Here is a 57,671-nt window from a genome sequence, read left to right as displayed (position 1 = left end):
TTGTCTTTATGGTCATATTAGGTCATGCATATTCTGTTTTTCTTCATTTCAAAGGTGGAAAGTCCATCGCTGCAAGCTTAGGAGCGTTATTTCTACTTTATGGCATAGCTCCAATAATATTTTTTTCTCTCGGATCATTTTTAGGGCTTTTGATGTATAAGAAAGACAACCTCGGAACTGTTCCTGGAATATGGTCATTGATGATTTGGGCAAAATGCGTTTACTTGCCAGTTGAAGACTTGGTGTTTTTGGTATTGCTATGTGCATTCTTGACATACAGACAGTTGAGAACCATACCTATTGAAATGGACTTACTGAAGGTAGCAAAAGCTATGCTTAAAATATAATTCAAAAAGGGCAAGCTAACTTTATTCCACAGCTTGCCCTTTCTTGTTATTATCTTCATTAAAACATAGAATTACTTTTTAGTTCTTTACCTCTTCTATCACAGACAAGTCAACCTTGTTCTGAGGAATACCTTGTTTTCTCTGCTCCCACAGCTTATCTGCAACCTTGCCCCATTTCTCTGAGTATTCAAGTAGCTTGTTTGCAAGCTCTTCAGCAGTTTCTGTCTCACCACCAATTTGGGTTGGATGTGCACCTGATTCTTCAACAATCTTTTTGAGTTTGAGCGGGTTGTCAATCATTGGACAAGGCCTCAAATGATTCTCATTAAACGGAATATTCCTTCTGTATGCCATAAACAGTGGTGACTTTAGCGCATCAAGCAGTGAACATTCTTTTATGTTGACATTTGAGAAATGGATAAATGCACAAGGCTCAACATCACCGTTTGCGTTTATATGAAGGTATCTTCTTCCACCTGCAATGCACCCACCAGCAGGCTCTCCATCGTTCCAGAAATCAAGAACAAATATTGGTTTTGACCACCTGATCTCTTCAATCCTCTTGTACATGTAAGCTCTCTGCTCTGGTGTTGCCATGTATGATACATCCGCATCCTTGCCAACAGGAACATATGTGAAGTACCAACCAAATTTTGCACCTTTTTCTATCAAGAAATCTATATACTCATCAGACGATACCTCTTCTACATTGTACCTATGATATGTTGTAGAAAATCCAAATACAACGCCTGCTTCTTTTAGTTTTTCCATTGCTGTGACAACCTTTTTAAATACACCCTGGCCGCGTCTTTCATCTGTTGACTTTTCAAAGCCATCAATACTGATCGCAAATGCTAAGTTACCTACTTTTGCAACCTTTTCAATGAATTCATCATCCATTAGTGTGGCATTTGTGAATGACAAGAACACTGTATCTTCGTACTTTTCGCAAAGCTTGAGTATATCGTCTTTTCTCAGAAGTGGCTCTCCACCTGAGAAGATTATAAAGTATACTCCTATCTCTTGAGCTTCTTTTACTACTCTGTCTAAGATTTCATAATCAAGTTTAGCAGCCTTTTGATATTCTCCTGCCCAGCAGCCTTTGCAGTGCAAGTTGCAAGCAGCTGTCGGATCAATCAAAATAGCGTATGGAATGTTTATATCGTATTTCTTAATGAGCTCTAATTGCTTTGGTACACCAATAAAGCCTGCATTTAAGAAGAAATTGATAAGAATTCTCTCTCTTACCTTTGGATTTGTCTCTTTTATAATTCTCATTGCATAGTGATGCCAAGAACTATTAGGGTCAAGCAAATACTTCTTTGCACTCTGTATATACCACTTATCCCTCTCACGCCTTACTATCTTTTCTGTAAGGTCCAAAATCTTGCCCATATTCTCTTCGGGGTTATTCGAAAGATATCTAATCACCTGTTTTAATACTGCTTCGCCTATCACCCTTTTTGGAAGTTCCATTTCCTCCCACTCCCTCTTTTTTATTCGCTCTTATTATAACTCTTTTTCGTAAGATGTGTCAATATTTATATATGAATATGTGTATATAAGTATGTTTATTTTTGTTCAAAAAACGTGCTATAATTTAATTGTCATAGTCTTTTGTACGAAGGGGAGAGAAAATGACAAGGTTAAATGAAATACTCTACGCATTATCAGACACAACAAGGCTTAGGATATTAAATATATTAGCCCATAGTGAGCAAAATGTAAGTAGTTTAGTAAAGTTAATCCAAGAAAGTCAACCAAAGGTGTCGCGCCACCTTGCATATCTTAAAAATGTGGGGCTTATAGAAGCAAGAAACCAGGCACAAAAAAGAATTTATTCAATTAAAGCAGATGTGTTTGAAAAATACCCATTTTTAAAAGCTCTTATTTGTGACCTTGCTAAGGTTGAAATATTTGCAAATGATTTAAAGTTACTTTATTCTGCAACTTAGTTTTTTATTTATTATTGAAAATTGAGTTTTAAAATTAAAAAGAAAAAGGGACTGTCCAATAAGATGTTGGGTAGTCCCTTCTTTATAATATTTGTTTGAACATAATTAATAATAAGCACTCAAAATATTTTTAGTCAGCCACTTTTATCTAAATATTTTTTTGCCCCAAAATATAGTTAATAAACTTGTCATTTTTCAAATTCGATTTTTTTGTAATTGCTTTTAAAATAACGGTAAACAGTTTCCATAAAACAAAGCCCATAAAAACACCAAAGGTATTTAAAATAATATCATTTATATCACATGTTCTGTACGGGAATTTTATCAAAAAAGAAATAAGCAGTTGAAGTAATTCAACACTTATTGAAAAAGCTATACCTTTCAATAATACCTTTTTTATTGATTTATTTCTTAATAGTGGCAATAAAAAACCAAAAGGAATTGTAAGCAAAATGTTATAATAAAATTGTCTATTTAAAGTAATATTAGCAAATGGTTTTATATTCATTGTTGAGAGAATATCTATCTTTGAAGATATTTCTCTAATGGTTGGTGAAAAGATAGGAATTGGGAATATAGTAAATCTTAATACCTGTAAGATATATATAAAGAACAAAGCATTGAAAAAAACAGAGATGAACTCCTCATTTCTTTTTTTTCTCAAATAAACACAGTACATTATCAACAGGAGTATTCCTAATAGCCATATAGAAATATCAAAGTCTAACATCCTGCACCACCACTTTCACCAACAATAGTTTATTCTGTCTTCAAAATTCCACTACCTTTTATATTGTATCCATCATCTTCTATTTTGTAAAATACAAGATAATATTGTCCTGACTTTTGTTCTCCAAAAGATTTTGAAAACTCGACTTCTGTTCCTTCAGGTAATTGTGGTATAACATCTCCCTTTCCAACATTTTCATCAAGTCCAAAACTTGATTTCCAAACTTCATACTTAATTCTATTCGGAGTTTCACCAAACCAGCTATCTTTAGAATAAATCCATATTTTCCCACTTATACTCATTTTCCCAGCATCCATTTTATGATATATGCCATTTTCAGCTCCATTTACGTATCGATAATCCATTGTAAAACTCCAGCTACTTGTATTTGGAAATGAAAGTAGTAAACATACACAACATACAACCAAAATTATTATAACTGATAAACACCTCTTTTGCACCATATCACCTCTTATTGGATATATTTGCGATATTAGTATTATAAGTTTTTGTTCTTCATTTGTCAAATATGTTTTTAAAACTTTGCTTTCTTTTTCTTAGTCAACTCTTGTTTTTCTTAAAATATTATGTATAATATATTTAGTTGCAAACTATTTGCAAGTAGGTGGAAGGAATGATAAACCAGGACATTAAGTCTATTTTAAATTTACACAATATCAAAGCTACCTGGCAAAGGATTGAAATATACAAGGTTTTAAATAGTTCAAATCAATGTTTATCAGCTGATGAAATACTCAATATGCTAAAAAACAAAAATTTCAAAATTAACCTCGCAACTGTATATAGAAACCTTGAACTTTTTGTTCAAAATGGAATTGTAGTGAAATCTACTATAAATAGAAAACATTTTTTTGAAATAAAGAAAAATGAGCATCACCACTATTTTGTATGTATAAAATGCAATGCAAAAGCCGAAATTGTAGACTGTAAGATAAATCTAATTGAAGAGGAATTAAACAAAATGAACTTTAAAATTCTGGACCACAATTTGGAAGTGTATGGGATATGCGATAAATGTTGTGGGAGGGAAGAACAATGAAGAGGATAAAGCTGCTAACTATACCCCTTCTTATTAGCTTCATGGTTTTCTTAAGTAGCTGCAAAAATGAAGCTTTAACTACCACCAAAGGCACAGTCTACACTACAATCTATCCTTTGTATTCTATTACAAAACTTATAGCAGGACAGAAGATAACAGTTGAAAAGCTTGTAAAGGACGGTGCGGAAATTCACTCATTTGAACCATCTTCACGTGACATTGCCAAGCTCACATCAGCAAAAGCGGTGATATATCTTGGGCTTGTTGATGAGTGGGTTAAAAAACCTCTTGAGGGAACAAAGGTCAAAATCTTTAGAGCATCTGAAGGTATAGAGTTTATAGATAGTGACCCTCATATATGGACATCACCAAGGCTTTTAAAGAAAATAACAAGAAATATTGAAAATGCCTTGACAAGCTTAGATCCAAAAAATAAAAGTTATTACCAACAAAATGCTTCAAAACTGATTGCAAGTCTTGATAGGCTTGATAAGGAATTTTCTTCTGTTGTGAAAAACTCAAAAAGAAAAGAATTTCTAATTGCTCATCCCTCTTTTGGCTACTTAGCAAGAGACTACAGCCTCAAGCAGTATTCAATTACCGGTGTGAACGAAGAAGAAGAGCCATCGGCTCAAAAAATGAAAGAGATTGTTCAGTTTATAAAGGAAAAGAACATAAAGTACATTCTTGTTGACCCAAATGAAAATTCGCCTGCTGTAAAGACTATCGCAAAAGATACTGGCATCAAAATTGTAAATATCTATGGAATGGGAATTGTAAATTCATCTCAAGCAAGAAATGAGACAATACTCAGCCTTATGGAAAAGAACTTAAAAGCATTTGAGATGGTTTTAAAATAAATGTTGCAGGAGAGAAAATCAGAATGATTGAACTTATAGATGTAAACTTTTATATTGACCAGAAAAGAATCCTAAAAGACATAAACCTCAAAATTCAAAAAGGTGAGTTTGTTGCCATAGTCGGACCAAACGGTTCTGGTAAGAGTACACTTTTGAATATTATCTCAGGAATTTACACCCCTACAAGTGGAAAAAGACTTATATTTGGCAAACAGAATCTTACCCCGCAGGATAAGCAGAAAATATCCTTTGTTCCTCAAAAGGTCACAAATTTTAATCAGAGCTTCCCTTTGAGCGTTTTTGAAACTGTACTTTTGGGACTTGTGCCAAAAAAGGGATTGCTTCAGAGATTTTCAAAGCAGGACTTTGAAAAAGCTGAAAGCATTTTAGAAAAGCTTCAAATAAAGCAGCTCAAAAACAGGCTGATAGGTCAGCTTTCTGGCGGACAGCAGCAAAGAGTATTTTTAGCCCGCGCGCTCATATCCGACCCACAAATACTTCTTTTAGATGAGCCAACTGTGGGGATAGACAGTCTCTCTGAGCAGCTTCTTTTTGAAATTCTTGGGGAGAAAAAGAAAGAAGGAACAACAATATTGATGGTAACACACGATGTGTATGCTGTAACTCAGCATGCTGATACCATAATCTGTATGGGGGATGGTATGATTTACACTGCTTGCAGCGCAAAAGAGTTTTCCCCCTCAAAATTTGAAAGTGTGTACAAATATAAGATAAAGAAAATTGAGCACAGGCACTCTTATACCAAAAAAGAACAAAATAACAGGATGTGATATTATGCTTCAATATGAATTTATGCAAAGGGCTTTTTTAGCAGGTGTGCTGGTTAGCATCATGACCTCACTTGCAGGAAACTTTCTTGTTTTAAAGAGATTTTCACAGATGGGAGACTCTCTTTCACATACAGCAATTGTTGGCGTTGCAGCAGCACTGCTATTTAATTTCAGTCCAACTATTGGTGCAATTGTCTCAACCGTTGCATTTGCCTTGGCTATTGAGTATTTCAAATCAAGATTTAAAAGGTTTGAAGAAGTATCTCTTGCCCTTGTTTCAATCACTGCTTTAGGGCTTGCATCAGTTCTGTTTGGAATTTTAAAAAGCAGTAGCAACTTAATGAGCTTCCTTTTTGGAAGCATAGTCGCAATTGGGAATGAAGATGTATGGATTATCTTTGCAGTATGCCTTGTAACAGTCACTTTTATAGCAATGTTCAGAAAAAGACTTATTCTTGCTACATTTGATGAAGTTAGCGCAAAGGTCTCTGGAATAAACACAAAACTACTTGATTATTTGCTGAGTATTGTTTCAGCAACAATAATTGCTGTTTCACTTAAGATTGTGGGCGGTCTTTTAATCTCAAGCATGATTGTTTTCCCAACAGCAATTGCGATGAGATTTTCAAAAAATTTCGGAATGCTTCAAGTAGTTTCACTTTTAGTATCTTTAATTGCAATAATAGCAGGACTTACTTCCTCTTACTATATCGATATCCCACCTGGCGGTGCAACAGTTTTGACATTTTTGGTCATATTTTTTATAGCTGAAATCATCAATATTACAAGAAAAAAACATATTAAAAAAACTTCTAAATAAGTCTTCTTTCCAACAGCCTGTAAGAGATTGCCTCTTGCAGGTGCTCTGCCTTTATCTCTTCGCTTCCTTCCAAATCAGCAATTGTTCTTGCAACCTTCAAAATTTTGGTATATCCTCTTAACGATAGCCCCAAAGTAGTAAACGCTCTTTCAAGCAGCTGCTTTTCTTTTTTTCGAAAGTTTACAAAATTTATTCACAAGTGACCCTTTCATCTGAGAATTATAAAATATGCCAAGCCCTTTAAACCTTTCAAGCTGAATTTGTCTTGCTCTTTCAACCTCTTTTCTCATAGCTGCTGAATCTTTGCAAATTGAGGAATTGAAGTTTTCAAGCTTTACAGACTTTACTTCAACCTGAACATCAATTCTGTCCAAAATAGGTCCAGAAATCCTTCCAAGATACTGCTTAATTTGAGCAGGTGTGCATGTGCACTCCCTCTCATCTGACAAAAAAATAGCCACATTTGCAAGGGTTCATGCTACATACAAGCATAAACCTTGCAGGATATTCAATTGATGCGTTGACCCTCGAAATTGTTACATATCCATCTTCAAGGGGCTGACGAAGAACCTCTATTGTCTTTTTATCAAATTCAGGAAACTCATCCAAAAACAAAACTCCATTGTGTGCAAGTGAAACCTCTCCTGGTTTTGGAACCTTACCACCGCCAATTATAGCAATCGAAGAAGAGGTGTGATGAGGACTTCTAAAAGGTCTTGCGGTGACAAGTGCCTGACCATCTTTCAAAAGTCCTGCACAGCTATAAATTTTTGTCACTTCTAAGCTCTCTTCAAAGGTCATTGGAGGTAAAATTGTGGGAATACGCTGAGCAATCATGGTTTTGCCGCTACCTGGTGGGCCAATCAAAAGTAGGTTGTGCATTCCTGCCACTGCTACCTCAACTGCTCTTTTGACATACTCTTGACCTTTTACCTCTGAAAAATCAACATCATATCTAAAAGCCTCAAGAAGATTCATCTCATCTATTTCAACCTTATAAGGTGTGGCACTCTGAGGGTCATCCAAAATCTCCACAGCTTCTTTTAAAGTTTTCACAGGAAAAACATCAATTCCTCTCACAACGCTACATTCTGCCCTGTTCTCATAAGGAACAATAATCTTTTTGATACCATTTTCCAAAGCTGCAATTGTCATAAGTAAAGCTCCATCCACTCTTTTGACACTTCCATCAAGAGAAAGCTCTCCAATTATTGCAACCTCATATGGGCTGATTTTAGGGTTTATCTGCTCAGACGACTTTAGTACAGAAATAGCCACAGGCAGATCAAAAGATGAACCTTCCTTTCTGGTGCTTGCAGGTGCAAGATTAACAATTATTTTTCTGGTTGGAAATTCAAAACCACTGTTTTTTATTGCCACCCTTATTCTTTCTTTTGCCTCTTTAATAGTTACATCAGGAAGGCCAACTATATCAAAACTCGGCAGGCCATTTGACATGTCTGTTTCAACTGTAACAATATAGCCTTTTATGCCAAGGTAAGAAGATGTCAAAACTTTTGCAAGCATTTTTTATATAGCTTTTCCTTTCCCTTTTTTTATTAAAACTTTATCACAGCAAACTTCATTTTTCAATATAAACAAAAAAGCCCCTTTTTCAAGGGCTTATATTTTTGAAGATGGTGAGCCATCCGCGACTCGAACGCGGGACACCCAGCTTAAAAGGCTGGTGCTCTGCCTACTGAGCTAATGGCCCGTATTTAAGGTGCATTGTTATTATAGCTGATGTCTGCTGACTCTACAATACCAAACTTTTGTTCGAAATATTCGGACAATTAACCTAAATGATTATGTTGTAAAGCATTACAGTGAATATCAATTATTTTGGAGATACTTTTTTATACAACAAATATATTCTTCAAAATCCTTCATATTTTCTTTAATAAACCTATAAACCAAACTATCGTCAACTTCCCAATAAAGATGTACCAGTTTGTTTCTAAACTTTGCCATTTGAGAAAGCCTTGTGCTAAATTCGTCATTAACAATATCTAATTGAGACAATGCCAAAAATATATCTGCATATGTTTCAGGTGTTTTTATGTTTTTGCCTTTTGTTTGTTCTATTGAAATTATTCTAATACCAATGTTAATACATGTCTCAATCGCAACTTTTGACCTCCTCCCAATCCCCTGAAGGGGATAGGATTCCCATGTTCCCAGGGGATCGGGCTTCCCGCTTCTACGTGGTTTGACTTACCAGGATATAGGGGTTGCCCCTGAATATCCTGGCAGCGGTCTCCCACTCCACGGGCTTAACTTCGGACCAGCCCAGCCCTACTTCCTTCAACATGTTTATCGCCGCATTTAAATCCCTATCAATTGACAGTCCACACACCGAACATTTAAAAATTCTGTCAGATAGCAAAACTTCCCGTCGACTGCCGCAATTGCTACATGTCTTCGTCGTTGGTATGTTTCTTTTGACCACCGCAGTAGAAACCCGAAGACTGTCGCTCAGTCTTCTTTTAATTGCTCCTACTGCGCTGTGGTGTACAGACCTGGAAAAAAGTCCGTCTTTCCAGCCCTTTATACTGTCCTCCTGAAAACATATTTTCCTGTACCTGTATAAAAATGAGCAAACTTTGTTTATCACATCGTACTTGATATTTGTTAACCTTTCGTACTCCTTTGCAATCTTTTCTTTTGTCTTGTACCATCTTTTAGAACCTTTTTTCTGCCGTGCAAACTGCTTTTGCAACTTCTTTAGCCGTTTGGTCTCTTTTATCTGCCATTCAAGTTTGAAAGTGTTTGATAGTACCAGCCCGGCAGGTTTAAAATCAATTCCAGCGTCAACATCAAACGTCTGCCATACCCTTGGTTTTATTACACCTTTTCTGTTCTTTCTCTGTTCCCACACTTTTGTGTATTTGTCCCTATCTATGTAGCAGGTTACAAAAAGATAAATACCACTTGGTTTTCTTACAAGTTCTGCTTTTGCTATTTCGCTATTCTCTGAAATCTGATGTCCCCCCAAAACCCTCAAAGGTTTTTTAATCCCCTGTATTTTAACTCTGGTCTTTTGCTGGTTAACAAACTTAAAAGTGTTTCCAAATTGTTTGAGTGGAATTGAATTAACGTAGTGTTTGAAGTGCAGTTTGCCTGTTCTATATCCGTTTTCTTTTTGTACATGGAGTGAGTACAAATTCTGCTCTATTCTTTCTCTTATTGCCTGCTTCATCTGTGAACTGAGATTTTCAATTTTTCTTCTCTCAAAGTTCTCCCCAACCTTTATTTCAACTTCTTTTAGTTTGTCTGCATTGCTATTAAGTCTGTTTTCAATATCGGCAACTATGTAGTTATACAACCATTTCGCTTCTAAAAACAACCTAAAGAGTTTGTTTTTTGTCTCTTTTGAAACAGAGTTAAGATTGATTTTCAGTTGATATACCACAGGTATCTGGCTTTTTCTTCTTTCTTTAGTCTGTTGCAAAGTTTGCGCAATTTCTGTCTTTGTCATTTTTTCAACTCTCCTAATAGTACCGAAAACTTTTTGCCACTTTTATTGTACCCTGTACTTTCAAAATGGTTTCAAGCCATTCATCACAATCCCCTAAAGGAGATGTGCTTTCTGGCTGATTCTTTGTAAATACCTCTGAGCCGCACCCTTTAAGATTTCATTTTTCATATATTCCTCGAAATCAACTTTTGATATGTCTTTTAATAACTCTGTATATTTTTTTAAGAGCTTTAAATGAAATAATATTTTTTCGTCCATATCTTAAAAACAAACTCCTTTCAATAAATCTTTACAAAGATTTCAAAAATTCCCTATAAAATTCTTCCCTATAAGGCTTTATATCAAGATACTTTGATATGACCTCTGTTTGAAAGTCAATCGTTTTTTCAATATTGCTGCAGTACACCATCTTTGCAGTTTTTAATACACCGTATCTCACAGACAAAGGCGCGTGATTAAGAATAACAAGATCAATTTCATCAGTTTTAAGCATTTTCATAAGCCCATCAAGAATTTCATTTTCGAGTTCTTCTACTATTCCTTTGGAAAGTTCCTTGTCAAATAAAATTGCTATGTCTATATCAGAAAGCGGAGTATATGTGCCCAGTGCAAATGAGCCAAAAAGATAAGCAGCAACAACCTTGTTCCCAAACCTGCTGAAAAATGCACCCAAATCTTTAATAACTTTTTTAGCATGATCAATATCAATTTTATTTCTTCTTATCACTTTCAAAGCACCTTCTATTATCAAATTTTTGTTCTACTTAACTTTTTTCACCTTCGTCTTATCCCCAAGTTTAGTTTAGAAAAATTGAATACAACAACTTACTAACTAATCATCAAACGAAAATATACTCTTGCAGATATAATGTGCAACCAACAAAGACAACAAAAAATCCGTTCCATGACTATTAGAATATTGAAATACAAACACAACTATAAATATAAGAAAAAATGAGATAATAAGAACACCCAACAGATAAGAGAGCGCACTTTTTCTGAGTTCCACTTTTTATCAGTTCTCTCCTATAGTGATTCAAAGTATTTTTAGAATTATTTTACTAAAAATTTCTAAGTTGTGCAATAAAAAAAGGATGTCTCTTGAAAGCACATCCTCTTTTTGTTATCTTCATTTTAATATCAAACAAAAAATTTTCTTTCAAACTACAAACATTACAGTTTCAATTTAATTTAAATTCAAATAGCTCAATTTTTAGATACTCCTCTTTCTTATTTTAGAAGTTAAGTTTACAACTACAATAAAAACGGCTGTTATAAACAGCATTAATATTGCTATTAAAATGTTTTCCCTCTTTTTTATTTCATTTGCAGTTTCATACAAAGGCTTGTAACTACTACCACCTAAAGGAACATTTTCTGGATCTTTTTGTATATTTTCTAACAGTTTTAACATTTCTTTAGGTCTATTTTTTAAGCCCTCTTTAATTTCTTTAAAACTCCAGATTTGCTTCCTATACATTTGTGGATTTGAAGAATCTGCAGCATCAGTGCACCACCAGTTGCCATCTTCAGAAACAACATATAATGACTTTTCACGAGCGTCAACAATTTTAACATTTGGTTGTTGTCCTTTGCTTCTTAAAAATTCTTTCATAAATATAATTGCTTCTCCTAGCCCACTGTATCCCATTGTTGATTCTGAAATAATATAATCATTACAACTTTCATCCCAATCAACTAACATGTATCCAACAGGTTTTCCATCGTAATAGATTATTCTTGCCCACATATTATGAACAAATTCTGGATTGAGTGCATCTTCAAATGTTTCTAATTTTAAATTTTCTATTTTATTTTTGAAACCCTCTTTTAAGTATAAAATTCTTGTGTGCCCGTTAGACGCTAATTTCGATTCTAAAGGAAATACAAACAATCTATAGAGTTCATACTCATCACTCAATTTAAACTTCTTAAGATCATAAGAACCTTTGTTGCCAGTAAGTTCATCCAATTTCATTTTAAAAGAACTATCTCTATTTAGAAGTTCAAGCAGAGCGTTCAAATGATGTTCAGCCGCAAGCTGTCTTTTAAGTTTCATAACTTCTTCGTTATGGTTTATAATAGAATTTGAATTAGCAAACACTGATACTGTCATGTTAAGTAAACATACCAATATAAAGACAAATATTTTTAAAAAGATGCTAGACCTTCTCATAATCTCTTCCCTCCTCTCCATCTCCTTATCAAGGCCTATAAACTTTTATGGCCTCTATTAATTCCCAATCAAAATCATTATCTCTCAATTCTGAATCAGGTATAGTTCTTATATAACCAACTGCTGGATCCATTACCAATACAAAATTTTTTAAACTACCATTATCAAAATATTGCCATATTCCACACAATACTGCAAAATGACCAGCACCAACAACAACATTTATTCCTATTGGACTTCTTAAACTGACTATCTGCTCACATATTTGACCGTAGGTTATTGTATTACCGCTTATAGGATACATACGCGAAGAACCAACACCATAATAGCTGAGCGCTCTTTGTATATCAGAGAGCGTTGCGCCTTGATTTACGTAACTTCCATAGATATATTTCACTATATCCCACTGTGTTGCCTCTCTCCCAAAACCTAAATACCTTGAACAATAATACAATATTGACTCACACCCTGCTGCCCAGCACCAATTTGAATATGCTTGCTTCACTTCTTTAACGGGAAGTGCAACATATGTAACTGTATTTTCTGCAAATACATTACTGTAGTTTAGCAAGATCAATGTAAAAAAAACTATAGCACTAATCATAATTCTTTTGTACCTTTCCTTTTTTAGAAATTCTTTCACCACATCTCCTCACCCTTTCGTTTCTTAATTTTACTTTCAGTTTAGAACTTCTAGTTATAGTCTATAATTATGGTTTTTAATTTCAATTAATAATATTGTTTTTTTTTGCAATATTTTGTACTCAAATTTGGATTATTTTGTCTCTGTTAAATGGCAAAAAAATTCACTTCAAATTTAATTGCTGTTGTTTAATTTATTAAGGGAAAGTAGACTATTTTTACATATCTCTCACATTCTAATTATATGCTGCTATAACAGTTATAAATCTAAGGGAAAAGATCAGGTGAAATGCTTGTAATGAATTGACTCAAAGAAAATTTTTTTGAACAACCTAACTTCTTGGATTTTAAACTTCACCTAACCTCTCAAATAACCTAAATTTTCTATATGTTTTCTCTGCACTAATTCAAAAATACCTTATTGGACATAATAAAAAACCACCTCACGCACTCTTTTTGCGTTCGGTGGGTATGATATCATTTTGTAAGTCCTGTTTTCTTTTTTAAATCCTGTTGTTTCAAAGCACTGCAGGACTTAATGATTTTATTTCGCATTTACATTTTTTAGCAATCCTCTGTAACCCTTGAGAATGCTCCATAAAACAAAAATGGCTGGGGTGGGTGGATTCGAACCACCGGAATGCAGGAGTCAAAGTCCTGTGCCTTACCGCTTGGCGACACCCCAACTTATTTTATATATGGGGTGGATAATGGGACTCGAACCCATGACCTCCAGGGCCACAACCTGGCGCTCTAACCAACTGAGCTATATCCACCGCCTCTTTTTTAGCAAGCAGATTATATTATAAAGACAATCATATTGGCAGTCAATAGCGATTATGTGTTCGCAGTTTTGTGGAAAATTTGAGGTAACTTTATATTACATTCATTTTATTTTTTGCTAAATATCTATTGAGAATACCTCTATATCATTCCGCTTTTGGAAACCCATCTTAGACCAAAAATTTTTCCCTTTTTCATTATCTTTCATTACAAAAATATGGCATTTATGTATTCCTTGCTTTTTTAACTCTTGCAGCGCCTTCTCCACCAACTGTCTTCCTATGCCCTGCGATCTAAAATCCTTAGCAACTGCCAAATGATATATAAAGCCACGTCGACCATCATGTCCGCACATAATGGTGGCTACTATTTTGCTGTCAATCTCACATACAAAGCTCATACCTTTATTCCTATTTAGGAATTTTTCCAATCCTTCTATAGTATCACTTCTGCCAAGGCCTATTCCTTCTGTTGTTTGCCACAAGTTCATCATCTCCTGCCAATCTTCCACTTTCATTTCACGTATTATCATTAACATCACCATTCCTAAAATTACTTAGTATAAAATCATTAAACTCTTTATCAGCATTGTAGCAAATGAGCCGGCTGGAAGATGAAATTTCAATTTTAGCTTAAAATATCCGCTATAAAAGTCATCTTCTTCAAAGTTTGAAACCTCAAGGTTTTCTGGAAAGACTATTGCAGGTCTTAAAAATGATTTGTAAAAAGATTTTTTTATCTTTTTGAGGTCAAAGTCTGAAGGTTTAAGCCCTCGTTCATTTAAAACCTCCAAGATTGTATTGTTAACAAAATTGTTTACGTAAGGTATTTTTGATGATACGGTCGGAATTTGAAGATTTTTTAATTCCTCCAAAGCCTTTTCAGAAAGCGTTCTATAAATAAGATATTCCATAATCTTCCCCTTAACAGGTCTTAGCAAATCAGTATAATATGGTAAAACTGTGCTCAAAATCCTGTTCCAAATATAGCTCTGGTAAGCTGAGAAGAACATTGACATCTCTTCTTTTGGAATAAGGTTTACAGCCTCGATTAAATAATGTCTGCTTTTTCCTTTCATTAAAGTTTTTATTATATCCTTTTCAACCTTTGTTTTGCAAAGAGGAAGTACTTTTTCAAACTCCCCCCAAAGTTCAAATATCTTTTTCTTTCTTTCCTTTTCTTCTCTTTTATCCTCAGGATGAATGGTTGTAAAATAGAGTTTTAGTGCACCGTTGTAGTGTTTTTTTGCTATTCTCTCACCGATAAACTCCTGTTCATTCTCAACACTTCCAAAACGCTGGTCATCAAAATAATTTGGAAAGCCAAATCTCTTTATCTCATCAAGCCTCTGAAAAATTCTTTCATCTTTATTTTTTATCTTTCTTATCACTACTTCAAAGTAATTGCCTTTGAGTATCATAGGTGAGACAAAATCATCTGAATATCCGAGAAACTCAAGCTTAACATTTTCTTTATTGAAATTTATGTCATATTCTCTGGGAACAGAAATATACTGATAAGTGAGAGCATGTCTATCTTTTCTCCCTGCACAGCCTATTTTCTCAAATGGGATCTTGTTCTCTTTTGATATAAACTTTAAAGCATCAACTGTGTTCCAGTGCTTTTTTTTCAAAAGATAAATCTTGTATTTCCCGTTTGGTTTTATTTCAATGTCAATTTCCTCTTTGACTATAAAATCTTCAGGAAGTACCTTAATCTTCAAGTTTTTCTCACCCTTTTTAAAGTCTCTTTTTGTAAAGCTCTTATTGACACCTCATTTTATTATGATATTATTATATATTGTTGTCAACAAACTATTAAAAAGCTACATTTAAACTCATGAGGAGGTGGTAGAAGTGGATGAACTAAAGGGTGCAGTTGAATTTGTAAAGAGCAAAACAAAGGTGAACGTAACTCAAAGAGACATCGAAAAGATCTTAGCAGCACTGAACTCTACAAATCACTTTTGGGAAGTGATATTTCTTTCACAAAAGCCGTTTGCTGTTGTGAGGGAAACAATTAATTATCTCATTTCAATAGATTTCGTAAAATCAGATGATAGCGGTAATTTAGAACCCACACAAAAAGGAAAAGAATTTGTTGAAAAGAACAATATTCCTGTGGTAAAGAACTACACATGTCAATGCTGCGAAGGACGTGGCATCGTATTTGACGAAATAAAAGTTGCTTACGAGAAGTTCAAAAAGATAGTAAAGACAAGACCTGATGCTATAGTTGAATATGACCAAGGTTATGTTACTGAAGAAACAGCATTCTCAAGAATTGCTCTTATGATTAAAAAAGGAGACCTTGTCGGAAAGAGACTTATTGTATTTGGCGATGATGATCTGGTATCAATCGCAGCAGCTTTGACAAAACTTCCAAAAGAGGTTTTAGTATTAGAAATCGACAAAAGACTTGTAGACTTTATAAATCAGGCCGCAAAAGAGTACAACCTGGCCTTGAAAGCAATTGAATATGATTTTAGAAACAAGCTCCCTGATGAACTTGTAAAGAGCTTTGACACATTTACAATTGACCCACCAGAGACAATAGAAGCTTTGGATTTGTGCTTTACAAGGACAACATCAAGCTTAAAAGGAGCAGGCTGTGCAGGATATTTTGGTCTTACAAACATTGAGGCATCACTTTCAAAATGGCACGAATTTCAAAAACTTCTTTTGAATAAATTCAATGCAGTTATTACAGATATCATTGAGAACTTCAATCATTACGTAAACTGGAATTATCTCCTTCCTTCATTAGACAGCAAGCTCAATTTTGTAAATGTTCAGCCGAAACTCAATTGGTACACATCCAGCATGTACAGAATTGAGCTTGTAAAGGACATTGAAATTGTAAATGAGTATATCAACTGTGAACTTTATATAGACAATGAGGCAATCTTGTACAAGGAATAAAGTAGCTTGCCTTTTCCCCTTTTTTGTGTTAGAATAGTGCTTGGTTTTTTATCTTGCTTCTTATAAAAGGGAGGGAAATAAGATGGCAATGTGTGAAATTTGTAATAAAAAGGTGTCATTTGGAAACAAGGTAAGCCATTCAAACAAAAAGTCAAGAAGAACGTGGAAACCAAATGTAAAGAAAATTAGAGTAATTATAAACGGTCAAAGGAAAAGGATTTATGTTTGCACAAGTTGTATTAAGGCAGGCAAGGTTGTCCGTGCTTAAAATAAAAAAGTTCAAGATAAGCAAAAGAGGTTTATCTTGAACTTTTTCTTTATTTTTCATCACTGACCTTAAATAGCCTTTTAATTATTCTACTTAAAAACTTTGGCATTTTGAATACCATTATTCTCATTTTTATTTCATCTCCCATCTTTAAAAAATATATAAATTCCAGCGGTAATTAACCCAATAGCAATAATAAGTGCAAAAAGCCATGGCGGTGTTATAATTGAAATTAAAATACCAAAGCCAAGTAATAAAAGAACAAAACCTAATTGTTTTTTGTTCTTATGATGAAAATGCTTGCTCATAAGTTAATATATTCTCTTTGTAGCTGGTTTTATTCTATTATATTCACAACAAACTTGAGATGTGATAAAAAAAATAAAAAGGGCTGGGAATGTTTTTGGGACTCTAAAAGGTCTTAATTTTCCAGCCCTTTTTGGATTTTTAGTCCTTTAAAAATTCAACTGTCTTGTCTAAAACAACCCTCTCCCATTCGTATTTGTTAAACGTGTGATCTGCATCTTCTATTTCAACAAGTGTTGCCCTATCACCTAAAATCTCTTTGTACTTTCTTCCTACTTCAACCGAAACTGCTGTATCGTTTGTACCATGTAAAATTAAAACTTTATTTGGATATTTCTTTATTGCTTCAAAAAAGTCGTACTTTTGTAAATCATAATAAAAATCCTCAGATAAAAGAAGACCTCCTAAATCGATATATCCTTTCTCCTTTATTAGAGGATTACTTTCAACTACATTCTTTGCAATTTCCTTCATATTTCCTGCTGGTGCCCACAACACAACCTTGTGAAGCTTTTCCCTATACTCACCAGCAAGATATGAGGAAATTGCTCCACCAAGAGAGAGTCCTACAATTGACACTTTTTGTTTGTCAACAAAGTCAAGTGAAAATAGATAGTCAAGTATACATCTTGCATCATCAATTTCCCGTGTTACAGTCATGTCATAAAATTCACCATCTGACTCACCAGACCCTGCAAAGTCAAACCTAACACTTGCAATGCCATGGTTTTCAAGTAGCCGCGATAACTTTACAAATATGAAATGTGGTTCCATTTTGTTACCTGTAAAGCCGTGAAAGATTGCAACTGCAGGAATCTTTCCTTCATACTCATTTGGTACATGTAAGTACCCGCGTAATACCTGCCCAATCTTATTCTTGATCTCAACATGCTTTTGCATTAAATATTCCCTCCTCTTTTTTGTTCTATATAGCACTACATGTCTCCCCATCTACAATAGAGTGCTCGACAATGAGCCTCTTGTAAGTTTTGTAAGGTTCTTCCAATTCTTTTATCAGCATCTCAGCTGCATAATAGCCCAAATAAAATATGTTTGTATTAACTGTGGTAAGCCTTGGTGAAGACAGTTTAGAAAAGATGGACTCATTAAACCCAATTACAGACACGTCATAGCCTACTTTCAATTCAAGCTCTTTGCATGCCTTTATTGCTGCATAGGCAACAACCTCGTCAATACAAACAATGGCAGTTGGTCTGTTTTTTAGCATCAGCATTTCCTTTGCCTTTTCATATGAACTTTGCTCGTCAAACTCAGTAAACATTATATACTGGCTCTCAATCGGAAGTTTATATTTGTTCAAAGCGCTTTTGTAACCAGAGAGCCTATCTTGAGTCAAAACAAGATTTTCCATACCACCCAAAAAACCTATTTGAGTGTGTCCAAGCTTTATTAAATACTCTGTCGCGTCAAACCCTGCTCTTTTGTTGTCATTGTCAACCCAGTTTACATAGTCCTTGTCCCTATCAGGTGAGCCTATTAAGACAAAAGGAAATTTTATAGATCGAAGATATTTAATAGCATAGTCATTTATACGAGAAGTCAGCAGGATAAAGCCGTCCACTTTTCTACTTTTTATGAGCCTTTCTAAGCTTTCTTTTTCCTTTTCTGGCGGCACAATAGTCAGTACAATTTCATATTCTGTATTGTTAATATAACTGCAAATTCCAGATACAACTTGGTCAAAAAAGGTGCTTGTAAGTGTTTGTTCAAGTCTTCGTGGCATGAAAAGTCCTATAGAATATGCCTTTTTCATCACCAGGCTTTTGGCACTCGCATTTGGAATGTATCCAAGCCGCTCTATTGCTTCCATTACTCTTTTTGTTGTCTCAGGTGAGATCTTTGCCTTACCTGAAAGTACCCGTGACACTGTTGAAGGTGACACACCTGCTTCTCTCGCTATATCCTTTATGGTTACCATTTCATTCTCATCCTATTCCTTCTTGTCTTGTTCTGAACTTAATATCAATAATACTAAATTTTCTGAAATATTTCAAATATCTTTTGATGCTGAATATCGATTAATTTTTACTTCTCAAAAGACTCAATTATGGGAAGTGACATCTCGATTATAAAGTGATTTCCCCCTAAGGAATAATTTACAGCATATGTACCTTCAGGATAATAAAGAGAAAATCGCTGTTTTAGAATATTGAGTACTTCTTCTGCTTTATTTAAATCCTGTATAGTATTGTTGTAATATAGCCGTAAGCTTAAATGCCCTGACAAGTTGATTATAGAAAGCTGAATGATATTCTTAATAGGCAGCTGCCTTCTAACACAGTCAATAAAAAGCGTTGCAACTGATGTCAAAATCCCATGTAATACAAGTGACTGTTTTAGCTCCTCCTCTTGGATATTTATTACTATCTCGAGGTTATTCATCGCCGAGTATACACATCCTGATAGAATTGTTTGAAAATACATTACCTCATACCATAGTGGAACAAATATACGTCTTGAATATATGCTTTTCTCAATAATGTCTAAAAGAGACTTTGCAAGCCCTTCTATCTCTCTGTCATTTTTGTTTTTAGACATATCATAGATAAGTTTTACATTTCGTATTATCATCTCTTTATACTGTTCAAAAAAGACATCTTCTCTTTGACTCTCAACCTTTAAAATCTTTAATTGATTTTTGAGAACATTTATAGAGTTTTCAAATTCAGCATTGTCCTCTACCATCAAATTAAAATGATTGTCTATCTCCCTTAATACCTCTTGAATCTTATCAACCCGATTACAGACCTCTTGGACATAAGGAAGTATTCCAAACACATACCCCGCTATATTTATCAAAACTGCGCTGCAACATATGAGAACCCAAGCAAGAAAATTATATGTATTAGTCTGAAACTGTACATATGCAACCAGCGCACAAAATAATAAAAGTTCTGTAAATATCACTATGACAAATACTCTATTGAATCTCTCTTTCATTCATCTCACCAACTACCTAATTCCTTTCATGTTTTCTTCTAAATATATACCCATTTTCTTGATAAATATACACATTAAGTTTTTGTAAAGATACATGAAAAATTCTCTACTTCATATCAATTCAATTTTAATATCTTTTCAATGTATTCATCAATACCCTCTTATCTATACAAAAATCACAAAAATTTAAACACAACTTTTATACTCTTCTCACTTCCCTTTGAAGACGCTACCTCTATCGCTTTTTGATAGTCATTTATGTTAAAATAATGAGTGATCAATTTATCATACGGAATTCCAAATTGCTGTATAAGATTTAATGCAAGCTGGTAAGTAGAGATTCTATACTCGTTCATATTCTCTGTACTATAGCAATAAGCTCCTTTTACATTTAGCTCTTTGAACCAAATTGGAGTCAAATCCAAATCCTTCACAACTGAAGCAAGGCCAACTAGAACATAGCTTCCGCGTTGCTTTGTTAGCCACATACCATCTCGAATAGTTTTCTTTGAACCAACGCAGTCAAACACCTTGTCAAACCCGCCAAGCAAGACTTTCTCCCCAATCATTGGCTTGAAAATCTTAGCACCGCACACCTTTGCAAGCTCTTCTAAATAATCTTCTGACGGCCTTACAACCCTGTTTGCGCCAAATTCCATTGCCAAGTCAGCTTGAAACTTATATTTTGCAATTGTAGTGATGTCTGCTTTGCAACCAAGTTTTCTCAGACTCCAGACCACCAAAAGTCCTATTATCCCAGCACCGTATACCAAAACCATATCAGAATCCTTCGGGAAATTTCTCATAACAGGATGAAGGGCAGACGCTAATGGATCTACCAAAATTGCCTCTTCATCTTTAACAGAATCAGGTACCTTTATAACTTGTGACTTGTGAGCAACAAAATACTCTCCCCATGAACCACCTGTTGAACTGCATGCACCCATTATGGTACCAGGCTTGAGCATGCCTTCTGTAATATTTAAACAGGTTGAAAACTCTTCCTCTTGGCATGAAGGACATCTTTGAAGTTCTCTTGCGTCACAGTCCAAAACCGGGTCTACAATCACCCTGTCACCTATCTCAAATTCTGTTACATTCTCCCCCTTTTCAACTATCACTCCAAGGTTTTCATGGCCAATTACAAATGGGAATGAAGCAAATGGCGAGGTTGAAGGCGAGTCATGCAAAAAAATTAGGTTCAGGTCAGAACCACAAATCCCTGCGTACATTGTTTTTATCTTGACATAGTTTTCAGATGGAAGTTTTGGCTCGGGAATATCTTTGAGCTGGATACACGATAGCCTATTGTAGAAAAATTTCTTTGAAATTTTCCCTAAAACTAAGGTTCTTATATATTTTCCTACACTCGCGTCAAAGACAACTGCTTTCATTTCGTAATTCAACTCCTTCCTATAAATAATCAGTGATAAATTTTTAGAGGCTGCAACAATTAAAATTGCAGCCTCTTTGCAACTTAAAAGCATACCTTGATTTATATTATACCGTATTTCTTCCCTAAGTGTTCAAGAACATCTAATGTCCTGTCAAGATGCTCTTTTGTATGCCCTGCTGTAAGTGAAATTCTTATGCGTGACAACCTTCTTGGAACAGCTGGGTAGAATACAGGGTTCACATAGATACCTGCCTCATGAAGTTCTCTACACATCTCTTTCACTTTATAATCATCACCTATTATAATCGGGAATATTGCTGTCTGCTGATTGCCAATATTAAACCCGAGCTTTAATAAGTTTTCTCTGAAGTATCTTATATTATCCCAAAGCCTCTGTCTTAGCTCAGGTTCTTCTTCAATGACATTCAAAGCCTCAATCAGTGAAGCAGTTGCTTGTGGAGTTGGTGCTGTTGAGAACATGTATGCTCTTGAGTAAAAGTGCAGATAATTCACAAGTTCCTTGTTTGTTGCAATAAATCCACCAACTGCACCCAAAGCTTTTGAAAGTGTACCTGCAACTATGTCAACCTTTCCTTCAACATTGCAGTGTTCAGGTGTACCACGCCCATTCTTGCCAATCACACCTGTTGCATGTGCTTCATCTACCATTACAAATGCACCATAAGCGTGAGCAATTTCAACAATCTGGTCAAGTGGTGCAATGTCACCATCCATTGAGTAAACACCATCAACTATTACAAGTTTTGTATTGTATTTGTCTTTTACTTTTTTAAGTACTTTCTCTAATGAGTCCATGTTGTTGTGCCTAAAAAACTCTACATTTGTATTTCTGCATCCGTCAATTATACTTGCATGAACGTACATGTCTAAGATAGCAACATCTTTTTCATGTAAAATTGCAGATATTGTTCCTAAGTTAGAACCATATCCGCTTGTGTATATGAGCGCATCTTCGCATCCTTTGAATTTTGCAATCTTCTTCTCAAGTTCAACATGTATATCAAGTGTTCCACCCAGAAGTGGCACAGACCCAGCACCCGTTCCATACTTTTTGACCGCCTCAATCCCTGCCTTTATAGTCCTTGGATGTTTGGTAAGATTTAGATAGTCATTTGACGCAAGGTTTATCATTTCTCTAATTTCGCCTGTATAGTGGTCAATTATCTTCATAGTTGGCCCAGAACCTGTAATAGAAACTCGTCTGTATTGATAATGCCTCCTTCTCATATAATCCTCTTTGTACTCCCAAAACTCCTTTGCAAGCTCCATTATGTTCTTGTCTTCACTCTTCATAAAATCAGCAAGTGAAAATCTGGTTGTATCAATCATATCAATCTCAACCTCCTTGCTCACAATTTTGTGCACATACATTGTTTAAAAAATTAATATTCACACCCACACCACATTTCCATCTTCATCAATGTCAAGATGAAGTGCAGCATAGTCTTTTGAAAGTCCTGGCATTGTCATTATGTCACCACAGATTACTACAATAAACTGCGCACCATTGTTAATCCTTATCTCATTCACATTCAAAACAAAGTCCTTTGGCCTGCCTAAAAGTTTTGGGTCATCTGACAAGGAATACTGGGTCTTTGCCATGCAAATGGGAAAATGATCAATATTGAGCTTTTTGATTAGTTCTAAACCCAAAAGTGCTGATTTTGAAAACTGCACATCCGCAGCACCATAAATTGCCTTTGCAACCTTTCTTATCTTTTCTTCAACAGGGTCTGAATCCTCATAAACAAAGTTTATTTTCCTTTTTCTACTTGCTACCTCAATAACTTTTTGTGCCAAGTCCAAAGCACCTTCTGAACCAAGCTCATAAGCTTCTGAGACAGCAAACTCAACTCCGCGCTCTTTGCAAAAAGATTCTATCTCGGAAATTTCGGCAGGAGTATCATGAGGAAATCTATTTAAAGTTACAATAGCCTCAAGCCCCAATAGTTTTAAATTCTCTATGTGCTTTTCTAAGTTTTTAAAGCCTTTTCTTAGCGTATCTATATTTTCACTTGTCAAATTCTCTTTTGCCCCCATACTGCCATGGTATTTTAGCGCTTTTGTAGTCACAACCATAACTGCAGCTGATGGGTATATACCACTTTTTCTTGATACTATATTGACAAACTTTTCAGCACCCAAATCAGCTCCAAATCCAGCTTCTACAACAACATAGTCTGAAAGCTTTTGTGCTACCTTAATTGCAATTATGCTGTTTGTGCCGTGTGCAATGTTTGCAAACGGTCCTCCATGGATTATTGCAGCAGTAGCTTCTGATGTCTGAACAAGATTTGGTTTTATAGCGTCTTTTAACAAGAGCGCCATTGCCCCATGAACCTTCAGGTCCTTGGCGTATATAGGCTTTTTGTCATAAGAAAAACCTATTAAGATGTTCCCAAGCCTCTCTTTTAAGTCTTCTAAATCATTTGACAGGCAAAGTATTGCCATCACTTCTGAAGCTACAGAAATGATAAATCCGTCTTCACGCACAGCACCTCTTTGCCCATCTCCAAGTCCAATGACAATATTTCTTAAAGCCCTATCATTCATATCCATTGCTCTTTTTACCATTACAGCTTTTGGATTGATATTTAGTTCATTTCCATGGTAGATGTGATTGTCAATTGCAGCGCAAAGCAGGTTATTTGCACTTGTCACTGCATGAATGTCGCCTGTAAAGTGAAGGTTTATATCAGTGCTCGGCAAAACCTGAGCAACTCCACCCCCTGTTGCTCCACCTTTAATTCCCAAATATGGTCCTAAGGAAGGCTCTCTCAGTGTTACAATTGATTTAAATCCAAGCCTGTTTATAGCCATCGAAAGACCAATTGCTGTTGTTGTCTTGCCCTCACCGTATGGCGTTGGGTTTATTGATGTGACCAAAATTACTTTACCTTCTCTTTGTCGGGGTTTTTGTTTTAGAACATCTAAACTTATCTTTGCCTTGTACTTTCCGTAAAGCTCAATGTCATCTTCGCTCAGACCTACACTTTCTGCTATCTCGGTAATATTTTTTAACTTCATCTCTTGTAGTTTTGATGTGCTTTTCAAACAAGATCACCTTGCCTTTTGATATGTCTTTTGCAAAAATCTCTCCTTATTACAATAAACCTCTCGTGAACACCCTCCTTAAAGTTGGGTAATAAAGTCTCTCATGTATTAGTACTTTATTATGGTGCACAATTTTGTTCACAATATTCACTTTAATAAATATATTACTTCTATTTTGTGGAATTGTCAATTGCAAAATGAAAATCTTTGTCTTGAAAATGAGCAAAAGATAGATTATAATCGATAGTGCAAAAATAAAAAGAGGCGGAGAGATGGCCGAGTGGTCGAAGGCACGCGACTCGAAATCGCGCGTACCGCCAAAAGCGGTACCGTGGGTTCGAATCCCACTCTCTCCGCCATTTTTATTTTGTGTAATAGTTTAAAAATCAAATGTTGATTTATTTTAACACACCTAAGAAAGGCTCGACAAGCAGTATTAATGTGAGAATTATTATAAATACAACTGTTATCCACGCAATTATATTAAATGCCCTCGAATTTACATACTCCCCCATAATCTCTTTGTCATTCGTCAGCTTTAACATATAAATCAAGATTATTGGTAGCAATATACCATTAATTTCTTGAGCAATTATCATAAGTTTTATCAAAGGAATATTTGGAAGTAAAATAACACCTGCTCCTATGACAATGAACAAAAGTATTAAACCATAAAAAACAGGAGCCTCTCTCATCTTCTTGTTCAGTCCATTTTCCAATCCAAAAGCCTCAGTTACAGCGTATGCAGTAGATAAAGGTAAAATATGCGCTCCCAACAGTGATGCCCCAAAAAGTCCAACTGCAAAAAGTGCTGATGCATATTTTCCTGCAAAGGGTTGAAGAGCTTTTGCTGCATCTTCTGCTGTCTCAATCACAATCCCATGTTTGTGTAAGGTTGCTGCTGTTGCTACAATAATGAAAAATGCAATAAAATCTGTCCAGAACGCTCCCAAAAACACATCCCATCTTTGGTATTTGAGGTTTTTTACATCAACACCTTTGTCAACAACAGATGATTGCAGATAAAATTGCATCCAAGGAGTAATTGTGGTTCCTATCATTGCAATAAAAATTAAAATGAAACTTGAATTGAAACTGAAAGAAGGAACAAATGTATTTTTAAATACCTCTTTCCACTCCGGCTTTGCTAAAAAACCTGAAATTATATAGCTTATATATATTACCATGAGAGCAAGAAAAAATTTCTCTGTTTTTTTATATGAACCTTTGTTTATAATATACCATACAAAAATAGCTGTTAAAGGAACAGAGATATATTTTGAGACTCCAAATATCTCAAGACTTGCTGCAATACCTGCAAATTCGCCAATTGTTGTTGTAAGATTAGCAATAAGCAGGGTAATCATCGCAAAAAATGTCATCTTGACACCAAAGTGTTCTCTAATAAGGTCAGATAGACCTTTCCCTGTCACAACACCCATTCGTGCAGCCATTTCTTGGATAACTGCTAAACTTATTGTTATCAAAAATAATCCCCAAAGCATCTTATAGCCAAACATTGCACCAACCATTGCGTATGTCGCAATTCCAGATGCATCATTATCAGCAGTTGCAGTCACAAGTCCCGGTCCAATAACACTTAATATGAAAAGTATCCTTTTAAGACGCTGCTCTTTTGATATCTGTGGCATCTTCTATCACCTCATTTGCCGTCAATAACTTTGACTATACTAATTTTTTTCGTACTTTGAGTAGTTCATAAACTATGTCATTTATTATCACAACACCAATTAGTCTTTTGTCATCATCAACCACAGGGACAGCCAATAAGCTGTATTTTGAAATAATCTCCACAAGAGAGTTTACATTGTCCATATCTTTTACATACACAACATTTCTGCTCATAATCTCATAAAGTGGAGTTTGTGGCTCAGAAATTACCAAGTCGCGCAAAGACACAACACCACAAAGCCTCTCTTCATTGTCAATCACATATAAATAGTAAATCTCATCTGGCTCTGGCTTTAAACGTCTTAGTTCTTCTATTGTTTGCTCAACTGTAAAATGGGTCTTGAATGCAATAAAATCTGTTGTCATAATACTTCCAACAGTGTTCTCGGGGTACTCCATCAGCTCTTTTACTTCCTCTGATGCCTCTTTTTCCATCTCGTTTAAAAGTTCTTCTGCTCTCTCCTCTTTTATCTCATCCAATATATCTGCAACCTCGTCTGCTGGCATCTTTTCAAGCAAATCTGCAGCCTTTTCAACAGGAAGACTCTCGAGGACATTTCGCTGTGCCTCAACATCAAGTTCTTCCAAAACATCTGCTGCCTTTTCCTCGTCCAAAGTTGAAAATACATATGCTTGAGTCTTTTTGTCAAGCTCTTCAATGATATCTGCTAAATCCGACGGATGCAAAGTTGAGAGCTTTGAGTATGTGGTTGAAAGTTTTAAATCCGAGCGCGGTGATGCAAGAGGCTCAACGTCATCCCATAAGATGAGCCGAGATGGGATGCTCTTGCCAAGAGGTTTTAATACCTTTTTGAGAGGTTTTGCAAGTCCAAGCCTCCTCAACAACCCTTCTAATCCAATATCAACTGCAATTACATAAACGCCTGTTGATAAAATTGCAAGTCTTATATCATTCACCCTTACAACCTTTCTGCCGTTCATATCAACTATCTGCTTGTCAAGGATATGCTTTACAAGCATTATCGTATCTTCTTTTTGAACATCAATCGGCTTTAAGTTCCTGGTTTCAATTACATATTGCCCTTTTTCCTTGTAAATTATAAAGAACGAAAAATCTACTATTTGGATATTCTTTCCTCTCTTTACTTTTGCAGCAATTACTTTGGGCCTTATATTCTTTGCATCAACAATTAGATCCTCGAGTTTTCCCAGAACTTTTTTGTCTTCTGAGTATACCTTGTTGCCAATAACTCTGCTGAGGTAAAAACTTGTGACATTAGCCATCTTAGCACCCCTCCTTTTAAATTAGTTTTTCCTTTTGTGGAGGGGTGCTAAATAGGTTTTCAAAATCTATTGCAAAAAGGGACAAAAAGCCCCTCCTTACTTGCTTTCGACTATCAAGTCTGCAAGTTAGCACCCCTCCACTCTTTTGAAAAAAGATCTTTTCACTTTTTCTTTTCCCCAATCCTGTCTACTCACAGGACCAGAATCCATCTGTCCTCTCATCTCCTTTAATCATAAAGTTTTAGAGGCTAGTTTAAATTTTGCATACAAACAAAAAGTGCTTTCACCCAAAGCTTAAAACGAGGTGAAAGCACACTTTACCCTTTTTAGCTACCTCGTACAAGCTTTGGCACTACACGGCATAAAAAGCTGCATTAGGTTATGCCTTGGATTCGGCAAAACCTGTTTACCAGCTCAGATTGTCTCCAATCTTTCGCGGCAGCAGCCTATATCCCTGTAGGAGCCTCGCCTACCGAGATATTTTTGCAATATTCACTTTTTTCAACTTCTATTTTAGCACAAAAAATTCGTTTTTCAACCCTTTTTAGCTTAAATTTTTATATTTTTGTACACTTTTTTTAAACTATCTTCAGTTATCTTTTATTTTCTCTAATATAAAGTCAAACATTTTGTCTTTCTTAATCACATCAGGGTGCAAAACTGCTTTTGACAAAAGCCTCTTTATTCCCTCTGGAATCTCGACCTTTGTTTTTTGGTACAGAACTTCGACTGCTTCAAACGGATCAATATTATTATATTCATCATCAAACAAGGCGTTGAGAACATCCTTGGCAAACTTGTATGGGTTTGCAGTCTGCAAAATTACTGTCTTTGTCACATCAGAAGTTTTATCGTGGTATTTTCTATAAACATCAAATCCGACTGCTGAATGCGTGTCAATAAGATAAGAAAACTCTTTGTAAACTCGTTTTATTGCCTTTTTAGTTTCAATATCTGTTGAAAAATCTCCCCAGAAATCTGATTGTATTGACTTTAAAACATCATTTTCAACTTTAAAATACCCATTCTCTCTCAAATCTAACATGTATTTTTTCACCATCTCAAAGTTGCCTGTGACCAAGTACAAAAGCCTTTCTAAATTGCTGGCAACCAATATATCCATAGATGGTGAGATTGTTTTGTAAAACTCTCTTCGTCTGTCATAAATACCTGTTTTAATAAAATCGGAAACAACAGAGTTTATGTTTGATGCAACAATAAGTCTATTTATTGGAAGGCCCATACGCTTTGCAAAGTACCCAGCCAAGATATTCCCAAAATTCCCTGTTGGCACAACAAAGTTTACCTTTTCGCTTTCCTTTATAAATCCCTTTCTCAAAAGTTCTAAGTAGCTCCAGATATAGTAGACAATCTGAGGCAAAAGTCGTCCAAAGTTTATAGAGTTTGCTGATGTGAAGAAATAACCCATTTTATTGATTGTCTCTACATATCTTGGATTTGTAAAGATCTCTTTTACACCACTTTGAGCATCGTCAAAGTTACCTATTATCCCTGCAACATAAGTGTTCTTGCCTTCCTGAGTTGTCATCTGTCTTTTTTGTACGTCAGACACACCTTCAGAGGGATAAAAGACTACAATCTTGGTCTTCTCGACATCTCTAAAACCCTCCAGGGCAGCCTTTCCTGTATCGCCAGATGTTGCTACCAATATGAGTGCTTTTTTATAGCTATCTGGCATTGACCTTATCAAAAGGTGTGGCAGCACTTGTAGCGCAACATCTTTAAAAGCATAAGTTGGCCCATGCCAAAGTTCAAGTGCAAACAGGTTACCGTCAAGCTTCTTTAGCTCAACTACATCTTTTGTATCAAATTTACCAGTTGCATATGCTTTTTCTATGCAATCATCAATCTCTTCTTTAGAAAAGTCAGTAAGATAAAGTGAAAAGATACACCTTGCAATTTCTTTGTAACTATTTAGCTCTTTTAAATGCTCAAAATCAATTTTTGGTATACTAACTGGGGTAAAAAGCCCTCCATTGTTTGCTATTCCATGGTAAATTGCTTCTTTTGAGAGCACCTTCTGGTCTCCTCGCGTACTCACAAACTCCATGTTTTGCCACCTCAATAGAATTTATTTTTGACTTGCTTCCTGCTTTTCAAGCAGTTTTTCATTTAACTTATACGATAGTACCATCAGGCTGTCTATCAAATGGACATTTTCCACAACAACATCATCTTTTACCTCAATCTCTTTTGTAGTAAAATTCCAGATTCCTTTTATGCCGCCTTCAACCATGAGGTTTGCAACCTCTTGAGCAACCTCTGACGGCACACATAAAACTCCAATGTCAACATCGTTTTTCTTTATAAAATCTTTGAGCTCATCAATATGCTGTATCTTTATATTCCTGATACTTTTTCCAACCTTTTGAGGGTCGACATCAAATAGTCCCACAAGTCTGAAACCCTTTTTATAAAAGTTGGCGTAATTTGCTAAAGCTTGTCCCAAATTGCCTACACCAACAATTACCATCTTGAAGTTTTTATCAAGCCCTAATATTTTAACAAGGTTCTCATAGAGAACCTGAGTGCTATAACCATACCCTTGCTGACCAAACCCGCCAAAATTGTTGAAATCTTGTCTTACCTGAGAAGCTGTATACCCCATCCTTTGGCTTAGCTCTGATGAGGAAATCCTCGTAATTTCATGGTTCAACAAATCTTCTACATACCGCAAATACCTTGGCAGTCTTCTTACAACCGCAAGAGAGACGTTCTTTTTTTTAAACAATTTTTATCCTCCTTATCCTCTTTGATATTTTTTTGACATACCTTCTTAAATTAAAAGCCTGTTTTAAATTCAAAACAGGCTTTTAATTTCTTCTGCCATCAAATCGTCTACTGTACTCACTTAAGTCTCTGGTTGCTGTCTTTGCCTTGCGCTATACTGCCTTTTTTAACCGACACAAAAAAGCCTCCTTTATTGCTTTCTCTTTTTATTCTTGTCAATAAACACAATCTCATCCTTTCCTACAAGCCCAAGTTTCTCTCGTGCAACCTGCTGGATGTATTCTTTTGTCTGGACATACTGGGCAAGTCTTCTTAAATATTCATTTTCTTTTTTCAGTTTTTCAATTTGCTTGATTGTCTCATACTGCTGCGCTTTTACCTGTTGTAAAATCATATGTTGTTTTACAACTGTTGTCACAGAATATATTAAAAAAAGTATTACAAATGCAAGTACAAAAAGCCTTTTTACTACTTTAAAAATCTTTTTCACAGCTTGTCTTCCTTTTGAGTATTCCAAAAAGTGTAGTTATATTTTATCACAAATTATTTCTTGGTAAAAGATAAAACTTTGTTCACGCTTCTTAAAATACTTTTGTAGAAAAAAGATATTGAATTTTTGTAGAGCCAAAAACCACACACGATAGCCAAAAATGTATACCATCTAATAGTATAGTAGTTTATAAAATACAAACATGAAATTACTGCAATAGTGGATAAAGTAGAAGACATAAAAAATAGTAAATCTCTTTTGCGCCTTTTCAAGGTTTTTTTGAAAAAGAAGGTATCGTATATTAATCCAACTACCGCCCCAATAATCAAACAAGAAAGAAAGTCTGAAAGCTGATCAAAAACGCCCTGCATTTTTTCAGCCTCTTTACTTAAAAAGTCTTCCAATCAGTCCTTTTTTGGGCGGCTCACCATATTCAAGTGAATAAACTTGACCTTCTATAAATACCTCTCCTGTCTCTGTATTGATTTTGTTTATCTTCAAATCAAATCCTTTGATGATGAGAAGTTCTTCGTCAACCACCAACATGACGTTATTATCGTCAAAGCTTTCAACATCGTCAACGCCGTTTATTGTAATCTTTTCTCTGTTCTCTATAAGAACATTGTGAAACTTTGACTTTACATTTTTTCTATCATCAGCTACCATTTTGATTTTCCTTTTAAACACATACAAGTTACATAATAAACTATATTCTCTTTACTATCAAAATATGACCCAAATCTACTCAATCACCTCATACATATTGCTCGCAAGATTTTTTTGAACCTTTTCATCCACACTTGTAACCCTGCATTTAAAAATCTTATCACCAAAGCGCACCTCAATAATATCGCCAACCTTTACCTCTGTCGAAGGTTTTGCCACCTTGCCATTTACAAAAACTCTTTCACTATTGCATGCTTCTTGAGCAAGCGTTCTTCTTTTGATAATTCTCGACACTTTTAGATATTTGTCTATCCGCATTCTTGCAAACCCTCACCCTTTTTTGTACACAAAAATTTAGGGCTGCAGCTCTTATTTTCTCATTTTTGCTGCAGCCTTAACACTAAAAATTCACAGCCCCTCTTTAAAAATCTTACTTTGCAACAGCGTCTTTTAACATCTTGCCTGCTTTGAATACAGGAACTTTAGTTGCTGGAATCTTAATCTCTTCCTGTGTCTGTGGGTTTCTTCCAACTCTCTCTGCCCTTTCTCTTACTTCAAATGAACCAAATCCGACAAGCTGAACCTTTTCCCCCTTAGAGAGTGCCTCTGTAACAGCATCTACAAACGCATTGAGTGCCTTTTCTGCGTCCTTTTTGGTAAGCCCACTCTTCTCTGCCATTGCCGATACTAAATCTGTTTTGTTCATTACTTCTTACCTCCTCGCGTATTTTGTAATGTTCTAAATCTTTCTATTCTATATTTATATCAAAAATCCTTCTTTTTTCAAGCCTTTTTTAAATTTTTTTTGCCTCTTCCCAAAATTTGTCCATATCTTTTAACGTCATCTCATTCAATTTTTTACCTTGTTTTTCTGCTTGTTCCTCTACATAAGAGAATCTGGTTATAAACTTTTGTATTGTTTTGGAAAGTGCTTCTTCAGGATCTATGTTAAAAAACCTTGCAACATTTACAACCGCAAAAAGAACATCACCAAGTTCCTCTTCCAACTTGTCATGAGCGCTATTTTTCGACAAACTCTCCTCAAACTCGCCAAGTTCCTCATATACCTTTTTTAAAGCATCTTTGTAATCTTCCCAGTCAAAACCAACTTTCGCTGCCTTCTCTTGAACTTTATAGCTTCGCATAAGAGCAGGAAGGTGTTTTGGAATACTTTGCATTGCCTCACTCACTGTTTTGATTTCTTTCTCTTTACTTTTTATTCTGTCCCAATTTTGCAAAACCTCATCGGCAGTTTTAAAATTATCTTCTCCAAACACATGAGTGTGTCTTTTTTTCATTTTTTGGCATATATCATAGATTACCTCGTAAATATCAAAAGCGCCTCTTTCCTGAGCTATCTTTGCGTGGAAGACAACCTGCAAAAGCAAATCTCCCAACTCTTCTTTAAGTTTACTGTAGTCATTTTCATCTATCGCCTCAATAACCTCATATGTCTCTTCAATCAAGTATCTTTTTAGACTGTTATGCGTCTGCTGTCTATCCCATGGACATTTCTCACGCAAGATATCCATTATTTTGACCAGTTCTTCAAAGTTTGCTCTCATTTTAATTTCTCTCCTCTACATTTAAAAGGTGCTTTGGTATTTATAGACTATATTATACCACTATTTTTTGAGACAATCTGCTCTTTTTTTGCAGAATACTTCTTCTTTGTCGCTTCACCACCCCGAATATGTCTTTCTTGCTTATTTTTCTCAAGAATCGCCCTTACCTGCTTATAAAGCCATTTGTTTATTTTATTAAGACGGTGGGTAAGATCATTGTGAACTGTTGACTTTGACACACCTAAGACCTTAGCAACCTTTCTAACAGTTGAATTGTACCTAATTAAAAGTTCAGCTGCTAAAAGCGCCCTTTTTTCTATATCCTCTTTCAAAACCTTGTCCTCCAAAATTGCTTTCTACTTAGGATTATATGCACCAAAACTTTTTTGTTTGACCCAAAGTTTCTATCCTGTTGGCATTCTGTTGAATCTTTACAGGGTATTTTCAAAGATATCTGTAAATAGCAATGATTAAAAAGGTACCATGAAGCACCGACAACTATTTAAAAACCAAAGAAAGGAAATAAAAAAACGGGTGGCAACCTTGCTTCCAGTTTCCACCCGTTTTTGTGTGTAATTAGTACTTTGTAAGATATGCATCAATCTCCCATTGATGTACCTTTGTTCTGTAGTCGTCCCATTCAAGTTTCTTTGCTTCCAAGTATTTTTCAAATATATGGCCACCCAAAGTTTCTCTCATGAGCTGGCTATTCTCAAACTCTTTAATTGCCTCCTCAAGGCTTCCTGGCAGGCTACCAATGCCACGCTTTGCCCTTTCTTCATCGGTCATAATAAAGATGTTCTCTTCAATTGGCTCTGGTGGCTCAATCTTATTCTTTATTCCATCAAGCCCTGCTGCTAAAACTGCTGCAAATGCAAGGTATGGATTTGCTGATGGATCTGGACATCTCAGCTCAACTCTTGTTGCTTGACCTCTCTTTGCTGGAACTCTTATAAGTGGGCTTCTGTTTCTTGGTGACCATGCAATGTAAACAGGAGCTTCATAACCTGGCACAAGTCTCTTGTATGAATTTACAAGCGGATTTGTAACAAGTGCAAACTCTCTTGCGTGTTTCATAAGACCACCAATGAAATAGTATGCTTCTTTTGAAAGTTGAAGCTTGTCATTTGGGTCCAAGAACGCATTCTTGCCATCAGAAACCCTTGCAAGAGACATATTTGTGTGCATACCAGAACCGTTAATACCAAATATTGGCTTTGGCATGAATGTTGCATGAAGCCCATGTCTTTGTGCAATTGTCTTTACAACAAGTTTAAATGTAACAACGTTGTCAGCTGTGTAGAGTGCGTCATCATATTTGAAGTCAATCTCGTGCTGGCCAGGTGCAACCTCATGGTGAGATGCCTCTATCTCAAATCCCATTTCCTCTAATGTCAAAACCATATCTCTTCTTGCATCCTCGCCTAAATCAACCGGGGCCAAATCAAAGTATCCGCCTTTGTCATGTGTCTGCAAAGTTGGATTGCCATTTTCGTCTGTCAAGAACAAGAAGAACTCAATCTCTGGACCAACATAGAATTTAAAGCCCATTTCCTCTGCTTTTTTGAGCATCTTCTTCAAAACACCACGTGGACAGCCAGGGAATGGTGTACCATCTGGTAGATATACATCACAAATAAGTCTTGCGACCTTGTTTGGTGTTGGTCTCCATGGAAAGATTGTAAATGTATTTAGGTCTGGTCTTAAATACATGTCTGATTCTTGAATTCTTACAAACCCTTCAATTGATGAGCCGTCAAACATAACCTCATTGTTCAGTACAGCTTCCAGCTGCTCAACTGGAACAGCAACGTTCTTTAAAATACCGAAAATGTCTACAAACTGGAGTCTGATAAATTTAACATCCTGCTCTTTGCAGATGCGAATAATGTCTTCCTTGGTGTAGTTCTTCATCCGACCTTCCCCTCCATTTATTAGATTTTTTTGATTCTATAAACAAAAAAGGACAAAGGCATCCCACTCCACTTGAGAACGCCTTTGTCCTCACGTTCATTATTATATTACATTCAGTATAAAATTGCAATATCTATTTTTAAATTTCATACTCACTCTATCCACCTCAAAATATCTTTAAACCTTATACATTACGCAGGCTGTGGCTGTGCATCTTCGAATACAAGCTTTCTGAACTCTTCGCCTGTTAGTTTTTCCTTCTCTAAAAGTGCATTCGCCACCTTGTGTAGTTTGTCAATGTTTTGTTTGAGGATCTCTTCAGCTTTTTTATAAGCCTCTTCAATTATGCTCTTGATTTCTCTGTCTATCTCAGCTGCAACCTCCTCAGAGTAATTTCTTGCAAGTGCAAGGTCTCTGCCTAAAAATACCTCTTCCTGCTCTGTCCCAAATGTCATAGGACCAAGTTTATCAGACATGCCATACTTTGTAACCATATCCCTTGCAATCTTGGTTGCACGCTTTATGTCTGATGATGCTCCAGTTGATACATCCTCCAAAACAAGTTTTTCTGCTACCCTTCCACCAAGAAGAGTAATAATCTCCCTCATCATATCAGACTTTGATGCATAAAACTTATCCTCTTTTGGCAGATACATTGTGTACCCACCAGCATATCCTCGTGGTATAATTGAAACTTCATGAACAGGTTCTGCATCAGGAATCATGGTTCTTACAATCGCATGACCTGCTTCATGGTATGCTGTAAGTTTCTTTTCTTTTTCTGTGTACACTCTGCTTCTCTTTTCAGGACCCATCAAAACCTTTGCAACAGCCTCTTGGACTTCTTCCATGTTGATTTGTTTTTTGCTCTTTCGCGCAGCCAAAAGCGCAGCTTCATTTAAAAGGTTCTCAAGGTCTGCACCTGTAAACCCTGCTGTTATCTTTGCTATTTGAGAAAGGTCAACATCAGACCCGAGTGGTTTGTTTCTCGCGTGGACCTTTAAAATCTCTTCTCTTGCCTTTGCATCTGGAATGTTTACAACAATCTGCCTGTCAAATCTACCAGGTCGCAAAAGCGCAGGGTCTAAGATGTCGGGTCTGTTTGTTGCTGCCATGACAATTATTCCCTCATTTGTTCCAAAACCATCCATCTCAACAAGAAGCTGGTTTAAAGTTTGCTCTCTTTCGTCATGGCCTCCGCCAAGCCCTGCTCCTCTGTGACGACCAACTGCGTCTATCTCATCTATAAATACAACACAAGGTGCATTTCTCTTTGCCTGGTCAAATAAGTCTCTTACCCTTGCAGCACCAACACCAACAAACATCTCAACAAAGTCAGAACCAGATATGCTGAAAAACGGAACACCTGCCTCACCCGCAACAGCCTTTGCTAAAAGCGTCTTACCTGTGCCAGGTGGTCCGACAAGTAAAATACCCTTTGGAATCCTTGCACCAAGCTCTATATACTTCCTCGGATTTTTGAGAAAATCTATAACCTCTTTTAACTCTTCCTTTTCTTCATCAGCACCTGCAACATCAGCAAATGTCACTTTCTTTTTTAAGTCCTGAATGGTCTTTGCTCTTGATTTTGTAAAAGACATTATTTTACTGCCGCCGCCTTGAGTCTGCTGGAGCATGAAGATCCATACAAAAATCATAAGTCCTGCAAAAATCAACATTGGTAAAAACGTTGATAGCCACCATGGAACCTGAGGAGGTTCTTTTGTCACAATCTCTACTTTCTTTGATTCAATTGCTGGCTGTATCTGGTCTAAAAACTTGTCAGGTGACGGCACAAATACATTGTCAAACTTTGTTCCATCCTTATACTGTCCAGAGACATTGTTATAGCTAAGTATTATCCGTGAGACTTTTCCATCATTGATGTCATTTATTAACTCTGAGTAAATGACGTTTCTCTTTTCACTCATATTCCAAAGCTGGTTGTAACTAAGCCCACCACTTAAAATGTCAACCAGCAATAAAATTACCAAAGCAATTAAAATGTAAATTGTTGCTGTTTTGAATAAGTTCCTCAATTGTAGATAGGCACTCCTTTCAATTTATAAAGTTAAACTTTAAGGTTTTCTCACTCTAAAACACCAATATAAGGTAGATTCCTATAAAGACCTGCATAATCCAGACCATACCCTATAACAAACTTGTCTGGTATCTCAAACCCTTTATAATGTATCTCTACATCAACCTTTCTTCTACTTGGTTTGTCAAGCATGGTACAAATCCTGAGACTTCGCGGTCTTCTCCCTTTTAAGTATTCCGTGATGTATTTTAGAGTAAGGCCTGTGTCAACAATGTCCTCAACAAGTAAAACGTCCTTTCCTTCAATGCTCGTGTCAAGGTCTTTGAGTATTCTGACTATACCTGACGAAGAGGTTGAATTACCATAGCTGGAAACAGCCATGAATTCTATCTTAACAGGAATTGTTATTTGCCTCAGCAAATCTGCCATGAACACAACTCCGCCTTTTAATATGCACACCATCAAGAAATCATCACTGTCTTTATAGTCCTCAGATATTTTCTGACCAAGCTCTTTTACTTTTTGACGAATCTGCTCTTCTGTTATCAAAATCTCTTTTACTTTCATTGTTATGTCTTTCACTACCATCAAACTCCTTCCAGTTTTGTGAATTTTATCTTTAAAAATTGCCTTGTTTGTGGTTTTACTTTATATTTTTGATTTATTGTTACTGCATTTGAATATATATCAAATATGACAATTACTTCACTGTCTTTGGTAATAAGTGGAATATTATCTCGCCAACGCTTCGGAATCTTTTTATCAATAAACCATTCTTTTAGTTTTTTCTTACCCACTTTTAGCTGTATAAAATCACCATCTCTTCTTGTTCTGAAAAATAGTTTCCCATCAACTATTTGCTCAGCATCAATATAAATGCTATCTTCTTTTTCCTTTTCATTTGTAACTTTAAATTTGAATTCAAAATTTCTATATCTTATATCATACTCCTCTTTTAATGGAATTTCAAAGCAAAAGGTTTTCTCCTCTGCCTTTTTGTAAAATACAATAGCTTCATTTTGCTTCTCAACAATCAAATCATCAAATACCTTCTTTTTACCAGAAGGAAGTGAAAAGAGCTTTAATACGTCTTCAACTATCTCAACTGAAATTGGCATGTCAAACTCTTTGAGAGTCCTTTTTACAAGTCTTCTCTGTAAAAAAGGTTGTAAGGTGATTACGTGTTTTATGTCAAGGACATAGTAAAAATCTTCTTTCCTGACACACTCATTAAAAGCGTCTTCAACAAGTTCATTTATCTGGATATTTTCATCTCTTATTATATTTATTGTCCTGAAAATAGTATCAATTACTCCGTCTCCAAATTTTTCTTTCACGACTGGTAAAATCTCGTTTCTTACGATATTTCGCTTATACTTTGATGAAAAGTTTGTCTTATCTATGACATACTTTATGCCATTTTCTTTCGCATACTCTTCAATCTCTTCTCTTGACATATATATAAGTGGTCTTGCAACAATATCGCGCACAGGCGGGATTGATGCAAGACCATCAAGTCCGCTTCCTCTGAATAGATTCAAAAAGAAGGTTTCAACAACATCATTTTTATTATGTCCTAATAAAATCTTGCTGAGTCCTAAACTATTTACAAGTTCATAAAAAAAATTGTACCTTGCAAGTCTTCCTGCTTCTTCTTCCGAAAGTTTTCGTTCTTCTTTGATCTTTCTAACATCAATTGACCTTGTTATACATTTAATATTATACCTCTTACAAGTATCAATTACAAATAGTTCATCCTCTATTGCCTCTTGTCTTAGCATATGGTTAAGGTGCGCAACAGTAATATCAAGTTCATACTCATCCTTTAATCTGTATATACAATCCAAAAGCACCATTGAATCAATTCCACCAGAACAGCCAATTAAAACCTTGTCGCCTTTTTTGAGCATATTATGTTTTTCAATTGTCCATCTTACCTTTTCTAAAAAGTCCACTTTCAAAGCACCTCAAACACAAACCTCTAAAAAGATTTTTATATAGAAACGCTCTTTAGGACATTTTCAAACTTCTTTATCTTTGCCTCTTTTTTCCACTTTTCAAGCAAGCTTTGGAAATATTGTTGTTTTTTCTGAGTTTCTATTGTTGATTTTATCTCGTCCTTTACATCGTTCAAAGCAAGCTGTTTTCTATCTGTCACCTTTATAATGTGAAACCCATAGCTTGTCTTGACAATTCCACTTATCTCGCCAATGCCAAGAGAAAATGCTACATCCTCAAATTCTTTTACCATCTCACCTTTTCTAAAATACCCAAGGTCTCCTCCTTTTTGTTTTGTATTCTCATCCTCAGAATACTTTTTAGCAAGTTTTTCAAAGTTCTGCCCATTTTTAATCATCTGCAAAACTTCTTCTGCTTTTTTCTTCTTTGTAGCTTCCTCTTTTGAGTCTGAAACTTTAAATAGAATATGACTTGCCTTTACCTGGATATAATCAGACTTATGTGAATTATAGTAGCTTTCTATCTCAGACATAGAGGCTGTTTGATTTTTTGTTAGCTCATCAAAAAGCTTTGAGACAATCTGTGATTTTATAATCTGGTCTTTGTACTCATCCTCTGTTGCGCCAATGGTTTGAAGATATTGTTTAAACTGCAGTCCGTTTTGTGAGTCATTTTTATACTGGTTAATTTGGTCTTCTATTGCCTTTTTCTCCTGAGCAGTTAATGTGATATTTCTCTTTTTAGCTTGCTGAAGTTCTATCTGTCTTACAATAAGACCATCGAGTACATTCTCCTTTATCTGCTCCTCATAAGTCTTGCTACCAACCTTCTGTGCCAAAAAAGCTTTGTCAAGTCCATAGTAATCAATTTGAGACTTGTAGTTGATAGAAAATTCCTTTTTAGTAATCTTCTCACCATTTACAATGGCAACAGCTCTGTTCTCATCAATGTACTTTACTATCTCTGGAGTTACGGCAATGAGGATTATCAGTAGCACAACAGCCACAGATGCAAAAATCGCAATCTTTGTTTTTTTGGTCATCTATCTCTTCTCCTTTGTCTAAAGTATTTTTTGATAATAACAATATTATAAAACAATGAAGGATTATTTTAAAGCACCTGTTCCTCAGCAAACTTTTTCAGCTAAATCTTCCAAAAGATTTACTAAAAAGTCCAAAGAATCTTTCGACAAAGAAAATATCAATGTGCCATCTTTACCTTCGCTGTACAAAATACCTTTTTCACAAAGCAAGGTCTTGATCAAAGTAACGTTTTCTTGTGCCCCAAATTGCAACTTAACCTTTTCACTATCGTTTTGTGAAATAGAGAGAATTCCTAATCTTTTGCAGAGGAACTTAATATAAGCAATTTTTATGAGATTGTCAACCTCTTTTGGAATATCTCCAAATCGGTCAATAAGCTCATCATAGATTTCTTGAACATCTTCTTTTGTATCAATAGAAGAAATCTTCTTGTACATGTTAATTCTTTCCTTGTCATCATCGATATATTCACTACTAATATAAGCATTTACCTTTATATCTATCTGCGGCTCAATCTCCGGCTGGATATCTTCGCCTTTGAGCCTTCTAATCTCTTCTGACAAAAGTCTTATATACATGTCATAACCAACAGCATTAATGTGCCCATGTTGGAGCTTCCCCACAATCGAGCCTGCACCTCTTATTTCAAGGTCTCTCATTGCAATCTTAAAACCTGAGCCCAGCTCTGTAAACTCCTTTATAGCAGAAAGCCTTTTTGCAGCCTCCTCAGAAAGCACTTTGTCTTTTCTGAATGTGAAATATGCATACGCAAGCTTATTTGATCGCCCAACCCTTCCACGAAGCTGGTAAAGCTGGGCAAGACCAAGTCTGTCTGCATCCTCCACAATGAGTGTATTAACATTTGGCATATCAACACCTGATTCAATTATTGTTGTGCAGACAAGTACGTCATATTTGCCGTTTATAAAGTCAATAAGCACCTCTTCTAACTGTCTTTCATCCATCTGACCATGCGCATAGGCAATCTTGATATCTTCCCCTAAAAGTGCTTGAAGCCTATTTACCACTTCTTCTATATCTTTTACCCTGTTGTAAAGGTAAAATACTTGACCCCCCCTTGAAACCTCTTTTAAGATTGCTTCTTTTATCACCTTTTCATTGTACTCCATGACAAAAGTCTGCACAGGAAACCTGTCTTCTGGTGGGTCTTCAATAATACTCAAATCTCTTATACCCAAAAGTGCCATGTTAAGTGTCCTTGGAATCGGTGTTGCTGTAAGAGTCAAAACGTCCACATTTTCTTTTAATTTTTTTATCTTTTCCTTGTGTTCAACTCCAAATTTGTGCTCCTCGTCAATAATCAAAAGCCCTAAGTCTTTGAACTTTACATCATTTGATAAAAGTCTATGAGTTCCAATAATTATATCAATTGTACCGTCTTTTAAAGCTTTTAATATCTTCTTTTGCTGGCTCTCACTTTTTAAACGCGAAAGCACTTCAATTGTTATTGGAAAATCTTTCATTCGTTGTACAAATGTCATATAGTGCTGCTGAGCCAAGATTGTAGTTGGAACAAGCACCGCTACCTGCTTTGAGTCCATCACAGCTTTAAATGCTGCGCGCATAGCAACTTCTGTCTTGCCATACCCAACATCACCACAAAGAATCCTGTCCATTGGCTTTTCGCTTTCCATATCTTTTTTAATCTCCTCGATTGCCTGAAGCTGGCCTTCTGTTTCGGTGTACGGAAACTTTTCTTCAAACTCCTTTTGCCAGATGGTGTCAGGCGAGAACTTAAAACCTTTTTTGAGCTGCCTTTTTGCATACAGCTCAACTATGTCTTTTGCCACAACCTCAAGTGACTTTCTGACTTTTTGTTTTTGTTTTTGCCACTCTAAAGTTCCAAGCTTTGAGAGTTTGGGTTCTGAATCATCAGTACCTATATATTTCTCAATTACATCCAAGTTAGTGGTTGGCACATACAAGTAAGAGTTATTAGCGTATTCAAGTTTCAAATATTCTTTTGTCACACCCTCAACAGTGATCTTCTCAAATCCCAAAAATTTTCCTATACCATATGTCCTATGAACAACATAGCTTCCGTATTTTAAGTCTTCAATTGTATAAAACGTTTCTTTTTTTGATTTTGGCCTTTTTTTTACATCTTTTCCTTTTTTCTTTTCAACATTGAAAAAGCTAAGGCAAACCCATTTTAAGTTTTGTATTTCAATCCCTTTTTCAACCGACCGTGGAAGAAGATAAACTCCCTGTCTATCTGTTAAAACTTCATCTGCCTTGTTAAACTCTATTCTACTCTTTTCAAGTTCTGATTTTAAATCCTCGAGTGAAGTCTCACTTCCAGCAAAGACATTTATCAAATAACCCTTTGACTGGTAATACTTTATATCCTCTATTAAAAGTTCTTTTTGACCATTGTATGAAGGAATCTCCCGGAGATTATTAAAAGAAAAGATATCTTTTACTTGAATCTCTTTTATGCTTTGCGCAAACGTTTGAAGGATAATTGAAGAGGAAAGTTTTTCCAATATGTCATAGACTTTGAAATAGCACCCTGCCATTTTTGGCAGAACATATCCTTTTTCTAAAAGGTCTTTGTAAAGATCTTCAGTCTGCTCTTCAAAAGTTTTCAAGCTGCCGTAAACCTGAGTATACTCGTCAATTATAACAAAGCAATCGCCGAAAATATCAAAAATGGACCTAAAATTTTGGTAATAATAGGGATATAGTCTATCAATTTTGAGTTCAGCTCCATCTATTACATCTTTGAAACTTTCTTCTAAGTTTTTTCTTGCGTCACCTTTGAGTTTGTTTTGAAGTTTTTTAAAATCTGCTACTATCTTTTTAATACCATCCGAAAAGTCAATACTTAAATCCCACTCACAAGCTTTATAAATCTTTACATTAGAGACCCTTTCAAACGACTTTTGAGTCTCAACATCAAAATACCTTATAGTGTCAATTGTATCACCAAAGAATTCTATTCTAACAGGGTATTTGCTGAAAATAGGGTATATATCTACTATTCCACCTTTTTGAGAAAATTGACCTTTTTTCTCAACAACCTTAACTCTTTCATAACCATACCTTGTAAGTGTGGTTAAAAATTCCTCAAAGCCTAACTCCTTGTTCTCTTCAAGGATGAGAGACTCAAACTTAAAATCAGAATACTTTTCAAGCAAATTTTGAGGGCTTAAAATAAGCACATCAAATCCTTCTTCAAAAATTCTGACAAACTCCTCCGCCCTTTGGATCTCAGAGTCCTTGCTCTTTGCAAATGAGTTTATAAGAGGATTTTCTCTCTCTTGTAAAACTATTACCTTGTCAAAAAGATTTTTAAACCTCTTTTCCCACTCACTTTTGCTTTTTTGATGCGTTATAAAGAGAACCTTTTTGTTAAATTTTTGACATATTGCATGGACCAAGAGGGCCTTCCCCATTTCGCCAAGGTTTGTGACAAGTATGGGAAGGCGCTTTTTTAAAATTGCTTCCTCAACTTTCAAAAATTCATCAAGTTTTTCAAAAATTTTAAGCAAATCTACACCACCACATCTCCATTTATATAGTTCATAGCTCTGTCAATGCCACTTTCGAGTAAAATCTTAATACCTTGTGCTGCCTTTTCAATAGCTTTGAAGATCTTTTGTTTCTCAAAATCTTCAAATTCTGACAGTACATATTTTACCATATCCTCCTTTGGCACTCCAATGCCAATTCTAATCCTTGGAAACTCTTCTGTGCCAAGGCGCTGGATGATAGACTTTACACCGTTGTGCCCACCATCTGAGCCTTTTTTTCTCATCTTAACAACTCCAACATCAAATGCAATGTCATCGTAGATGACAATTAGCTTTTCAGGCTTTATTTTGTAGAAGTTTACTGCCTCTACAATACTATCACCACTTGAGTTCATGTATGTCATGGGTTTTAAAAGAAGTACTTTCTTGTCAGCATACTCAAAACTTCCAATAAGTCCTTTGAACTTTATTCTGTCCACTTTTGTGTTGAAGGCCTGTGCTAAATAATCAATTGCCAAAAAACCTGCGTTGTGGCGTGTAAAAGTATATCTCTCTCCAGGATTCCCAAGCCCAGCAATGATGTAATCCAAACTCAAATTCACTCCTTTTTTATAAAAATTAGGCTGCCTTTCAAATTTTGAGCAAAAGACAGCCTTTACATTCATTTTATTACAAAAAATCTTTCTATATAAGTTATCTATTTGGTTTTGTGCTGATGTATTCATCAAACAAAGTCGAAATTGCAACATCTTCATATATTCGGTTAATTGCCTCAGCAAACAGGTCAGCAACAGAGAGCACTTTAATTTTGTCTATTCTCTTTTCAGGTGGCAGAGGAATAGTGTTCAACACAATCAGCTCTTTAATTGGCGAGTTTTGGATTCTCTCAACAGCAGGACCAGACAAAACCGGGTGTGTACAGCAAGCATAAATCTCTTTTGCGCCATAGTCCATGAGAGCCTGTGCTGCTGCAACAATTGTCCCTGCTGTGTCTATCATATCATCAACCATTATGGCAGTCTTGTCCTTCACATCACCAATAATGTTCATTATCTCAGCGACATTTGCCTTGGGGCGTCTTTTGTCCACGATAGCAAGCGGCAAATCAAGCTTTGTTGCAAAGTTGCGAGCTCTTGTAACACTTCCCAAATCGGGTGATACAACAACTGCATTCTCAAGATTGACATTTTCAAGGAAGTATTTTGCCAATATCGGAACACCAATCAAATGGTCAAGAGGGATGTCAAAAAATCCTTGAATCTGTGGCGCATGAAGGTCCATTGTGAGTACCCTGTCAGCACCAGCAGAGGTAATCAAGTTTGCAACAAGCTTTGCAGTAATTGGGTCACGAGCTCGGGCTTTTCTATCTTGTCTTGCATATCCATAGTAAGGAATTACAGCTGTTATTCTTCCGGCTGAGGCTCTTTTAAAAGCGTCAATCATAATTAAAAGTTCCATGAGATTCTCATTGACAGGGTGGCATGTTGACTGAACAACAAACACATCCGCCCCACGCACAGTTTCATTAATCTTAACTGAAATCTCACCGTCTGAAAACCTGCCTATTTCTGCATCGCCAAGTTTTTTGTTGAGCTTTTTGGCTATTTCTTCTGCTAACTCTCTGTTAGAATTTCCAGCAAATATCTTTATCTCTTTGCCATGTGTTATCACTTTTTTTACCCCCAGCACAAAAGTTAATTTAAACATCTTTTATGCGCAATCTATATTATAACACAAAAAAATAATCCATCTTTAAAATATTTTTAAATTTTTTTCATCTTTAAAAAACTACCTGCTTTCATACATCTGTTTTCGTCTCAGTACCCAACCCTCTTTGTTTGTCTGCCTCTCTCTCGCAATTGCAAGCGCATTTGCTGGCACGTCCTCTGTTATTGTAGAACCTGCTGCAATGTAGGCATTTTCTCCAATTTTAACTGGCGCAATGAGATTAGAATTGCAACCTATAAAGGCATTGTTCTCCACAACTGTTCTGTGTTTTTTATATCCATCATAGTTTACAAATATTGTTCCGCAGCCTAAATTCACATTCTCGCCAATATCAGCATCCCCAATGTATGTAAGATGGGCTGACTTTGTGTTCTTGCCAAGTTTAGAATTTTTTACCTCAACAAAGTTGCCAATCTTTACTCCTTCTTCCAAGAAACTGTTTGGTCTCAGGTGCGCATATGGTCCTATCTTGACATTATCCCTTATTTCAGAATTTTTTATCACAGAAAACTGGATATGACAGTTATTTCCTATTTTTGAGTCTACAATGTAAGACTGTGGACCAATTACACAGTCCTCCCCAATTGAAGTTTTGCCAAGGATAAACGTACCCGGATAAATTACTGTATCCTTTCCAATTTGAACATCTGGATGAATATAGGTATTATATATGTCTATTATCTGCACGCCTCTTGAGAGATGTTCTTTATTTATCCTGAGTTTTAACTCCTGCTCAGCAACAAAAAGCTCATACCTTGAGTTAATTCCCATAACCTCAAAATTGTCTTCTACAGTTACTTTTACAACCTTTTTGCCACTTCTGTTTAGTATCTCAATGGCATCTGTTAGATAATACTCATTCTGGCTATTTTTATTGTCAATCTTGCTCAAAACATTTACAAGCTCTTGTTTCTCAAAGCAATAAAAGCCAGGGTTTATCTCTTTTATTTTTCTTTGTTCTTCAGTTGCGTCCCTCTCCTCAACAATCTTTATTACATTGCCATTTTCATCTGCAATTATCCTACCATAACCGTATGGATTTTCAAAAATAGCTGTCAGAAGACAAAGTGCTGCAGCTTCCTCTTTTCTCTTTTGAGAAAGCTTTTTTAAAGTATCAGCCTTTATAAAAGGTACATCACCGTACAGTACAAAAACATCCTCTGAATCATCTGAAATTTCGCTCATTGCACACATAACAGCATGTGCTGTGCCAAGCTGTTTTTCTTGGTATGCAAATCTTACATTCCTTCCTTCTAAAACTTTGTAGACATCCTCTTTTTTGTTTCCTACAACAACTACAATCCTACCGTCTTCAAAGTTTTTCTCAATCTCGTCTATTATATAAAGTATCATAGGCTTTCCCATAATCTTTTGGACAACCTTGGAATATTTAGATTTCATTCTCTTTCCTTCGCCAGCAGCTAAAATTATAAACGTACTTTTCTTGCTCATTTTCCATCACCTTTTTTCATTTTCCTCAAATTTTACAACTTCTATACCAGCTTCTTCAAATATCTTTTGGCTCATCTCATCTGGATATGAGCCTTTGTAAATCACCTTTTTGATACCAGCATTCACTATCATTTTAGCACAAATCACACATGGATAGGTTGTTGTGTAAATAACGCTGCCGTCGATATTTACGCCCATTTTAGCAGCCTGGATTATCGCATTTTGCTCAGCATGAAGTCCTCGACAGAGCTCGTGCCTCTGCCCTGACGGGACGTTCAGCTTTTCTCTCAAGCAACCTACCTCTTCACAGTGAGGCAGGTTACTTGGTGCACCGTTGTAGCCTGTTGCTAAAATCCTCTTGTCCTTAACAATTAGTGCTCCAACTTTTCGCCTCAAACACGTTGACCTTTCCTTTACAATATCAACAATCTGCATAAAGTACTCATCCCAGGTAGGTCTCATTGTATTTCCTCCAACTTCTGTTTTTTACTTTGTACCAAAGAGCCTATCCCCTGCATCTCCAAGTCCGGGTACAATGTATCCATGGTCGTTTAGCTTCTCATCAACTGCTGCACAGTACAGTTCAACATCCGGATGGGCAGATGTCAATCTTTCAATCCCCTCCGGTGCTGCAATCAGGCACATAAGTTTTAGGCTCTGTGGGTTGTACCTTTTGATGTAGTCAAACGCAGCAGAAGCAGACCCGCCTGTTGCAAGCATTGGATCAAGCACAATTATGTCTCTTTCATGCACATCTTGAGGAAGCTTGCAATAATACTCGACAGGTTTTAGGGTCTGTGGATCTCTGTAAAGACCAATATGCCCAACCTTCGCTGCAGGAATGAGTTTCAAAAGCCCGTCAACCATGCCAAGCCCAGCTCTCAAAATTGGGACAATTGCAAGCTTTCTGCCTGAGATCACCTTGCATTTAGCAACTCCAACAGGTGTTTCAATCTCGACTTCTTTTAGTGGCAGATTCCTTGTCACTTCATATGCCATTAGCATTGCTATTTCTTCCACAAGCTCTCTGAACTCTTTGCTACCTGTATTCTTGTCACGAATCAATGTAAGTTTGTGCTGAATCAATGGATGGTCAAACACATATACATTCTTTTTGTACTCAACCATAAACCTTTCTCCTTTCTGTTAATTTTGGAAACTATTATTTAATCCTGACCATTTTCAATTTCATGGATCTTGTCAACTCTTCTTTGGTGCCTTCCACCTTCAAATTGGGCTGACAAAAATCTATCAACAATTTCACATGCAAGTCCTTCTCCAATAACCCTTGCACCCATTGCAAGGATGTTTGCATTGTTATGAGCACGGGCTGCCTTTGCTGAAAATGTATCATGACAAAGGGCAGCTCTGATGCCTTTTATTTTATTTGCAGCAATAGAAATACCAATGCCTGTGCCACAGATTAAAATCCCAAAGTCAAACTCGCCCTTTTTAACTGCAACTGCCACATCCCTCGCAATGTCTGGATAGTCACAAGACTCTTCTGAATATGTGCCAAAATCTTTGTACTCAATTCCTCTTTTGTCAAGATGCTTCTTTACAGCCTCTTTTAATCTAAAACCTGCATGGTCAGCCCCAATTGCTAATTTCAACTTCATCTCTCCTCCTATTTAAAGACTTTATTGGTACATTTTTTATAATACAGAGCACAAAGATGGTTGATATCTTTGTGCTACATTTAAGCTAAAATCAAAGCTTTCAAACACACCCTTTTCTTTTAAGATGGATTTTACAGTCATCAGAGCAACATCAGGGTGGTTATTCTCCTCACTCAGATGCCCCAAGTAAATCCTCTTTGTCCTCTCAAGATTTAGTTTTAAAATCATCTGTGCTGCCTGCTCATTTGACAAATGCCCAATATCGCTTTTTATCCTCTGCTTTAAATAATAAGGGTAAGGACCAGTCAATAGCATCTCAATATCGTGGTTTGCCTCAAGCAGGATAATATCAGAAAAATCAATCTTTTGAGCAACATTCTCATTTACGTGCCCCAAATCGGTTGATATTGAAATCTTTTTTCTACCAAGATAGAAGCAAAAGCCCATCGGGTCTTTTGCATCGTGGGGAATTGAAAATGTGTCAATGCCAATGTTCCCAATTGAAAAACTTGTACCTGTCTCAATCAAATGTACATTTCTTTCGTCAACCTTGCCAATGGAATTTTTTATAGCTTCCCAGGTTTTGTAGTTTGTTATAATTGGTACATTCAGTTTTCTAAAATACACTCCTGCACATTTAACATGGTCAGAATGGTCGTGGGATAGTAAAATGGCATCAATTTTTTTGTTAAAGCCAATTTTATTCAAAGCGCATGTAAGCTTTCTAAAACTCACACCCGCATCCACCAAGATTGTGGTATCTTTGTATGAAATTAAGATTACATTGCCACTGCTGCCACTATAAAGTGGACAAAAGACTATTTCATAAGACATTATGCTCCTTCCCCTTTTGCTTTAAACTCTTGAGACTCTTGCCCCTAAAAGTTTGAGTTTATAATCTATATTCTCATACCCCCTGTCAACATTTTTTGTATTGTATATCACTGTTCTTCCTTTTGCAGCAAGCCCCGCAACAATCAAAGCAGCACCAGCTCGAAGGTCAACTGCTGAAACCTCTGCACCCTGCAAACTCTCAACACCTTCAACAATCGCCACTCTTCCTTCAACTTTGATATTTGCCCCCATCTTTTTTAGCTCATCTACATACTGATACCTGTTTTCCCACACACCTTCTGTAACAACACTTGTTCCACTGCAAAGGCTCAAAAGCACTGTCATCTGGGGTTGAAGATCAGTGGGAAACCCAGGGTATGGCATTGTCTTTATACTTGAAGCTCTCAGTCTTTCTTTGCACCTCACTTCAATACTGTCTTCATATACATTTACCTCAGCACCCATCTCAAGCAGCTTTGCAGTCAGGGATTCTAAATGTTTTGGGATTATGTTTTTTACTCTAATGTGTCCCTTTGTTGCACATGCAGCTATCATATATGTACCAGCTTCTATCTGATCGGGAATGATCGCGTATCTTGTAGGGTGCAGCTCTTTCACACCTTCAATTCTAATGACGTCAGTTCCTGCTCCTTTAATCTTTGCACCCATGGCATTTAGGAAATTGGCAACATCAACAACATGAGGCTCTTTTGCCGCATTTTCTATTATTGTTGTACCCTTTGCCTTCACAGCTGCAAGCATGAGATTAATTGTGGCACCAACAGACACAACATCTAAATAGATTTTAGTTCCAACAAGTTCTTCTGCATATGCCTTTATCATACCATTTTCAATTTTAACATCAGCACCAAGCGCTCTAAAACCTTTTATATGCTGATCAATTGGACGGGCACCAAAATTGCACCCGCCCGGCATTGCAACCTCTGCCTTGCCAAAACGGGTAAGAAGCGCTCCAATCAAGTAGTACGAAGCTCTTATTTTACGAACACTTTCATAAGGGGCTATATAACTTTGTAAATTGCTTGCATCTATCTTCAATGAATGATTGTCATATTCAATTTTTGCTCCAAGTCGCAAAAGTATATCATCCATTGCAAATACATCTTCAATCAGCGGGAGATTTTCAATTATACTCTCTCCCTCCGCCATCAGGGCAGCAGGAATCACAGCAACTGCAGCATTTTTTGCACCATTTATTGGAACCTCTCCAAAAAGGGGATATCCTCCTTCTATGATTAGTTTTTCATGATTTGGTTTCAAGTTCTTGCACCCTCTCTCTAAAAAGGCTTTTCACTATTCCCATTCTTTTATATTATATCTATTGTAGCGAAATATGAAAAGAAGAATATTCTTTTTTGAGCAAGTTGGCAATTGTCTAAAATGGACAATAGACTTTTCTATTGAAAAAATGATATCATAAAGTCAAAATAGAAATTGGTGGCTGGTCTTTAAAAAAAATATTGAGGGGATGATAGGATTTGAAAATTGGGGTTGTTCAGATGAAAATTTGTAATTCGTTGGAAAGAAACTTCTATAAAATACTCTATTTTTTGGACAAAGCAAAAAGCGAACAAGTGGATTTAGTGTGTTTTCCTGAGATGGCGCTGACAGGTTATAACATTGAACTTTTACAATCTCAAGATTTGAATAGAATAGTGTTAACTTCTTTAGAAGAAGTATCAAAAAAGTGCACAGAATATTCAATCTGCAGCATAATAGGCCACCCTTTTAAACATGAAGACAAGCTATTTAACAGAGCAACAGTAATCTTCCCAACAGGTGAAAGCTTGAAATATGATAAGATTCATCCAACTGAGCTTGAAAAGAAGATATTCTCGCAAGGCGAAGAGACTCTTGTATTTGAATTCAAGCAGAAAAGATTTGGCATTGCAATCTGCAGAGACCAAAACTTCTATGAAATATTCAAAAAATATAAAGAAGCTGGCTGCAGTGGTGTGTTCATTTTAGCTGCACATTTTTACAGTCCAAAAGAGGCAAGGTGGAAGATTGACAAAAATAAAGCTATCCCTATAACAAGAGCTGTAGAAAATGGGTACTTTGTATTTTTAGCAAATGCAGTAGGACCTCATTTAAATATGATAAGTCTTGGACACAGCTTAATTGTAGATGGTGATGGCTGTGTGGTATGCGAAGCAGATGAAGCCGGTGAGTATCTTTTGACAGTAGAGATTTGAGGTAATTTAACTTATAAAAATAACAGGGCTGTCACTTTTTGCCCAAGACAGCCCTTTTTATATCTCAACCAGAATCACATCTTCACCAATCTTTTTTATCCTATCCCATGGAATTACATAGTCTTTTTCTTTTGAAAAGATACTTCCTACAGAAAAAGGCGCAGGGACAACAATAGCATCAACTTTGCCTGTTTTAACATTCACCTCTAAATCACAAACCTTTCCAAGTTTTTTACCGTCTGATATATTTATCACATCTTTCTCTCTCAAATCAGACGACTTGAACATTTCTATCACTTTTTTTAAAACCGTATCTTTTATCATTATATGCAAAAACAACTTCTATAGTTAAATCTCGGTTATTATAGGAATTATCATAGGATTTCTGCGTGTCTTTTCAAACAAGAAATTCTTTAGATTATCTTTTAATATAACCTTTATAGCATTTGGTTCTGTGATATCGTTTTTGCTACAGAAGTACAAAACATCCTTTATCACTTTTTTTGCCTCTTCAATTAGTGGCTCAGACTCTTTTATATAGATAAACCCCCTTGAGATTATCTCTGGCCCAGCAATTACATCTCTTGTTGATGAATCAATTGTGAGAACCACAATGAAAAGTCCATCTTGAGCAAGATGACGCCTGTCACGCAACACCACATTCCCAACATCACCAACACCAAGCCCGTCAACAAGCACATTTCCTGCCTGGACCATACCAACAACCTTTGCAGAATCTTTTGTTATCTCAAGTACCTTACCATTTTCTAAAACAAAAACATTTTTTTCTCCAAGTTCCATTGCAAGTTTAGCATGGTGGATCAAGTGCTTGAACTCCCCATGCACAGGCACACTATATTTTGGCCGTGTTAAATTGTGTATAAGCTTTATCTCTTCCTGGCATGCATGACCCGACACGTGAATATCATCGATGTCTTCATAAATCACCTGTGCACCCTGTTTGAAAAGATCGTTTATTACCCTGTTGACAAACTTCTCATTGCCAGGGATTGGCGCAGCTGATATTATCACAACATCGCCTGGTATAATTCCCACTTTTTTGTGTTCAGCAGAAGCCATACGCGAAAGAGCCGACATTGGCTCGCCTTGGCTACCTGTTGTAATAAGCACTATCTTATTGGGCGGATAGTTTTCAAGCTCATCAACATCAACCAGCATCCCATCAGGCATCTTCAAATATCCAAGCTCAAGCGCCTTATTAACAACATTTACCATACTTCTCCCCAAGACACAAATCTTTCTACCTTGTTTTTCAGCAGAGTTTATCACTTGCTGGACTCTGTGAATATGTGATGAAAATGTTGCAACTATGACTCTTCCTTGAGCTTGAGAAAATATCCTATCAAAGGTAGCGCCAACAGTCTTTTCAGAAAGAGTAAAACCAGGGCGTTCAGCATTTGTTGAGTCGCACAAAAGTGCTAAAACACCTTGCTTACCCAGCTCTGCAAACCTAATCAAATCTATTGGCTCACCCTCAATTGGTGTAAAGTCCACTTTAAAATCGCCTGTGTGGACGATGCTACCGAGCGGTGTGTGAATAGCAATTGCAACAGAGTCTGCAATGGAGTGTGTTGTTCGGATAAACTCCACTCGCATATTGTTAAAACTAATCACATCGCCAGCTTTGACAGTAAAGAGCTTGACAGAGTTTAGGTCTATCCCAAACTCCATAAGCTTTATTTCAACAAGACCAAGGGTAAGTTTTGTTCCATAAATAGGGATGTTTAAATCTCTTAAAACATATGGAATTGCTCCTATGTGGTCTTCGTGTCCGTGTGTCAGTATCAGTGCTCTTACCTTTTCCTTATTTTTCACTAAATACGACACATCAGGTATAACGAGGTCAATGCCAAGCATTTCATCTTCTGGAAACGCAAGACCACAGTCAATTACAACAATTTCATCGTCTACCTCAACCACTGTCATGTTCTTGCCAATTTCGTTCAAGCCTCCAAGCGGAATAATTCTGATTCTATGCTCTGTTCTTTTTCTCATAAAAATTCCTCCAAAAAATAAAAATAAATAAAGACATTTTAAAAAAGCCCTTACGAAAGAGACTTTCGCAAGAGCTTTTTAAAACTTAACAAATAAAGCTATATACAAAATATTAAGCTCTCTTTGGTTTTGTCTGAAGTTTCTTTCTTGTACTCCTTTCCCAGTCGAACCAAAGCGCAGTTGCTATAAATATTGAGGAATAGATACCAGATGTAACACCTATCAACAGTGGCAGAGCAAACTCTTTTATTGATTGAACACCCATCAGGTACAGCACAAACAATACAATTATAACAGTTGCAGCAGTTGAAAGTGACCTTCCTATTGTCTGGTTCATGCTAAGATTTACAAGGTCTTTTAAATCCATTTTTCCTTGAATTCTTCTATTTTCTCTTATCCTGTCAAACACGACAATGGTGTCGTTTATTGAATAACCAACAACAGTCAATATTGCTGCAATAAAGGTTGAGTTAAGAGGAATTCTAAATAAAGTGTATACAGTTAACATTATCAAAATATCATGCAAAAGTGCTGCAACCGCTGTTGTACCAAATTTAAACTCAAACCTTATTGCAATGTAGATTAGCATCAGGATTGAAGCTATCACAACAGCCCAGATAGCCTGAGATTCTAACTCAGACGATACAACAGCACCAACATTTTGGTATGAAACCAAATCTTCTTTTTTGAGATTGTACTTTTTAGCTATAGCATCAAAAAGCTTGTCACGTGTCTCTTTCGAAAGCTCTGTTCTCTTTTTACCATGCACCTCATGTGCATTTATCATAATCTTTTTTCCATCTTCAACCTTTCTGACAATAGGTGTCTGCGTTCCTGTAATCTGCTTTGTCAACTTTTCCAAATCAGCAATCTCAGCAGCGCTTGGAACTTTATGAAGGTTTATCTCTAAAACTGTACCGCCTGTAAAATCTATGTCGTAGTTGAACCCTTGAATTATATATGAAACAAGACCTATTACCATCACTAATATTGACAGAACGTAGAAAAACTTTCTCTTACCCATAAAATCAATGTTTGTCATCAAGCGCGCACCTCCCTGGTTTTCTTACCGCCATACCATCTCATATCCTTGAAAAACCCTGTGTTTATGATAGATACAAGCAAGAACCTTGTGACAGTAATTGCAGTAAAGAATGAAACAACAATACCTATTGTAAGTGTCCAGGCAAAACCCTTGATTGGACCTGTACCAAGGAATAAAAGCACAAGTCCTGCTATGATTGTTGTTATATTTGAGTCTATGACAGCATTTAGTGCACGTCTAAACCCCGCATCCATTGCAGCTTTTAGTGTTTTTCCAGCTCGGAGCTCTTCCTTCATTCTTGCAAATATCAAGATGTTAGCATCCACTGCCATGCCGGCAGAAAGAATTATACCCGCAATACCAGGGAGGGTAAGTGTTATTTTTGCGTACCCTACTATTGCAACAAGTATAACAACATATGCAACTAATGCAATATCTGCAATCAACCCTGGCAGCCTGTAAAAGATTATCATAAATAAGAATACCAAAAGAAGTCCTATAATACCTGCTTTTAATGTTGTCCTCAAGGCTTCATTACCCAAAGATGGTCCTATCGCCCTGCTTTCTACAACATTTAAAGCAAATGGCAGTGCACCTGCTTTGATTTGCTGGGCCAATGTCTTTGCTTCTTCTAAATCTTTCATACCCCTAATTATGGCTTCGCCATTTGTAATCTCCTCTTCAACTGTTGGATTTGATATTAATTTACCATCTAAATAAATTCCAATATTCTGCCCTAGGTACTTTCTTGTCCCCTCTGCAAATTTCTTAGTTCCTTCTTTGTTAAATTTAAGAGCAACTACATAGCCTGCTGCTGTCTGCTGAGCGTATGCATCAACCACATCTCTACCTGAGACAATCAAATCACCCTGAGGACCTTTGAATTCAATCAATGCTGTTCTCCCTATATATTGAATAGCCTCGTCAGGATCTTTGACACCTGGAATTTCTACCCTGATTCTCTTTGAACCCTGCAAAGTTGCGGTTGCATCATAAAAGTTTCTCATATCAAGCCTTGTACGAATTAGCTGGACAGCTGATTCCATCTCTCTTTTTGTTGGATTTTCTTTTGCTGCCTCATAAACAATATATACCCCACCTTTTAAATCAAGCCCATATCTTATGACATCTTTCACTGATGGTATGCTTGCCGTTCCGATATTCAGACCAAAAAAGACTATGTAAAATGCAAAGGCGATTATGAGGCTTGCTATCAAAAACTGTGCCAAGCTCCTATTTTGCATAACCCTTTCTCCTTTCTTTCTACTTGTTGTGAAAGCTTACAAACTCAGTTTCATTTTTAACATTACAGTCCTTTTAGTATTATAATCCTTAAATTAGTCTAAAGTCAACAAACTAAGCTTACTATTTACAAATATTTTTATAATCATTGCTAAGTTCAATGTACTCTTTTGCAGAAATCCTTATTCGTTCTATTTCCTCTTGCGTCAGCTCTCTTATAACCTTTGCAGGTCTCCCAAATACAAGTGTATTTGGTGGAATAATTGTATTTTGAGTAATAAGGCTCCCTGCACCAATTAAGACATTGTTACCTATTTTGCTTCCATTCATTATTATAGAGCCCATACCAACAAGTACATTATTTCCTATATCGCAACCATGCAGCACTACATTGTGACCAATTGTTACATCATCACCAATTATGACAGAGCAGCAATGATCAGTGTGGATTGTGGTCAAATCTTGGATATTTGTATTCTTGCCAATTACAATTCTGTTTTCCTCACATCTAATAACACAGCCGAACCATACACTTGAATTTTCTCCAATCTCGACATCGCCTATTATGGTTGCGTTTGGTGCAATGTAGCAACTTTGTGCAATCTTTGGTGTTTTACCTTTATAAGTAATAATCATTTAACCTTCAATCCCCTTTTCCATAAGGTATAGTTTTGCAGCTATTGCAACCTCCACCCTCTTTCTTTCAAGTTCACAAGAGACGGTATACGATTTTTTGACATCACCGCACATGTTGTAATTTGCAGCAGCACACCCTCCACTACAGTAAAACCTTGCCCAGCAGTTTGAGCACTCCTCTTTTTCATATACATTGTTTTTCTTAAACTCTTCAACTAAATCAGCCCGTGTAATCCCATCAAAAACTGTTCCAAGTTTAAACTGTGGCTTGTCAACAAATTGATGGCAAGGAAAGATATTGCCGTCAGGATCAACTGCAACATATTCAAACCCAGCACCACAGCCGCTTAGGCGTTTTGATACACACGGCCCACCAGCAAGGTCTATATTGAAATGGAAGAAGTTAAATCCTTCCCCTTTTAGTTTCGCACTTACATACTCTTGCGCCAAGATATCATACTCTTCTTTTATTCTCTCAACATGCTGTGGCAAAATAGCCCATGGACTTTTTACGTCTAAAACAACAGGTTCAACAGAAATCTCTTTTATGCCAAGACTATAAAGGTGCAAAACATCTTTTGAAAAGTCAAGGTTTTTGGAAGTAAATGTCCCTCTTACATAATAAGTTTTCCCATTTCGTTTTTGTATAAACTTCAAAATCTTTTGTGTAATTACATCATAAGTTCCGCTACCATGCCTGTCAATTCTCATAAAGTCGTTTACCTCGGGCCTTCCGTCATGGCTCAATACAACATTTTCCATATTTTCATTCAAGTATTCAATAATCTCATCATTAAGAGCGGTTGCATTTGTTGTCAGCGTAAAGGATATATGCTTATCATACTTCTTCTCTTCTCTTGCATACTCAACAATCTTTTTGATGGTCTCAAAATTCAAAAGAGGCTCGCCGCCAAAAAAGTCAACCTCTAAATTCTTCCTTGAACCAGAGTTTTTGAGCAAAAAGTCAATTGCCTTTTTCCCAACATCAAAGCTCATAAGCTTTCTTTCCTGTTTGAAACTCCCGGTCGAAGCAAAACAGTACCTACATCTTAAATCACAGTCGTGCGAAACGTGAAGACAAAGAGCTTTTATAACAGGATTTCTTTTTTCAATGAGATTCAAATCCTTATACTCATCTTCAGTGAATAAAACCCCTTCTTCAATTAACTTCTCTACTTCATTTACTGCTTCTTCAATCTCATGCCTGTCAAAACCTAAACTATCATATACTCCCTCAAATGTATTGTTTTTGTCAAAGTACTTTATCACTTCAAATGCAACATCGTCCACAGTAAAGATTGAACCAGAGGCAACATCTAAAACAATGTTTAGGCCAAATTTTTTAAAAGCGTGAATCATCTTGAAAAGATTTTTCCTCCCATAAAAGATTAAATAGCAAGACCGGGCTGCCTCAAATCTTCAATTGACAGCCCATATTCCTTTATTTTCCA

At 36.1% G+C, this 57,671-nt stretch carries 59 protein-coding genes, 4 tRNA genes, 1 pseudogene and 1 riboswitch (1 of these 65 only partly in view); of the genes and pseudogenes, 11 read left to right on the top strand and 53 right to left on the bottom strand.

Annotated elements, in window-relative coordinates:
• On the top strand, positions 1–347 hold the 3' portion of the coding sequence (locus PGC14_RS01805; RefSeq protein ID WP_039763842.1) for a glycerol-3-phosphate acyltransferase. The gene continues 250 nt to the left of window position 1, outside the view; only the last 347 of its 597 coding nucleotides appear in the window; its start codon lies beyond the left edge, outside the window; the stop codon is at positions 345–347.
• Positions 348–425: 78 nt separating this feature from the next.
• Here the strand turns inward: PGC14_RS01805 and PGC14_RS01800 are convergent, their stop codons facing one another.
• Entirely contained in the window at positions 426–1,823 is a 1,398-nt protein-coding gene (locus PGC14_RS01800; protein WP_039763844.1) for a radical SAM protein, read from the bottom strand.
• 161 nt (positions 1,824–1,984) lie between these two features.
• On the opposite strand from PGC14_RS01800, the gene PGC14_RS01795 reads away from it, so the two are divergent.
• Positions 1,985–2,302: an ArsR/SmtB family transcription factor gene (locus PGC14_RS01795; RefSeq protein WP_127351335.1), complete on the top strand. Its 318-nt coding sequence runs from the start codon at positions 1,985–1,987 to the stop codon at positions 2,300–2,302.
• 148 nt (positions 2,303–2,450) lie between these two features.
• Here the strand turns inward: PGC14_RS01795 and PGC14_RS01790 are convergent, their stop codons facing one another.
• A complete protein-coding gene (locus PGC14_RS01790) occupies positions 2,451–3,032 on the bottom strand; it encodes a VanZ family protein (protein ID WP_271629376.1) in 582 nt (193 codons plus the stop codon).
• Positions 3,033–3,061: 29 nt separating this feature from the next.
• The gene (locus tag PGC14_RS01785) at positions 3,062–3,397 is read right to left on the bottom strand and encodes a hypothetical protein (RefSeq protein ID WP_039767099.1); all 336 of its coding nucleotides are present in this window, start codon (positions 3,395–3,397) and stop codon (positions 3,062–3,064) included.
• A 269-nt stretch (positions 3,398–3,666) separates the two neighbouring features.
• Between PGC14_RS01785 and PGC14_RS01780 the strand changes: the two genes are divergently transcribed.
• The 4 genes from PGC14_RS01780 to PGC14_RS01765 are packed head-to-tail and all read left to right on the top strand — an operon-like array spanning position 3,667 to position 6,563.
• Positions 3,667–4,092, top strand: a complete 426-nt coding sequence (locus PGC14_RS01780) for a Fur family transcriptional regulator (protein ID WP_127351332.1) — start codon at positions 3,667–3,669, stop codon at positions 4,090–4,092.
• The gene (locus tag PGC14_RS01775) at positions 4,089–4,952 is read left to right on the top strand and encodes a metal ABC transporter substrate-binding protein (protein WP_271629375.1); all 864 of its coding nucleotides are present in this window, start codon (positions 4,089–4,091) and stop codon (positions 4,950–4,952) included. Before PGC14_RS01780 ends, PGC14_RS01775 begins: the two co-directional genes overlap by 4 nt.
• A gap of 23 nt (positions 4,953–4,975) precedes the next feature.
• Entirely contained in the window at positions 4,976–5,743 is a 768-nt protein-coding gene (locus tag PGC14_RS01770) for a metal ABC transporter ATP-binding protein (protein WP_271629374.1), read from the top strand.
• Positions 5,744–5,747: 4 nt separating this feature from the next.
• Positions 5,748–6,563 (top strand): metal ABC transporter permease, encoded by an 816-nt coding sequence (locus PGC14_RS01765; protein ID WP_039765944.1) that lies wholly within the window; start codon positions 5,748–5,750, stop codon positions 6,561–6,563.
• Here PGC14_RS01765 and PGC14_RS01760 read toward each other — a convergent pair.
• From PGC14_RS01760 to truD, 12 genes and pseudogenes are all read right to left on the bottom strand, one after another.
• Positions 6,556–8,090 (bottom strand): annotated as a pseudogene (locus PGC14_RS01760) (YifB family Mg chelatase-like AAA ATPase). The gene PGC14_RS01765 and the pseudogene PGC14_RS01760 sit on opposite strands and share 8 nt — an antisense overlap.
• Positions 8,091–8,201: 111 nt before the next feature.
• Positions 8,202–8,277: transfer RNA gene (locus PGC14_RS01755), tRNA-Lys, on the bottom strand.
• A 119-nt stretch (positions 8,278–8,396) separates the two neighbouring features.
• Positions 8,397–8,711 (bottom strand): type VII toxin-antitoxin system HepT family RNase toxin, encoded by a 315-nt coding sequence (gene hepT / locus PGC14_RS01750; protein ID WP_271629850.1) that lies wholly within the window; start codon positions 8,709–8,711, stop codon positions 8,397–8,399.
• 52 nt (positions 8,712–8,763) lie between these two features.
• The gene (locus tag PGC14_RS01745; protein ID WP_271629373.1) at positions 8,764–10,041 is read right to left on the bottom strand and encodes an RNA-guided endonuclease InsQ/TnpB family protein; all 1,278 of its coding nucleotides are present in this window, start codon (positions 10,039–10,041) and stop codon (positions 8,764–8,766) included.
• Positions 10,042–10,134: 93 nt separating this feature from the next.
• A complete protein-coding gene (locus PGC14_RS01740) occupies positions 10,135–10,299 on the bottom strand; it encodes a hypothetical protein (protein ID WP_237738230.1) in 165 nt (54 codons plus the stop codon).
• A gap of 31 nt (positions 10,300–10,330) precedes the next feature.
• Complete coding sequence (mntA, locus tag PGC14_RS01735; RefSeq protein ID WP_039766014.1) at positions 10,331–10,768, bottom strand: type VII toxin-antitoxin system MntA family adenylyltransferase antitoxin; 438 nt, start codon at positions 10,766–10,768, stop codon at positions 10,331–10,333.
• Between the two features lie 486 nt (positions 10,769–11,254).
• Positions 11,255–12,217, bottom strand: coding sequence for a hypothetical protein (locus tag PGC14_RS01730; protein WP_271629372.1), 963 nt, complete (start codon positions 12,215–12,217; stop codon positions 11,255–11,257).
• Positions 12,218–12,245: 28 nt separating this feature from the next.
• Positions 12,246–12,860 carry a papain-like cysteine protease family protein gene (locus tag PGC14_RS01725; protein ID WP_271629371.1) on the bottom strand — a complete coding sequence of 205 codons (615 nt, stop codon included), beginning with the start codon at positions 12,858–12,860 and terminating at the stop codon, positions 12,246–12,248.
• A gap of 608 nt (positions 12,861–13,468) precedes the next feature.
• Positions 13,469–13,544: transfer RNA gene (locus tag PGC14_RS01720), tRNA-Gln, on the bottom strand.
• A 14-nt stretch (positions 13,545–13,558) separates the two neighbouring features.
• Positions 13,559–13,635: transfer RNA gene (locus PGC14_RS01715), tRNA-His, on the bottom strand.
• 125 nt (positions 13,636–13,760) lie between these two features.
• Positions 13,761–14,174: a GNAT family N-acetyltransferase gene (locus PGC14_RS01710; protein WP_271629370.1), complete on the bottom strand. Its 414-nt coding sequence runs from the start codon at positions 14,172–14,174 to the stop codon at positions 13,761–13,763.
• Between the two features lie 24 nt (positions 14,175–14,198).
• A complete protein-coding gene (gene truD / locus PGC14_RS01705) occupies positions 14,199–15,365 on the bottom strand; it encodes a tRNA pseudouridine(13) synthase TruD (protein WP_271629369.1) in 1,167 nt (388 codons plus the stop codon).
• 133 nt (positions 15,366–15,498) lie between these two features.
• Here truD and PGC14_RS01700 point away from each other — a divergent pair, with 133 nt between their 5' ends.
• Entirely contained in the window at positions 15,499–16,563 is a 1,065-nt protein-coding gene (locus PGC14_RS01700; protein ID WP_271629368.1) for a bis-aminopropyl spermidine synthase family protein, read from the top strand.
• A gap of 82 nt (positions 16,564–16,645) precedes the next feature.
• A complete protein-coding gene (gene rpmB / locus PGC14_RS01695; RefSeq protein ID WP_011916769.1) occupies positions 16,646–16,831 on the top strand; it encodes a 50S ribosomal protein L28 in 186 nt (61 codons plus the stop codon).
• Between the two features lie 137 nt (positions 16,832–16,968).
• Here rpmB and PGC14_RS01690 read toward each other — a convergent pair whose 3' ends face one another.
• The 7 genes from PGC14_RS01690 to PGC14_RS01660 form a co-directional block, all read right to left on the bottom strand.
• A complete protein-coding gene (locus tag PGC14_RS01690) occupies positions 16,969–17,139 on the bottom strand; it encodes a hypothetical protein (protein WP_187147323.1) in 171 nt (56 codons plus the stop codon).
• Between the two features lie 139 nt (positions 17,140–17,278).
• A complete protein-coding gene (locus PGC14_RS01685; protein ID WP_156823671.1) occupies positions 17,279–18,088 on the bottom strand; it encodes an alpha/beta hydrolase in 810 nt (269 codons plus the stop codon).
• Complete coding sequence (locus PGC14_RS01680; protein WP_039765960.1) at positions 18,063–19,076, bottom strand: LacI family DNA-binding transcriptional regulator; 1,014 nt, start codon at positions 19,074–19,076, stop codon at positions 18,063–18,065. The genes PGC14_RS01685 and PGC14_RS01680 overlap by 26 nt, the downstream gene beginning before the upstream one ends.
• A 107-nt stretch (positions 19,077–19,183) precedes the next feature.
• Positions 19,184–20,098: a hypothetical protein gene (locus tag PGC14_RS01675; RefSeq protein ID WP_271629367.1), complete on the bottom strand. Its 915-nt coding sequence runs from the start codon at positions 20,096–20,098 to the stop codon at positions 19,184–19,186.
• 176 nt (positions 20,099–20,274) lie between these two features.
• Positions 20,275–21,492 carry a zinc-dependent alcohol dehydrogenase gene (locus PGC14_RS01670; protein ID WP_039766015.1) on the bottom strand — a complete coding sequence of 406 codons (1,218 nt, stop codon included), beginning with the start codon at positions 21,490–21,492 and terminating at the stop codon, positions 20,275–20,277.
• Between the two features lie 101 nt (positions 21,493–21,593).
• Positions 21,594–22,844 (bottom strand): aminotransferase class I/II-fold pyridoxal phosphate-dependent enzyme, encoded by a 1,251-nt coding sequence (locus tag PGC14_RS01665; RefSeq protein WP_011916764.1) that lies wholly within the window; start codon positions 22,842–22,844, stop codon positions 21,594–21,596.
• 60 nt (positions 22,845–22,904) lie between these two features.
• On the bottom strand, positions 22,905–24,542 hold the full coding sequence (locus PGC14_RS01660; protein WP_422653038.1) for a formate--tetrahydrofolate ligase: 1,638 nt from the start codon (positions 24,540–24,542) through the stop codon (positions 22,905–22,907).
• Between the two features lie 293 nt (positions 24,543–24,835).
• Between PGC14_RS01660 and PGC14_RS01655 the strand changes: the two genes are divergently transcribed.
• Positions 24,836–24,928 (top strand) — tRNA-Ser (locus PGC14_RS01655).
• A gap of 39 nt (positions 24,929–24,967) precedes the next feature.
• Here the strand turns inward: PGC14_RS01655 and PGC14_RS01650 are convergent.
• Positions 24,968–26,221 (bottom strand): Nramp family divalent metal transporter, encoded by a 1,254-nt coding sequence (locus PGC14_RS01650; RefSeq protein ID WP_271629365.1) that lies wholly within the window; start codon positions 26,219–26,221, stop codon positions 24,968–24,970.
• A gap of 34 nt (positions 26,222–26,255) precedes the next feature.
• Complete coding sequence (locus PGC14_RS01645; protein ID WP_271629364.1) at positions 26,256–27,506, bottom strand: magnesium transporter; 1,251 nt, start codon at positions 27,504–27,506, stop codon at positions 26,256–26,258.
• Positions 27,507–27,829: 323 nt separating this feature from the next.
• A riboswitch (M-box (ykoK) riboswitch) is annotated at positions 27,830–27,990 on the bottom strand.
• Here PGC14_RS01645 and PGC14_RS13450 point away from each other — a divergent pair.
• On the top strand, positions 27,986–28,054 hold the full coding sequence (locus PGC14_RS13450) for a hypothetical protein (protein WP_408609369.1): 69 nt from the start codon (positions 27,986–27,988) through the stop codon (positions 28,052–28,054). Its footprint overlaps the riboswitch before it by 5 nt.
• Before the next feature lie 41 nt (positions 28,055–28,095).
• On the opposite strand, the gene thrC is transcribed toward PGC14_RS13450, so the two are convergent.
• The 23 genes from thrC to PGC14_RS01530 all read right to left on the bottom strand — a co-directional run bounded on the left by thrC (position 28,096) and on the right by PGC14_RS01530 (position 50,346).
• Positions 28,096–29,577 (bottom strand): threonine synthase, encoded by a 1,482-nt coding sequence (gene thrC, locus PGC14_RS01640; protein WP_271629363.1) that lies wholly within the window; start codon positions 29,575–29,577, stop codon positions 28,096–28,098.
• Positions 29,578–29,598: 21 nt separating this feature from the next.
• Positions 29,599–30,258: a redox-sensing transcriptional repressor Rex gene (locus PGC14_RS01635; RefSeq protein ID WP_271629362.1), complete on the bottom strand. Its 660-nt coding sequence runs from the start codon at positions 30,256–30,258 to the stop codon at positions 29,599–29,601.
• A gap of 189 nt (positions 30,259–30,447) precedes the next feature.
• The gene (locus PGC14_RS01630; RefSeq protein WP_011916757.1) at positions 30,448–30,747 is read right to left on the bottom strand and encodes an FtsB family cell division protein; all 300 of its coding nucleotides are present in this window, start codon (positions 30,745–30,747) and stop codon (positions 30,448–30,450) included.
• Between the two features lie 53 nt (positions 30,748–30,800).
• Complete coding sequence (gene yabQ / locus PGC14_RS01625) at positions 30,801–31,118, bottom strand: spore cortex biosynthesis protein YabQ (protein ID WP_039766017.1); 318 nt, start codon at positions 31,116–31,118, stop codon at positions 30,801–30,803.
• Between the two features lie 13 nt (positions 31,119–31,131).
• A complete protein-coding gene (locus PGC14_RS01620; RefSeq protein WP_011916755.1) occupies positions 31,132–31,413 on the bottom strand; it encodes a YabP/YqfC family sporulation protein in 282 nt (93 codons plus the stop codon).
• Positions 31,414–31,488: 75 nt separating this feature from the next.
• Positions 31,489–31,731 carry an RNA-binding S4 domain-containing protein gene (locus PGC14_RS01615; protein WP_039765982.1) on the bottom strand — a complete coding sequence of 81 codons (243 nt, stop codon included), beginning with the start codon at positions 31,729–31,731 and terminating at the stop codon, positions 31,489–31,491.
• 112 nt (positions 31,732–31,843) lie between these two features.
• On the bottom strand, positions 31,844–32,119 hold the full coding sequence (locus PGC14_RS01610) for an HU family DNA-binding protein (RefSeq protein ID WP_039765984.1): 276 nt from the start codon (positions 32,117–32,119) through the stop codon (positions 31,844–31,846).
• Positions 32,120–32,207: 88 nt separating this feature from the next.
• Positions 32,208–32,978 (bottom strand): nucleoside triphosphate pyrophosphohydrolase, encoded by a 771-nt coding sequence (mazG, locus tag PGC14_RS01605; RefSeq protein WP_271629361.1) that lies wholly within the window; start codon positions 32,976–32,978, stop codon positions 32,208–32,210.
• Positions 32,979–33,025: 47 nt separating this feature from the next.
• A complete protein-coding gene (locus tag PGC14_RS01600) occupies positions 33,026–33,310 on the bottom strand; it encodes a sporulation transcriptional regulator SpoIIID (RefSeq protein ID WP_271629360.1) in 285 nt (94 codons plus the stop codon).
• A gap of 244 nt (positions 33,311–33,554) precedes the next feature.
• A complete protein-coding gene (glnA, locus tag PGC14_RS01595) occupies positions 33,555–34,892 on the bottom strand; it encodes a type I glutamate--ammonia ligase (protein WP_039765990.1) in 1,338 nt (445 codons plus the stop codon).
• A gap of 191 nt (positions 34,893–35,083) precedes the next feature.
• Positions 35,084–36,931 (bottom strand): ATP-dependent zinc metalloprotease FtsH, encoded by a 1,848-nt coding sequence (gene ftsH / locus PGC14_RS01590; RefSeq protein ID WP_271629359.1) that lies wholly within the window; start codon positions 36,929–36,931, stop codon positions 35,084–35,086.
• A gap of 50 nt (positions 36,932–36,981) precedes the next feature.
• The gene (gene hpt / locus PGC14_RS01585) at positions 36,982–37,515 is read right to left on the bottom strand and encodes a hypoxanthine phosphoribosyltransferase (RefSeq protein WP_127351305.1); all 534 of its coding nucleotides are present in this window, start codon (positions 37,513–37,515) and stop codon (positions 36,982–36,984) included.
• A 5-nt stretch (positions 37,516–37,520) separates the two neighbouring features.
• Positions 37,521–38,888 (bottom strand): tRNA lysidine(34) synthetase TilS, encoded by a 1,368-nt coding sequence (tilS, locus tag PGC14_RS01580; RefSeq protein WP_271629358.1) that lies wholly within the window; start codon positions 38,886–38,888, stop codon positions 37,521–37,523.
• Positions 38,889–38,926: 38 nt separating this feature from the next.
• Positions 38,927–39,934 (bottom strand): peptidylprolyl isomerase, encoded by a 1,008-nt coding sequence (locus PGC14_RS01575; RefSeq protein ID WP_039766000.1) that lies wholly within the window; start codon positions 39,932–39,934, stop codon positions 38,927–38,929.
• An 84-nt stretch (positions 39,935–40,018) separates the two neighbouring features.
• Positions 40,019–43,450 (bottom strand): transcription-repair coupling factor, encoded by a 3,432-nt coding sequence (mfd, locus tag PGC14_RS01570; RefSeq protein ID WP_271629357.1) that lies wholly within the window; start codon positions 43,448–43,450, stop codon positions 40,019–40,021.
• Between the two features lie 2 nt (positions 43,451–43,452).
• Positions 43,453–44,022, bottom strand: coding sequence for an aminoacyl-tRNA hydrolase (gene pth, locus PGC14_RS01565; protein WP_039766004.1), 570 nt, complete (start codon positions 44,020–44,022; stop codon positions 43,453–43,455).
• Between the two features lie 103 nt (positions 44,023–44,125).
• The gene (locus PGC14_RS01560) at positions 44,126–45,103 is read right to left on the bottom strand and encodes a ribose-phosphate diphosphokinase (protein ID WP_127351301.1); all 978 of its coding nucleotides are present in this window, start codon (positions 45,101–45,103) and stop codon (positions 44,126–44,128) included.
• Between the two features lie 117 nt (positions 45,104–45,220).
• Positions 45,221–46,612, bottom strand: coding sequence for a bifunctional UDP-N-acetylglucosamine diphosphorylase/glucosamine-1-phosphate N-acetyltransferase GlmU (gene glmU, locus PGC14_RS01555; protein ID WP_271629356.1), 1,392 nt, complete (start codon positions 46,610–46,612; stop codon positions 45,221–45,223).
• A 6-nt stretch (positions 46,613–46,618) separates the two neighbouring features.
• Positions 46,619–47,074 carry a deoxycytidylate deaminase gene (locus tag PGC14_RS01550; RefSeq protein WP_011916741.1) on the bottom strand — a complete coding sequence of 152 codons (456 nt, stop codon included), beginning with the start codon at positions 47,072–47,074 and terminating at the stop codon, positions 46,619–46,621.
• 24 nt (positions 47,075–47,098) lie between these two features.
• Positions 47,099–47,740, bottom strand: coding sequence for a uracil phosphoribosyltransferase (gene upp, locus PGC14_RS01545; RefSeq protein WP_127351299.1), 642 nt, complete (start codon positions 47,738–47,740; stop codon positions 47,099–47,101).
• A 38-nt stretch (positions 47,741–47,778) separates the two neighbouring features.
• On the bottom strand, positions 47,779–48,225 hold the full coding sequence (gene rpiB / locus PGC14_RS01540; protein ID WP_271629355.1) for a ribose 5-phosphate isomerase B: 447 nt from the start codon (positions 48,223–48,225) through the stop codon (positions 47,779–47,781).
• A gap of 42 nt (positions 48,226–48,267) precedes the next feature.
• Positions 48,268–49,065 carry an MBL fold metallo-hydrolase gene (locus PGC14_RS01535; protein ID WP_271629354.1) on the bottom strand — a complete coding sequence of 266 codons (798 nt, stop codon included), beginning with the start codon at positions 49,063–49,065 and terminating at the stop codon, positions 48,268–48,270.
• A 21-nt stretch (positions 49,066–49,086) separates the two neighbouring features.
• Positions 49,087–50,346, bottom strand: a complete 1,260-nt coding sequence (locus PGC14_RS01530; RefSeq protein ID WP_271629353.1) for a UDP-N-acetylglucosamine 1-carboxyvinyltransferase — start codon at positions 50,344–50,346, stop codon at positions 49,087–49,089.
• A gap of 218 nt (positions 50,347–50,564) precedes the next feature.
• Here PGC14_RS01530 and PGC14_RS01525 point away from each other — a divergent pair, with 218 nt between their 5' ends.
• Positions 50,565–51,281: a carbon-nitrogen hydrolase family protein gene (locus PGC14_RS01525; protein ID WP_271629352.1), complete on the top strand. Its 717-nt coding sequence runs from the start codon at positions 50,565–50,567 to the stop codon at positions 51,279–51,281.
• 57 nt (positions 51,282–51,338) lie between these two features.
• On the opposite strand, the gene PGC14_RS01520 is transcribed toward PGC14_RS01525, so the two are convergent.
• The 6 genes from PGC14_RS01520 to scfB all read right to left on the bottom strand — a co-directional run bounded on the left by PGC14_RS01520 (position 51,339) and on the right by scfB (position 57,579).
• Positions 51,339–51,569: a YlmC/YmxH family sporulation protein gene (locus PGC14_RS01520; RefSeq protein WP_039763478.1), complete on the bottom strand. Its 231-nt coding sequence runs from the start codon at positions 51,567–51,569 to the stop codon at positions 51,339–51,341.
• 60 nt (positions 51,570–51,629) lie between these two features.
• The gene (locus PGC14_RS01515) at positions 51,630–53,297 is read right to left on the bottom strand and encodes a ribonuclease J (protein ID WP_271629351.1); all 1,668 of its coding nucleotides are present in this window, start codon (positions 53,295–53,297) and stop codon (positions 51,630–51,632) included.
• Positions 53,298–53,409: 112 nt separating this feature from the next.
• The gene (gene secF / locus PGC14_RS01510; RefSeq protein ID WP_271629350.1) at positions 53,410–54,339 is read right to left on the bottom strand and encodes a protein translocase subunit SecF; all 930 of its coding nucleotides are present in this window, start codon (positions 54,337–54,339) and stop codon (positions 53,410–53,412) included.
• The gene (secD, locus tag PGC14_RS01505) at positions 54,339–55,586 is read right to left on the bottom strand and encodes a protein translocase subunit SecD (RefSeq protein ID WP_271629349.1); all 1,248 of its coding nucleotides are present in this window, start codon (positions 55,584–55,586) and stop codon (positions 54,339–54,341) included. The genes secF and secD overlap by 1 nt, the downstream gene beginning before the upstream one ends.
• A gap of 121 nt (positions 55,587–55,707) precedes the next feature.
• A complete protein-coding gene (locus PGC14_RS01500) occupies positions 55,708–56,220 on the bottom strand; it encodes a gamma carbonic anhydrase family protein (RefSeq protein WP_011916731.1) in 513 nt (170 codons plus the stop codon).
• On the bottom strand, positions 56,221–57,579 hold the full coding sequence (gene scfB, locus PGC14_RS01495; RefSeq protein ID WP_271629348.1) for a thioether cross-link-forming SCIFF peptide maturase: 1,359 nt from the start codon (positions 57,577–57,579) through the stop codon (positions 56,221–56,223).
• Positions 57,580–57,671 lie beyond the last annotated feature (92 nt).

It is taken from the genome of Caldicellulosiruptor sp. DIB 104C, assembly GCF_028198085.1.
Taxonomy (GTDB): domain Bacteria; phylum Bacillota; class Thermoanaerobacteria; order Caldicellulosiruptorales; family Caldicellulosiruptoraceae; genus Caldicellulosiruptor; species Caldicellulosiruptor saccharolyticus.
Note: the sequence above shows the minus strand (reverse complement) of the source record. Positions and strands in the feature narration are given on the sequence as shown.

What these genes read in the sequence shown, in the direction of transcription:
- PGC14_RS01800 (WP_039763844.1), bottom strand. Translation starts at nt 1,823, where the DNA reads ATGGAACTTCCAAAAAGGGTGATAGGCGAAGCAGTATTAAAACAGGTG.
- PGC14_RS01795 (WP_127351335.1), top strand. Translation starts at nt 1,985, where the DNA reads ATGACAAGGTTAAATGAAATACTCTACGCATTATCAGACACAACAAGG.
- PGC14_RS01790 (WP_271629376.1), bottom strand. Translation starts at nt 3,032, where the DNA reads ATGTTAGACTTTGATATTTCTATATGGCTATTAGGAATACTCCTGTTG.
- PGC14_RS01785 (WP_039767099.1), bottom strand. Translation starts at nt 3,397, where the DNA reads ATGGATTATCGATACGTAAATGGAGCTGAAAATGGCATATATCATAAA.
- PGC14_RS01780 (WP_127351332.1), top strand. Translation starts at nt 3,667, where the DNA reads ATGATAAACCAGGACATTAAGTCTATTTTAAATTTACACAATATCAAA.
- PGC14_RS01775 (WP_271629375.1), top strand. Translation starts at nt 4,089, where the DNA reads ATGAAGAGGATAAAGCTGCTAACTATACCCCTTCTTATTAGCTTCATG.
- PGC14_RS01770 (WP_271629374.1), top strand. Translation starts at nt 4,976, where the DNA reads ATGATTGAACTTATAGATGTAAACTTTTATATTGACCAGAAAAGAATC.
- PGC14_RS01765 (WP_039765944.1), top strand. Translation starts at nt 5,748, where the DNA reads ATGCTTCAATATGAATTTATGCAAAGGGCTTTTTTAGCAGGTGTGCTG.
- PGC14_RS01745 (WP_271629373.1), bottom strand. Translation starts at nt 10,041, where the DNA reads ATGACAAAGACAGAAATTGCGCAAACTTTGCAACAGACTAAAGAAAGA.
- PGC14_RS01740 (WP_237738230.1), bottom strand. Translation starts at nt 10,299, where the DNA reads ATGGACGAAAAAATATTATTTCATTTAAAGCTCTTAAAAAAATATACA.
- PGC14_RS01730 (WP_271629372.1), bottom strand. Translation starts at nt 12,217, where the DNA reads ATGAGAAGGTCTAGCATCTTTTTAAAAATATTTGTCTTTATATTGGTA.
- PGC14_RS01710 (WP_271629370.1), bottom strand. Translation starts at nt 14,174, where the DNA reads ATGATAATACGTGAAATGAAAGTGGAAGATTGGCAGGAGATGATGAAC.
- rpmB (WP_011916769.1), top strand. Translation starts at nt 16,646, where the DNA reads ATGGCAATGTGTGAAATTTGTAATAAAAAGGTGTCATTTGGAAACAAG.
- PGC14_RS01690 (WP_187147323.1), bottom strand. Translation starts at nt 17,139, where the DNA reads ATGAGCAAGCATTTTCATCATAAGAACAAAAAACAATTAGGTTTTGTT.
- PGC14_RS01685 (WP_156823671.1), bottom strand. Translation starts at nt 18,088, where the DNA reads ATGGGGAGACATGTAGTGCTATATAGAACAAAAAAGAGGAGGGAATAT.
- PGC14_RS01680 (WP_039765960.1), bottom strand. Translation starts at nt 19,076, where the DNA reads ATGGTAACCATAAAGGATATAGCGAGAGAAGCAGGTGTGTCACCTTCA.
- PGC14_RS01675 (WP_271629367.1), bottom strand. Translation starts at nt 20,098, where the DNA reads ATGAAAGAGAGATTCAATAGAGTATTTGTCATAGTGATATTTACAGAA.
- PGC14_RS01670 (WP_039766015.1), bottom strand. Translation starts at nt 21,492, where the DNA reads ATGAAAGCAGTTGTCTTTGACGCGAGTGTAGGAAAATATATAAGAACC.
- PGC14_RS01665 (WP_011916764.1), bottom strand. Translation starts at nt 22,844, where the DNA reads ATGATTGATACAACCAGATTTTCACTTGCTGATTTTATGAAGAGTGAA.
- PGC14_RS01660 (WP_422653038.1), bottom strand. Translation starts at nt 24,542, where the DNA reads ATGAAGTTAAAAAATATTACCGAGATAGCAGAAAGTGTAGGTCTGAGC.
- PGC14_RS01650 (WP_271629365.1), bottom strand. Translation starts at nt 26,221, where the DNA reads ATGCCACAGATATCAAAAGAGCAGCGTCTTAAAAGGATACTTTTCATA.
- PGC14_RS01645 (WP_271629364.1), bottom strand. Translation starts at nt 27,506, where the DNA reads ATGGCTAATGTCACAAGTTTTTACCTCAGCAGAGTTATTGGCAACAAG.
- thrC (WP_271629363.1), bottom strand. Translation starts at nt 29,577, where the DNA reads ATGGAGTTTGTGAGTACGCGAGGAGACCAGAAGGTGCTCTCAAAAGAA.
- yabQ (WP_039766017.1), bottom strand. Translation starts at nt 31,118, where the DNA reads ATGCAGGGCGTTTTTGATCAGCTTTCAGACTTTCTTTCTTGTTTGATT.
- PGC14_RS01620 (WP_011916755.1), bottom strand. Translation starts at nt 31,413, where the DNA reads ATGGTAGCTGATGATAGAAAAAATGTAAAGTCAAAGTTTCACAATGTT.
- PGC14_RS01615 (WP_039765982.1), bottom strand. Translation starts at nt 31,731, where the DNA reads ATGCGGATAGACAAATATCTAAAAGTGTCGAGAATTATCAAAAGAAGA.
- PGC14_RS01610 (WP_039765984.1), bottom strand. Translation starts at nt 32,119, where the DNA reads ATGAACAAAACAGATTTAGTATCGGCAATGGCAGAGAAGAGTGGGCTT.
- mazG (WP_271629361.1), bottom strand. Translation starts at nt 32,978, where the DNA reads ATGAGAGCAAACTTTGAAGAACTGGTCAAAATAATGGATATCTTGCGT.
- glnA (WP_039765990.1), bottom strand. Translation starts at nt 34,892, where the DNA reads ATGAAGAACTACACCAAGGAAGACATTATTCGCATCTGCAAAGAGCAG.
- PGC14_RS01575 (WP_039766000.1), bottom strand. Translation starts at nt 39,934, where the DNA reads ATGACCAAAAAAACAAAGATTGCGATTTTTGCATCTGTGGCTGTTGTG.
- glmU (WP_271629356.1), bottom strand. Translation starts at nt 46,612, where the DNA reads ATGAGCAAGAAAAGTACGTTTATAATTTTAGCTGCTGGCGAAGGAAAG.
- PGC14_RS01550 (WP_011916741.1), bottom strand. Translation starts at nt 47,074, where the DNA reads ATGAGACCTACCTGGGATGAGTACTTTATGCAGATTGTTGATATTGTA.
- upp (WP_127351299.1), bottom strand. Translation starts at nt 47,740, where the DNA reads ATGGTTGAGTACAAAAAGAATGTATATGTGTTTGACCATCCATTGATT.
- PGC14_RS01535 (WP_271629354.1), bottom strand. Translation starts at nt 49,065, where the DNA reads ATGTCTTATGAAATAGTCTTTTGTCCACTTTATAGTGGCAGCAGTGGC.
- PGC14_RS01520 (WP_039763478.1), bottom strand. Translation starts at nt 51,569, where the DNA reads ATGTTCAAGTCGTCTGATTTGAGAGAGAAAGATGTGATAAATATATCA.
- PGC14_RS01515 (WP_271629351.1), bottom strand. Translation starts at nt 53,297, where the DNA reads ATGAGAAAAAGAACAGAGCATAGAATCAGAATTATTCCGCTTGGAGGC.
- secF (WP_271629350.1), bottom strand. Translation starts at nt 54,339, where the DNA reads ATGACAAACATTGATTTTATGGGTAAGAGAAAGTTTTTCTACGTTCTG.
- secD (WP_271629349.1), bottom strand. Translation starts at nt 55,586, where the DNA reads ATGCAAAATAGGAGCTTGGCACAGTTTTTGATAGCAAGCCTCATAATC.
- PGC14_RS01500 (WP_011916731.1), bottom strand. Translation starts at nt 56,220, where the DNA reads ATGATTATTACTTATAAAGGTAAAACACCAAAGATTGCACAAAGTTGC.
- scfB (WP_271629348.1), bottom strand. Translation starts at nt 57,579, where the DNA reads ATGATTCACGCTTTTAAAAAATTTGGCCTAAACATTGTTTTAGATGTT.